General features: G+C 67.9%; 54 protein-coding genes (1 of these 54 running past the window's edge). 17 read left to right on the forward strand and 37 right to left on the reverse strand.

Translation table 11 applies throughout. From position 1 onward, the window contains the following. Positions 1-127: 127 nt before the first annotated feature. Both N416_RS0116200 and N416_RS0116205 read left to right on the forward strand, forming a co-directional pair. Positions 128-712: a DUF3558 family protein gene (locus N416_RS0116200; RefSeq protein WP_024443151.1), complete on the forward strand. Its 585-nt coding sequence runs from the start codon at positions 128-130 to the stop codon at positions 710-712. A gap of 4 nt (positions 713-716) precedes the next feature. Then, on the forward strand, positions 717-2,342 hold the full coding sequence (locus N416_RS0116205; protein WP_024443152.1) for a CocE/NonD family hydrolase: 1,626 nt from the start codon (positions 717-719) through the stop codon (positions 2,340-2,342). On the opposite strand, the gene N416_RS0116210 is transcribed toward N416_RS0116205, so the two are convergent. Both N416_RS0116210 and N416_RS0116215 read right to left on the reverse strand, forming a co-directional pair. Then, the gene (locus N416_RS0116210) at positions 2,313-3,122 is read right to left on the reverse strand and encodes a DUF5642 family protein (protein ID WP_231384331.1); all 810 of its coding nucleotides are present in this window, start codon (positions 3,120-3,122) and stop codon (positions 2,313-2,315) included. The genes N416_RS0116205 and N416_RS0116210 overlap by 30 nt on opposite strands. Beyond that, positions 3,074-3,406, reverse strand: a complete 333-nt coding sequence (locus tag N416_RS0116215) for a hypothetical protein (RefSeq protein WP_152664892.1) — start codon at positions 3,404-3,406, stop codon at positions 3,074-3,076. Before N416_RS0116215 ends, N416_RS0116210 begins: the two co-directional genes overlap by 49 nt. 559 nt (positions 3,407-3,965) lie before the next feature. Here N416_RS0116215 and N416_RS0116220 point away from each other — a divergent pair. Continuing rightward, positions 3,966-4,274, forward strand: coding sequence for a hypothetical protein (locus tag N416_RS0116220; protein ID WP_024443155.1), 309 nt, complete (start codon positions 3,966-3,968; stop codon positions 4,272-4,274). Between the two features lie 38 nt (positions 4,275-4,312). On the opposite strand, the gene N416_RS0116225 is transcribed toward N416_RS0116220, so the two are convergent. After that, positions 4,313-5,584, reverse strand: coding sequence for a lipase family protein (locus N416_RS0116225; RefSeq protein ID WP_036458301.1), 1,272 nt, complete (start codon positions 5,582-5,584; stop codon positions 4,313-4,315). A 623-nt stretch (positions 5,585-6,207) separates the two neighbouring features. Between N416_RS0116225 and N416_RS0116230 the strand changes: the two genes are divergently transcribed. The 4 genes from N416_RS0116230 to N416_RS0116245 are packed head-to-tail and all read left to right on the forward strand — an operon-like array spanning position 6,208 to position 10,913. Then, the gene (locus N416_RS0116230; protein ID WP_024443157.1) at positions 6,208-7,422 is read left to right on the forward strand and encodes an acyl-CoA dehydrogenase family protein; all 1,215 of its coding nucleotides are present in this window, start codon (positions 6,208-6,210) and stop codon (positions 7,420-7,422) included. Further along, positions 7,422-8,567, forward strand: a complete 1,146-nt coding sequence (locus N416_RS0116235) for an LLM class flavin-dependent oxidoreductase (RefSeq protein WP_024443158.1) — start codon at positions 7,422-7,424, stop codon at positions 8,565-8,567. Before N416_RS0116230 ends, N416_RS0116235 begins: the two co-directional genes overlap by 1 nt. A 13-nt stretch (positions 8,568-8,580) precedes the next feature. Then, entirely contained in the window at positions 8,581-9,711 is a 1,131-nt protein-coding gene (sfnG, locus tag N416_RS0116240; protein WP_024443159.1) for a dimethylsulfone monooxygenase SfnG, read from the forward strand. Then, positions 9,708-10,913 carry an acyl-CoA dehydrogenase family protein gene (locus tag N416_RS0116245; RefSeq protein WP_024443160.1) on the forward strand — a complete coding sequence of 402 codons (1,206 nt, stop codon included), beginning with the start codon at positions 9,708-9,710 and terminating at the stop codon, positions 10,911-10,913. Before sfnG ends, N416_RS0116245 begins: the two co-directional genes overlap by 4 nt. A 13-nt stretch (positions 10,914-10,926) precedes the next feature. On the opposite strand, the gene N416_RS0116250 is transcribed toward N416_RS0116245, so the two are convergent. Then, positions 10,927-11,478, reverse strand: coding sequence for a DUF1802 family protein (locus N416_RS0116250; RefSeq protein WP_024443161.1), 552 nt, complete (start codon positions 11,476-11,478; stop codon positions 10,927-10,929). A 33-nt stretch (positions 11,479-11,511) separates the two neighbouring features. On the opposite strand from N416_RS0116250, the gene N416_RS0116255 reads away from it, so the two are divergent. Next, complete coding sequence (locus tag N416_RS0116255) at positions 11,512-12,267, forward strand: enoyl-CoA hydratase (protein WP_024443162.1); 756 nt, start codon at positions 11,512-11,514, stop codon at positions 12,265-12,267. 59 nt (positions 12,268-12,326) lie between these two features. Here the strand turns inward: N416_RS0116255 and N416_RS0116260 are convergent, their stop codons facing one another. From N416_RS0116260 to rimP, 9 genes are all read right to left on the reverse strand, one after another. Then, entirely contained in the window at positions 12,327-14,042 is a 1,716-nt protein-coding gene (locus tag N416_RS0116260; protein ID WP_024443163.1) for a hypothetical protein, read from the reverse strand. Between the two features lie 229 nt (positions 14,043-14,271). Next, positions 14,272-14,832, reverse strand: coding sequence for a sugar O-acetyltransferase (locus N416_RS0116265; RefSeq protein ID WP_024443164.1), 561 nt, complete (start codon positions 14,830-14,832; stop codon positions 14,272-14,274). 10 nt (positions 14,833-14,842) lie between these two features. After that, a complete protein-coding gene (locus tag N416_RS0116270) occupies positions 14,843-16,159 on the reverse strand; it encodes an MATE family efflux transporter (protein ID WP_024443165.1) in 1,317 nt (438 codons plus the stop codon). Then, the gene (locus N416_RS0116275; protein ID WP_051190292.1) at positions 16,152-17,159 is read right to left on the reverse strand and encodes a bifunctional oligoribonuclease/PAP phosphatase NrnA; all 1,008 of its coding nucleotides are present in this window, start codon (positions 17,157-17,159) and stop codon (positions 16,152-16,154) included. Before N416_RS0116275 ends, N416_RS0116270 begins: the two co-directional genes overlap by 8 nt. Then, the gene (rbfA, locus tag N416_RS0116280; RefSeq protein WP_024443167.1) at positions 17,125-17,604 is read right to left on the reverse strand and encodes a 30S ribosome-binding factor RbfA; all 480 of its coding nucleotides are present in this window, start codon (positions 17,602-17,604) and stop codon (positions 17,125-17,127) included. Before rbfA ends, N416_RS0116275 begins: the two co-directional genes overlap by 35 nt. Beyond that, positions 17,604-20,375, reverse strand: coding sequence for a translation initiation factor IF-2 (infB, locus tag N416_RS0116285; RefSeq protein ID WP_024443168.1), 2,772 nt, complete (start codon positions 20,373-20,375; stop codon positions 17,604-17,606). Before infB ends, rbfA begins: the two co-directional genes overlap by 1 nt. A gap of 66 nt (positions 20,376-20,441) precedes the next feature. Beyond that, entirely contained in the window at positions 20,442-20,732 is a 291-nt protein-coding gene (locus N416_RS0116290) for a YlxR family protein (protein ID WP_369797607.1), read from the reverse strand. A gap of 164 nt (positions 20,733-20,896) precedes the next feature. Then, entirely contained in the window at positions 20,897-21,940 is a 1,044-nt protein-coding gene (gene nusA, locus N416_RS0116295) for a transcription termination factor NusA (protein WP_024443170.1), read from the reverse strand. 82 nt (positions 21,941-22,022) lie between these two features. Further along, positions 22,023-22,556, reverse strand: a complete 534-nt coding sequence (gene rimP / locus N416_RS0116300; RefSeq protein WP_024443171.1) for a ribosome maturation factor RimP — start codon at positions 22,554-22,556, stop codon at positions 22,023-22,025. Positions 22,557-22,802: 246 nt separating this feature from the next. Between rimP and N416_RS0116305 the strand changes: the two genes are divergently transcribed. Both N416_RS0116305 and N416_RS0116310 read left to right on the forward strand, forming a co-directional pair. Continuing rightward, complete coding sequence (locus N416_RS0116305; RefSeq protein ID WP_369797609.1) at positions 22,803-23,258, forward strand: hypothetical protein; 456 nt, start codon at positions 22,803-22,805, stop codon at positions 23,256-23,258. After that, entirely contained in the window at positions 23,255-23,713 is a 459-nt protein-coding gene (locus tag N416_RS0116310) for a ferritin-like domain-containing protein (RefSeq protein ID WP_024443173.1), read from the forward strand. The genes N416_RS0116305 and N416_RS0116310 overlap by 4 nt, the downstream gene beginning before the upstream one ends. 56 nt (positions 23,714-23,769) lie before the next feature. Here the strand turns inward: N416_RS0116310 and N416_RS0116315 are convergent, their stop codons facing one another. The 5 genes from N416_RS0116315 to mqo all read right to left on the reverse strand — a co-directional run bounded on the left by N416_RS0116315 (position 23,770) and on the right by mqo (position 31,634). Next, positions 23,770-25,524 (reverse strand): proline--tRNA ligase, encoded by a 1,755-nt coding sequence (locus N416_RS0116315; RefSeq protein ID WP_024443174.1) that lies wholly within the window; start codon positions 25,522-25,524, stop codon positions 23,770-23,772. Positions 25,525-25,576: 52 nt separating this feature from the next. Continuing rightward, positions 25,577-27,070 (reverse strand): MFS transporter, encoded by a 1,494-nt coding sequence (locus tag N416_RS0116320; RefSeq protein ID WP_024443175.1) that lies wholly within the window; start codon positions 27,068-27,070, stop codon positions 25,577-25,579. 52 nt (positions 27,071-27,122) lie between these two features. Next, positions 27,123-28,526 carry an MFS transporter gene (locus N416_RS0116325; RefSeq protein ID WP_369797610.1) on the reverse strand — a complete coding sequence of 468 codons (1,404 nt, stop codon included), beginning with the start codon at positions 28,524-28,526 and terminating at the stop codon, positions 27,123-27,125. A 204-nt stretch (positions 28,527-28,730) separates the two neighbouring features. Continuing rightward, entirely contained in the window at positions 28,731-29,948 is a 1,218-nt protein-coding gene (gene cobA, locus N416_RS0116330; RefSeq protein ID WP_024443177.1) for a uroporphyrinogen-III C-methyltransferase, read from the reverse strand. Positions 29,949-30,188: 240 nt separating this feature from the next. Continuing rightward, positions 30,189-31,634: a malate dehydrogenase (quinone) gene (mqo, locus tag N416_RS0116335; RefSeq protein ID WP_036458306.1), complete on the reverse strand. Its 1,446-nt coding sequence runs from the start codon at positions 31,632-31,634 to the stop codon at positions 30,189-30,191. 130 nt (positions 31,635-31,764) lie between these two features. On the opposite strand from mqo, the gene mtr reads away from it, so the two are divergent. From mtr to N416_RS0116350, 3 genes are all read left to right on the forward strand, one after another. Continuing rightward, entirely contained in the window at positions 31,765-33,144 is a 1,380-nt protein-coding gene (gene mtr / locus N416_RS0116340) for a mycothione reductase (RefSeq protein ID WP_024443179.1), read from the forward strand. A gap of 12 nt (positions 33,145-33,156) precedes the next feature. Then, positions 33,157-34,953 (forward strand): acyl-CoA dehydrogenase, encoded by a 1,797-nt coding sequence (locus N416_RS0116345; RefSeq protein ID WP_024443180.1) that lies wholly within the window; start codon positions 33,157-33,159, stop codon positions 34,951-34,953. 138 nt (positions 34,954-35,091) lie between these two features. Next, positions 35,092-36,357, forward strand: a complete 1,266-nt coding sequence (locus tag N416_RS0116350) for a cytochrome P450 (protein WP_024443181.1) — start codon at positions 35,092-35,094, stop codon at positions 36,355-36,357. An 18-nt stretch (positions 36,358-36,375) separates the two neighbouring features. Here the strand turns inward: N416_RS0116350 and N416_RS0116355 are convergent, their stop codons facing one another. From N416_RS0116355 to N416_RS0116425, 15 genes are all read right to left on the reverse strand, one after another. Next, entirely contained in the window at positions 36,376-37,152 is a 777-nt protein-coding gene (locus N416_RS0116355) for a 3-oxoacyl-ACP reductase (protein WP_024443182.1), read from the reverse strand. Beyond that, entirely contained in the window at positions 37,149-38,513 is a 1,365-nt protein-coding gene (locus N416_RS0116360) for an aldehyde dehydrogenase (RefSeq protein ID WP_024443183.1), read from the reverse strand. The genes N416_RS0116355 and N416_RS0116360 overlap by 4 nt, the downstream gene beginning before the upstream one ends. A gap of 49 nt (positions 38,514-38,562) precedes the next feature. Next, positions 38,563-39,309 (reverse strand): gamma-glutamyl-gamma-aminobutyrate hydrolase family protein, encoded by a 747-nt coding sequence (locus N416_RS0116365; RefSeq protein WP_231384332.1) that lies wholly within the window; start codon positions 39,307-39,309, stop codon positions 38,563-38,565. Next, the gene (locus tag N416_RS0116370) at positions 39,296-40,660 is read right to left on the reverse strand and encodes a glutamine synthetase family protein (protein ID WP_024443185.1); all 1,365 of its coding nucleotides are present in this window, start codon (positions 40,658-40,660) and stop codon (positions 39,296-39,298) included. Before N416_RS0116370 ends, N416_RS0116365 begins: the two co-directional genes overlap by 14 nt. A gap of 64 nt (positions 40,661-40,724) precedes the next feature. Continuing rightward, entirely contained in the window at positions 40,725-42,467 is a 1,743-nt protein-coding gene (locus N416_RS0116375) for an AMP-binding protein (RefSeq protein ID WP_024443186.1), read from the reverse strand. Positions 42,468-42,558: 91 nt separating this feature from the next. Further along, the gene (locus N416_RS0116380; RefSeq protein ID WP_024443187.1) at positions 42,559-43,122 is read right to left on the reverse strand and encodes an alpha/beta fold hydrolase; all 564 of its coding nucleotides are present in this window, start codon (positions 43,120-43,122) and stop codon (positions 42,559-42,561) included. Between the two features lie 81 nt (positions 43,123-43,203). Beyond that, positions 43,204-44,061 carry a type I methionyl aminopeptidase gene (gene map / locus N416_RS0116385; RefSeq protein ID WP_024443188.1) on the reverse strand — a complete coding sequence of 286 codons (858 nt, stop codon included), beginning with the start codon at positions 44,059-44,061 and terminating at the stop codon, positions 43,204-43,206. Between the two features lie 77 nt (positions 44,062-44,138). Continuing rightward, positions 44,139-44,723 (reverse strand): DUF1707 domain-containing protein, encoded by a 585-nt coding sequence (locus tag N416_RS0116390; protein ID WP_024443189.1) that lies wholly within the window; start codon positions 44,721-44,723, stop codon positions 44,139-44,141. 19 nt (positions 44,724-44,742) lie between these two features. After that, on the reverse strand, positions 44,743-46,494 hold the full coding sequence (locus tag N416_RS0116395) for a penicillin-binding transpeptidase domain-containing protein (protein ID WP_369797611.1): 1,752 nt from the start codon (positions 46,492-46,494) through the stop codon (positions 44,743-44,745). A gap of 199 nt (positions 46,495-46,693) precedes the next feature. After that, positions 46,694-47,545, reverse strand: a complete 852-nt coding sequence (locus N416_RS0116400) for a GNAT family N-acetyltransferase (protein ID WP_024443191.1) — start codon at positions 47,543-47,545, stop codon at positions 46,694-46,696. A 55-nt stretch (positions 47,546-47,600) separates the two neighbouring features. Next, positions 47,601-48,752: a flavodoxin-dependent (E)-4-hydroxy-3-methylbut-2-enyl-diphosphate synthase gene (gene ispG, locus N416_RS0116405; protein ID WP_024443192.1), complete on the reverse strand. Its 1,152-nt coding sequence runs from the start codon at positions 48,750-48,752 to the stop codon at positions 47,601-47,603. A 13-nt stretch (positions 48,753-48,765) separates the two neighbouring features. Beyond that, positions 48,766-49,983: an RIP metalloprotease gene (locus tag N416_RS0116410; RefSeq protein ID WP_024443193.1), complete on the reverse strand. Its 1,218-nt coding sequence runs from the start codon at positions 49,981-49,983 to the stop codon at positions 48,766-48,768. Continuing rightward, complete coding sequence (dxr, locus tag N416_RS0116415; protein ID WP_024443194.1) at positions 49,980-51,155, reverse strand: 1-deoxy-D-xylulose-5-phosphate reductoisomerase; 1,176 nt, start codon at positions 51,153-51,155, stop codon at positions 49,980-49,982. The genes N416_RS0116410 and dxr overlap by 4 nt, the downstream gene beginning before the upstream one ends. 4 nt (positions 51,156-51,159) lie before the next feature. Next, positions 51,160-51,555: a VOC family protein gene (locus N416_RS0116420; RefSeq protein ID WP_036458275.1), complete on the reverse strand. Its 396-nt coding sequence runs from the start codon at positions 51,553-51,555 to the stop codon at positions 51,160-51,162. Further along, positions 51,509-52,348: a helix-turn-helix transcriptional regulator gene (locus tag N416_RS0116425; protein WP_024443196.1), complete on the reverse strand. Its 840-nt coding sequence runs from the start codon at positions 52,346-52,348 to the stop codon at positions 51,509-51,511. Before N416_RS0116425 ends, N416_RS0116420 begins: the two co-directional genes overlap by 47 nt. 163 nt (positions 52,349-52,511) lie before the next feature. Here N416_RS0116425 and N416_RS0116430 point away from each other — a divergent pair, with 163 nt between their 5' ends. Further along, positions 52,512-52,766 (forward strand): DUF2631 domain-containing protein, encoded by a 255-nt coding sequence (locus tag N416_RS0116430; RefSeq protein WP_024443197.1) that lies wholly within the window; start codon positions 52,512-52,514, stop codon positions 52,764-52,766. Positions 52,767-52,850: 84 nt separating this feature from the next. Here the strand turns inward: N416_RS0116430 and rlmN are convergent, their stop codons facing one another. From rlmN to pyrH, 4 genes are all read right to left on the reverse strand, one after another. Beyond that, positions 52,851-53,945 (reverse strand): 23S rRNA (adenine(2503)-C(2))-methyltransferase RlmN, encoded by a 1,095-nt coding sequence (rlmN, locus tag N416_RS0116435; RefSeq protein WP_024443198.1) that lies wholly within the window; start codon positions 53,943-53,945, stop codon positions 52,851-52,853. A 24-nt stretch (positions 53,946-53,969) separates the two neighbouring features. Further along, a complete protein-coding gene (locus N416_RS0116440) occupies positions 53,970-54,836 on the reverse strand; it encodes a phosphatidate cytidylyltransferase (RefSeq protein ID WP_024443199.1) in 867 nt (288 codons plus the stop codon). A gap of 22 nt (positions 54,837-54,858) precedes the next feature. Then, positions 54,859-55,416 (reverse strand): ribosome recycling factor, encoded by a 558-nt coding sequence (gene frr / locus N416_RS0116445; protein WP_024443200.1) that lies wholly within the window; start codon positions 55,414-55,416, stop codon positions 54,859-54,861. A 68-nt stretch (positions 55,417-55,484) separates the two neighbouring features. Further along, positions 55,485-56,234: a UMP kinase gene (gene pyrH / locus N416_RS0116450; protein ID WP_024443201.1), complete on the reverse strand. Its 750-nt coding sequence runs from the start codon at positions 56,232-56,234 to the stop codon at positions 55,485-55,487. Between the two features lie 165 nt (positions 56,235-56,399). Here pyrH and N416_RS0116455 point away from each other — a divergent pair, with 165 nt between their 5' ends. The 3 genes in view from N416_RS0116455 to N416_RS0116465 are tightly spaced (at most 5 nt apart) and all read left to right on the forward strand, a layout consistent with a single transcriptional unit that may run on beyond the window. Then, positions 56,400-56,741 carry a metalloregulator ArsR/SmtB family transcription factor gene (locus N416_RS0116455; protein WP_036458283.1) on the forward strand — a complete coding sequence of 114 codons (342 nt, stop codon included), beginning with the start codon at positions 56,400-56,402 and terminating at the stop codon, positions 56,739-56,741. Further along, complete coding sequence (locus tag N416_RS0116460; protein WP_024443203.1) at positions 56,738-57,217, forward strand: NADH-quinone oxidoreductase subunit B family protein; 480 nt, start codon at positions 56,738-56,740, stop codon at positions 57,215-57,217. Before N416_RS0116455 ends, N416_RS0116460 begins: the two co-directional genes overlap by 4 nt. A gap of 5 nt (positions 57,218-57,222) precedes the next feature. Beyond that, positions 57,223-57,671, forward strand: the beginning of a protein-coding gene (locus tag N416_RS0116465) for a proton-conducting transporter membrane subunit (RefSeq protein WP_155943394.1). Its footprint extends 1,498 nt past the window's final position; only the first 449 of its 1,947 coding nucleotides appear in the window; it begins with the start codon at positions 57,223-57,225; its stop codon lies beyond the right edge, outside the window.

Below are 57,671 nucleotides of genomic sequence, written 5' to 3' on the forward strand. Positions count from 1 at the left end.
GCCGCGGGTCGTCGCCATCAGGCACCGTAGGTCCGCGGAATTAGAACGTGTTCTCGCCTTCGGGGCGGTGACCGGTGCCACAACTTGTACACTCCCGGCAGAACACCGGGCGGAAGCGAGGAGTGTCATGCTCACCAAACTGCGTCTTATCACCGCCTTGGGGGCGCTGGTGATGGCCGTCGTGATGGTCTGGCAACAGACACCCCCCAGCAATGACGTCGCCGGCAAGTCCGGGGTTCAGTTGCGGTCCACCGCGATGCCGCTGGCACCCCCAACCACCTCGAGCAAAGCGGTCAACCTCACCAACCCGCGCCCGTTCGACGCCTGCGAGGACATCCCCTACGACGTCATCGCACAGTTGGGCCTGGCGTTCACGCCGCCCAAGCCGGTCGAGGGCGTGCGCTGTGAATTCGACGCCGGCAACTACCAGATGGCGGTCGAGACGTTCGTGTGGCGCAGCTACGACGAGTCCATCCCGGCCGATGCGATCGAGATGGACATCAACGGCCACCGGGCGGCGCAGTACTGGGTGATGAAGCCCACCGAGTGGAACAACCGGTGGTGGTTCTCCTGCATGGTGGCGTTCAAGACCAGCTACGGGGTGATCCAGCAGTCGCTGTACTACTCGCCGGTGTACTCCAACCCGGACATGGACTGCCCCACCGAGAACCTGATGCGTGCCCACCAGCTGGCTCCGCACTACAAGTACTGATCGCATGGCCACCAACTCGCCGCGTCTGGCCGATGTCGTGGTGAACCGGGCGCTGCGGCGACTGCCGCCGCCTACCACCGGTTACACCGTGCACCGGGAACAGATCCCGATGCGCGACGGCGTCCAGCTGCGCGCCGACCACTATCAGCCGACCGGCGCCGTGGCCGGCACCCTGCTGGTGCGCTGCCCCTACGGCCGCAAATTCCCGTTCTCGCTGGTGTTCGCCCGGATGTACGCCGCCCGCGGCTACCGGGTGATTCTGCAGAGTGTGCGCGGCACCTTCGGCTCCACCGGTGTGTTCGAGCCGATGGTCAACGAGGCCGCCGACGGCGCCGACACCGTGGCCTGGATGCGCGACCAACCCTGGTTCACCGGGTCGTTCGGCACCATCGGGTTGTCCTATCTGGGCTTCACTCAGTGGGCGTTGCTGGCCGACCCGCCGCCCGAGCTGACCGCGGCGGTCATCACCGTCGGACCGCACGATCTGTACGAGTCGACCTGGGGCAGGGGGGCATTCGCGCTCAACGACTTTCTGGGCTGGAGCCACATGATGGCCCACCAGGAGGTCCGCCCACGGATCAGGGCCGGGGTGGCGCAGCTGACCGCACAGCGCAGGGTCCGACGTGCCGCCGCCGGGTTGCCGCTGGGCGCGGCCGGCCGGACCCTGCTGGGCGGCGGCTCACCGTGGTACGAGTCGTGGGTCGAGCACCCTGATCACGACGACCCGTTCTGGGACACACTGCGTCACCCGGTGGCACTGGAGCAGACCCGGGTTCCGGTACTGCTGCTCAGCGGCTGGCAAGACCTGTTTCTGGACCAGACGCTGACTCAGTATCAGACCCTGCGCGACCGCGGAGCCGAGGTGGCGCTGACCGTCGGCCCGTGGACCCACACCGAGATGCTGACCAAAGGACTGCGTGCGGTCACTACGGAATCCCTGGCCTGGCTCGACACTCACCTGGGCGGCGCCGACCGGGCACCGCGCACCAGCCCGGTGCGCGTCTACGTCACCGGCGGCGGAGGCTGGCGTGACCTTCCGGACTGGGCGCCGGAGTCCACCGGTCACAGCTGGTGGCTGCAGCCCGGCGGGCGACTGGCCGACTCCCCGGTGCCCGACGGTGCGGCAGACTCGGCGAGCTTTCACTTCGACCCCGCGGACCCCACACCGACGGTGGGTGGGCGGCTGCTCGCCCCCGGCGGTGGTTATCAGCGCGACGACGTGCTGGCTCGCCGTGCCGACGTGCTGACCTTCACCGGGGAGCCCCTGACCCAGGATGCCGACGTCTTCGGCAGCCCCGTGGTGGAGCTAGCGCATTCCAGCGACAACCCGCACGTCGACGTGTTCGTCCGGGTCAGCGAGGTCGATGCCCGCGGACGCTCGCGCAACGTCAGCGACGGCTACCTTCGGCTGAACCAGGACGCCGGGATGGTCCGTATCGAGCTGGACCAGATCGCGCACCGCTTCGCGGCCGGATCCCGCATCCGGCTGCTGATCGCCGGCGGCAGCCACCCTCGATACGCCCGCAACTTGGGCACCGGCGAACCGGCGATCAGCGGCGCCGCTCAGCGGCCGGCGAAGCACACGATCGACCTGGCCGGCTCACGGCTGCTGCTGCCCCTGAATCGCTGAGACAGACTTCACCAGCAGGTCTGACATCAGCCGCTGCGGATCCAACTCCTCAGCCGCGCTGCCCATGACGACCACCGACGTTCGGTCGTCGAGCGCCGCCGTGTACAGATAATCGGGATCGGCCTCCGGGTCCGCGACACTCAGCTTCACCCCGGTCGTGGTGACGCCGGCGATGGCGGGCGCCGCCACGCGCTCCACCGATCCGCTGGCCTCCGGCGAACCGGACAGCGAGACCCGGTCGCAGCCGGCCGGATCGGGTGCCGGGGCGATGGGCTCCGGTGATCGCAGCGCGACGACATACATGTTGCCCTGATCGCCCTGCCCGATCACTCCGGCAGCTTCGGTGCCGACCTTCGGGTCGACATAGGGCGGAATGACCACCGACCGGCACTGTGGCGGGTCGACCACGGCGTTGGTGAACGCGGCTACCGCAGACCCGTCGATATCGGACTGCTCCAAGGTCTTTGCCGGGTGCGCCTGCGCGGTGAAGTCCTGCGGAAAGTCGTCGGCCACCGCGCCGACCCGAGAGATGTCGTAGGCGGGGCTTGACTGCGCGACCGGCGCCTGGGTCTGCTCGGCGACGGGCGAGGAGGACGCCGCCGATCCTGCCGGAGCCACTTCGGCACTCGGACCGCACCCGGCGAGGGTTGCCCCCACGCCGAGTGCGGCCAGCAGTACCAGCCCGTTGCCAGCTCTACCACGGTCCAGCCGTGGCTTGGCCGACATCTCGATCACCACCACCACCACCAGCGGTGCCAGAAGTGGTGATGGTGACGCCACCAGTGGTGATGCCGAGCCCACGTCTGCGGCGCGGGCGCCGTATGCCACGTCGCGGCGAACACGGTGTCAGCCGGGGCGCGATCGATCGCGACACGGTTCCCGAACGCGGCGGGGAGGTCGGCCCGCGGGCCGGCCATCTGGACCGCGGCGGGCAGTTGTGCAGCTGCCTCCCCCGGGGCCGCCTGAGCAGGTCCAGCGGCGCCGACCAGCAGTGCCCCGGCGACGGTGCCGGCACTGATCGCTCCGGCGGCCATACGGCGGCACGAATTCCGCGAAATCAACATGATTTCCTCCCTTGTCAAGATTCCCGAAATTATCTTGATATTCGGAGAGTAGCACCGGCGGGGTCGCTCAACAACCGTCGGATTAACAATTTTTTGAGGCTCATGGAATTTCACTGCTGGCGTCAGTGTATTGCGACTTGGCGCATCCTTCGCCCAGGTGAGATGGCCTCTACTGATCTACTGATCCACTGATTCACGGACCTCCGTATTTAATGGGATCATGACAGATCAACCCTGTCTAACATTTCTTTAATGCTACATAAACAATGGCTCGGGAAATTCCCATTCCTTGGTTCTGCGTGCATGCGATCGGGTGGCCGTTCCACGCAGCGCCGGGGCATGCGGCACCGGCGACCCGGATCGTGAGCACCGGACCCTGGCGCTGCTGGCCGCGCTACCTGGTGATCGCCGTGACCGGCGAGAAGCGGGGAAGGCACGTGGGCTCGACGCGACTTGAGACGATCAGTTTCAGGCCACGACGATGCCTGTCACGACGGTTGACGGTCTAGGCTGGCGTGAGTACCAGGGTGAGGTTCCACCGCAACCGAAGGTCCACACAATGAGCACTGCCAGCGATTCCCTCAATAACCGCAGTATCGGCGCCCCGGCCACCGGCTGGGCACCGACCCGCGAGACGGGGATGAAGCCGACTGAGCCAATCCCACTGCGTCAGACCCGAACCCGCCGCACGGTCGATCTGTCGCCGGCCCAACATCGCGGGCTCGACCTGTGGCAGCGCGACGCCGCCGACCGGGTGGGATGCGCTCGCATCACCGGGCAGGAAGTGATGACCGCGCTGATCGACCAACTGCTGGCCGACCCGGAACTCTCGGCACAGATCATTCGGACCCTGAGGTCACGGCGCTAGCATCCACCGGGACCTCAGGGTCCGACTGCGCAGGAGCGTCACTGCGCCAGGATGGCAGAGCAGTTCGAGTGGGTCGGCACACCGTTGAAGCGATCGCTGACCCAGGCCATACTCCGCTCACCGTCGACGAACTGCGGCAGCAGGATATTGATATCCATCTTGTTGAACAGCGGCGGCTGCTCATTGGTCCACAGTTCGACGTCGGCACCCAGCGTGCACCAGTCGCGGGCCGTGTCATGGGCTGCGGTGTAGGGCGCCAACGGGTCCCAGCGGTTGTGCGAGATGTACACCGGCCCCTTGGGCTTGATGTTGCCGACCCGCTGCGAGGCGAAGATCGTCTTCAGGGGCTCAGAGGAGGCGATGGCATTCAGGTCGTCCTTGAACCAGAACTCCAGGTGGCGGAACGCGTAGTCGACGCCGCCCTGCACCAGGCAGGTGTGCCCGCTCCAGTCCAGCATCTGGACACCGCGCGGGGTCAGCGCATCCCAAATGGCTTGTTCGGTTTCGGGATAGGACGCCTGAATGCCGCGCAACAGGTAGCCGGCGAGCACGGCCAAGAAGTTGCCGTCGACGGACGGAATCGCCTCGACCACGTTGGTCATCGGCGCGTTGGCGTACGTGCCCACGACATTGAGTTCAGGCGCGTAGCTCGGTGCGAGCTCGGCGGCCGACAACGACGCCTGCCCGCCGGATGCCCAGCCCCAGAACGCGACCGGGCCGTGCGGGTCCAGCGATGTTCCGGGCAGCTGCTGTGCTGCGCGGGCCGCGTCGATCAGTGCCGTTCCCGCCGCAACCCGATTCAGGAACTGGGGCGACTGCGGGCCGTGGGTGCCCAGCCCGACCCCGTCGGTCACCACGATGGCGAAGCCGCGCGCCAGCAGCGTCGCGATGAAGCCCTCTTCGTAGTTGAAGGTCAGGTCGAACCCCTGTGAGAAGTGGATACCCTGGTCGAGCAGCCGCGACGGGGCGCACTGCTCGCCGACCCCGTACGGGCCGGTCGCGTAGGCGATCAGGGGACGCGGGCCGGTACCCGGCCAGGGCACGTCGGGTTCGATGTAGGCCCCGGTCACCGCGACCGGCTGCGCTTGAGCATCCGTACTGCGGTACATGATTCGCGTTCCGGTCCCGACAAAGGCACCCAGCTGACCAGACGGCTCCAGGACCAGTCGCAGCGGTTCAGTGCGAATCAGGGCGCCCGGCTTCCCGGCCGGAAGCGGTGCCGGCGGCGTGTAGAACGCTTCGTATTTGATGTCGTCGGCCATCGCCACCGGGCCGACCACCGTGGTGAGCGAACCGGCAGCCAGCGCCATCGCCGCCACGGCCGCTACTGTCCGGCGGCTGGATCGCCGACCGGCGGCCGGCGTGCTTGCCGAGGCGGCGGTGCTGCAGTCGGTGCGCGTCCGCCACCGATGGACCACCCTGGACAAGCCATCACGACTAATCGAAATCCTCATTGACTCTTCCTCTTTGGGACGCCGGGGACAGGCCGCACATCAGGACGCGCAAGATCACCGTGCGTCGGACGGTGATTCAGGAGGGAATGAAATGCCAGTCCCGGCCGGCAAGCAACAGGCTGCGCGTTAGCGATCACCGGTCACAAAGCTGTGAACAGCGGCATAGCGTTTGATAACAATTACCGCCACGACGAGTTGAAATTGATGCGGCCGTTAGTTTCCGGCCCGGGCTCGCGCTGCCCCGCCGGCCGGCCCGCTAAGGAGCGCGCCCCCGCCGGGCAGCAGCGGACGCCGGGTCGGGAGTGTGTTTCCGATCACCATGTTTTTTTGACGCGACTGACGCCATCGGCACTGCTCAGCGCCCCGTTCAGCGGGGCGACCTGATTCCGGCCCTGTTGTCCGGCAACAAGTCCGCCGCGTTGTATCCGTGACAGCGCCAGACATCCGGTGTGCCACATAGTTTCTCCAAGGAGTCCCCCATGACCGTCGTCACCGAGCGGCCGGCCACCAGCGGCCAGACCATCGCGCACGTGCTCGCCACCGCTGACCGGGTTGCCGAGGAGCTGCGCGCGACCGCGGCCGAGCGTGACAAGGCGAACGCGACACCGCGCGCCGAGATCGAGCTGCTGCGCACCAACGACCTGCTTCAGATCCAGGAGCCGGTCGAATACGGCGGATCCGGACTGAACTTTGCCCAGTCCGCTCTTGTCACCAGGCGGATCGCCCGAGGCGACACCTCGATCGCCCACCTGCTCGGCTATCACTACGCCCAGACCCGAGTCGCCCAGCTGTTCGGCACGCCCGCGCAGGCCGACGCCCAGTCACGTCGAAACGCCGCCGAGAAGTTGTTCTGGGGCGGCATCCAAAACCCGCGCGGCAGTACAGGACTGGTCTTGACCCGCGACGGTGACGGCTTCCGGCTCAACGGCAGCCGGACCTTCGCCAGCGGCGCCAGCACGGGCGACCAACTCTCGGTCACCGCACTGCTGGACGGGTCACAGGTCTTCCTGTCCCTCGATGCCCGCGGGGGACGACAGGGTTTCACCTTCCTCGATGACTGGGACAACATCGGTCAACGCCTGACGGACTCCGGCGGGGTCCGGGTCGTCGATGCCCGCATCGAACATCACGAGGTGCTCGGTGAGGCACCGTTCATCGGGGGCACCCTCACTCCGTACCAGACGCTGATCACCCCGCACTGGCAGTTGGCCTTCGTCAACTTCTATGTCGGCACCGCCGAGGGCGCGCTCACCGAGGCGTTGGCGTGGACCAGGGCGAACGCCACCCCCTGGGAGTCCTCGGGCGTCGAGAGCGCCACCGACGACCCGTACATCCTGCAGACCGTCGGCGAGCTGGTCAGTCAGGTACGCGCCGCGGCACTGTTGGCCGACCGCGCCGGCGAGGCACTGCAGGCGGCCGTCAACATCGGTCCCGCACTGACCGAGGACCAGCGCGCCGAAGCCGCGATCGCCGTGTACGAGGCGAAGTATCTGTCCACCGAAGTCGGCTTGCAGGCCGCCAGCCGACTGTTCGAGATCCAGGGCGCCCGCGCCACCACCAGCGCCTACGGCTTCGATCGGCATTGGCGCAATCTGCGCACGCACACCTTGCATGACCCGGTCGCGTACAAGGCGCGTGAGGTCGGAGACTGGGTGCTCAACCACCGGCACCCCGAGTTCTCGCTCTACCGCTGATGGCGATCACACTGCACTGGTTCCTGCCCACCAACGGTGATTCCCGCAGCGATCTGAGTCTGGGAAACGCCGTCGGTGCCGCAGGCAGCCGCGTGAACCCTTACGGCGCCGACCGCGCCCCGGACCTGGACTACCTGCGTCTGGTCGCCGGAGCCGCGGAGCAGTTGGGGTTCACCGGGGCGCTGACCCCGACCAGCAGCTGGTGCGAGGACGCCTGGGTGTTCACCGCCGCGCTCAGCCAACTCACCAAGCGGTTCAAGTTCCTGGTGGCCTTCCGTCCGGGGCTGCAGGCGCCGACGCTGGCAGCCCAGGCGGCGGCGACCTTCCAGCGGGTTTCAGGGGGCCGGCTGCTACTCAACGTCGTCACCGGCGGTGACGATGCTGAGCAGCGGCGGTTCGGCGACGACTTGGACAAGACCGCCCGCTATGCCCGTGCCGCCGAGTTTCTCACCGTCTTCCGGCAGCTGTGGACGGGAGATCCGGTCACGTTTCACGGCGATCACCTCTTCGTGGAAGATGCGACCATCGTGCCCGCGGCGACCTGGCCGGAGATCTATCTCGGCGGGTCCTCGGCCGCGGCGATCGACGTCGCCGCCGAGCACGCCGATGTCTACCTGACCTGGGGCGAACCACCAGACCAGGTCGCCGACAAGCTCGACGCGGTTCGCCGGCGGGTCAAGGACGTGGGTTCAGCCCGGGCGGCCGCCGGCGAGCTGCGGTTCGGAATCCGGCTGCATGTCATCAGCCGGCCCACCGCAGCCGAGGCGTGGGCCCAAGCCGACCGATTGCTGGCCGGACTCAGCCCAGAGCAGATCCAACGTGCCCAGCAGATCCAACAGAAGTCCGGGTCGGAGGGCCAGCGACGGATGACCGCGCTGCACGGTGGGCGGACCGACCAACTCGAAGTGTCGCCCAACCTATGGGCCGGTGTGGGCCTGGTCCGCGGCGGCGCCGGAACCGCACTGGTGGGTAGCCACGAGGAGGTCGCCGACCGCATCGAGGAGTACTACCACCTGGGGCTGGACGAGTTCGTCCTGTCCGGCTATCCGCACCTGGAGGAGTCCTTCTCGTTCGGGGAGGGCGTGGTGCCGATTCTGGCCGAACGGGGCCTGCTCGCGAACCCCGTCACCGCACTGACAACGTAAGGAAGACAAGGCAATGCCGACCCACGCCCCCACGCCGCTGAGCTTCGCCTATTGGGTTCCCAACGTCAGCGGTGGGCTGGTGACCTCGACGATTGAGCAACGCACCGACTGGAGCTACGACTACAACGTCGCCCTGGCCCGGATCGCCGAAGAAGCCGGCTTTGAGTACGCATTGACACAGGTCCGCTACACGGCGAGCTACAGCGCCGAATATCAGCACGAGTCCACCAGTTTCAGCCTGGCCCTGCTGCTGGCCACCGAGCGGCTCAAGGTGATCGCCGCGGTGCACCCGGGGATGTGGCAGCCGGGAGTGCTGGCGAAGTGGCTGGCGACCGCCGACCATCTGTCCAACGGGCGGGTGGCGGTCAACGTCGTCAGCGGCTGGCTCAAGGACGAGTTCACCAAGCTTGGCGAACCGTGGCTCGAGCACGACGAACGCTACCGGCGCAGTGCTGAATTCATCCAGGCGCTGCGGGAGATCTGGACCAAGGACCGGGCCAATCTGGCCGGCGACTTCTACCGGATCCGCGACTTCAAACTGCAGCCCAAGCCGCTTTCCTGGGAGGGCCGACCCCACCCGGAGATCTTCCAGGGCGGCAACTCCACCGCAGCCCGCAACAACGGCGGTCGCTATTCGGACTGGTACTTCTCCAACGGCAACGACTTCGACGGAGTCACCGCGCAGTTGGCCGACCTTCGTCGGGTCGCGGCCGATTCCGGTCGCGCCGAGCCGCCCCGCTTCGGTCTCAACGGCTTCGTCATTGTGCGCGACACCGAATCGGAGGCCAAAGAGGTGCTGCGAGAGATCATCGCCAAAGCCGACGTTCGCGCGGTCGAGGGTTTCGGTGCGGCGGTGCGCCAAGCCGGCGCGTCGACCGCAGACCAGCGGGGCATGTGGGCGAACTCCACCTTCGAAGACTTGGTGCAGTACAACGACGGCTTCCGCACCCAGTTGATCGGCACCGCCGAACAGGTTGCCGAGCGCATCGTCGCCTACCGGAAGCTGGGCGTGAATCTGATCTTGGCCGGGTTCCTGCACTTCCAGGAGGAAGTCGAGGCGTTCGGCCGGAACGTGCTGCCGCTGGTGCGCGAACTGGAAGCACATGCCGGGTTGGCGCCGGTACCTGAGCCGGCACTGCCGTGACGGCTGGCACCACGGTGCGACTCGGCAGCCACACCGAAGCCGTCGCGGCCGCAAAAGCCTTCGCCGACGCGATACGCCCCGGCGGGGCCGACCGCGATCGGGCTGGGGGCGTTCCGCACACCGAACTCGCCGCGTTCGACCGCTCCGGCCTGCCGGCGATCACAGTTCCCGTCGCCGACGGCGGATCCGGCCTGGGACCGGTGACTCTGGCCGAGGTGATCAGCACGATCGCCGCCGCCGATCCGGCGCTGGCGCAGATTCCGCAGGGCCACTTCCTGGCGGTCGACATCTTGCGTCTGCTGGGTACTGCCGACCAGCGCCGGACACTGCTGGGCGCGGTGACCGAGGGTGGCCGCATCGCGCCGGTGCTGGCCGAACGCGGCGGCACCCACGCGCTCGACCTGAAGACCCGTCTGGTCGCCGATGGACCAAGCTGGCGCCTGGAGGGCGTCAAGTACTACAGCACCGGCGCCATCACCGCCCGCTGGTTGGCCGCCAGCGCACTGGACCCCGACGGCCGGTTGGTGCTGGCACTGGTCGAGCGCGACCGGGCAGGGGTCAGCATCGGCGAGGACTGGTCCGCGATGGGACAGCGCTCCACCGTCAGCGGCACAACAACTTTCGACGGGGTACGCGTCGATGCGGGTTTCGTCGTGCCGTACGGAACGGCGTTCAGCGAGCCGCAACTGCTCGGGGCGCGAGCGCAGCTGGTGCACGCGGCCATCGAAGCCGGGATCGCGCAGGGGGCGCTGGCCGATGCCGCAGAGTTCGTCCGGACTCGCAGCCGGCCGTTCTTCGAGGCGTACCGCGCCGACCATGCGCCGACCGCCGCCGAGGATCCCAACATCCGGTTGCGGTTCGGCCGGTTGGCCACCCGCAGCCGTGCCGCCGTGCAACTGCTGCGCTGGGCAGCTGACGTCCTCGAGGAGTTGGGCCTGGTCCCGGCCGGTCCCGACACCGCCGCACACGGGTCGATCGCGGTTGCCCAGGCCAAGGCGTTCGCCAGCGACGTGGCCGTCGACGTGGCCAACGAGCTGTTCGCGTTGACCGGGGCCAGCGGAACCGACCTCAAGCACGGATTGGATCGGCATTGGCGCAACGCTCGCACACACAGCGTGCACGATCCGGTCGACTGGAAGTACCACCACATCGGGGCATGGGAACTCGCCGCTGTTCGGCCGCCCAACCACGCCCAGATCTGACCCGCCGGGCAGCTCAGCCGAGAGTGTCACGGACCCGGGCGGTCACCGCCTCGAGCTGTTCGTCGGCGAATACCGGGGCACCCAGCTCAGGGTCGTCGATGGCTAGCCGTACCCAGCTGGCGCAGCCGGCATACTCGGGTCGGCGCGGCAGCCACACCGGTGCCGACAGCGGGAACACCTGGATCACCAGCGCCGTCAGCCGATGTTTGGGCCGGAAATCCAACCGATCCGCGCGCACCGATTCAGCGGTCCAGATGTGCAGGTCCGCAATGTCCTCGAGCGCCTCGGGCCGCTCTACGGGCAGCGCTGCAACGACTTTGGCCGCGGCCCGAACCAGCACCTGCTCCGCGGTGGAATCGGCGGCCGCCGGTGCGAGCAGATCGCGATGTTCGGGACGGACCCGTTCGGCGTGGCTGTGTACCGAGGTGGGAAACAGCAAGAACTCGTCGGCGCTGACGTCGAAACGCTTCTCGTGAATACCGCCTTTACGCAGCAGGATTCGTTGCCGGCCGGCCCGCAGCGCGGCAATGACAGCGCTCCACTCCTTCAATGCCATACCGTGCATTCCGCTCAGCGTAGCTGGGGCTACGGTGAACCGGTGAGTGACGACATTCTGCTGGTCAAGACACAGGACCGCATCCGCACCCTTACCCTCAACCGCCCGCAGGCCCGCAACGCGCTGTCCGGTGCGCTGCGTGCGGCCATCTTCAGCGCGCTGGCCGACGCCGACGCCGATGACGACGTCGACGTGCTGATCCTGACCGGCGCGGATCCGGTGTTCTGCGCCGGGTTGGACCTCAAGGAGTTCGGCGGATCCACTGCAGTGCCGGACATTTCCCCGCAGTGGCCCCCGATGACCAAACCGGTGATCGGTGCCATCAACGGTGCGGCAGTCACCGGCGGGCTCGAGTTGGCGCTGTACTGCGACGTCCTGATCGCCTCCGAGCAGGCCCGATTCGCCGACACCCACGCCCGGGTGGGCTTGCTGCCGTCCTGGGGCCTCAGTGTCCGACTCCCCCAGAAGGTAGGCGTGGGCTTGGCCCGCCGGATGAGCCTGACCGGCGATTACCTGTCGGCCGCCGACGCGCTGCGGGCCGGGTTGGTCACCGAAGTGGTGCCGCATGACGAGTTGCTGCCCGCTGCGAGTCGGGTGGCGGCCGCGATCGTCGGCAACAACCAAGCCGCGGTACGGGCGCTGCTGGCTTCCTATCACCGCATCGACGAGTCGCAGACCGCCACCGGACTCTGGATCGAGGCGATGGCGGCCAAGCAGTGGCTGAAAACCGTGACCGGCGCGGACGTCGCCGCCAACCGGGCGGCCGTACTGGAACGTGGGCGCGCCCAGGTGCAGTGACAAACACGTCCCGGACGGAGCTTGGGCACCGTCCGGGACGCGTTTGGTGAGGCGCACTGCTAGAAGTCGAGACCCAGGAACGCAGCGCCCGGGTCCAACAACGCCGAGGCGTCGAAGCCACCGAACAACCCGCTCAGGTCGACGTCGCCGAACGGGGTGACGAATGTGTCGGTGACGGTGCTGTCGGCGCCGTCCAGACCGGGGATGGCCGAGTAGACGTTGGCGAAACCGCCACCGAGGTTCAGCACGCTGTACACCGAACCCAGCACCGGCAGGTCCGCTGCGTCGCCATCACCGGGCGTCACACCATCGATGACGAACTCGGTGGTGGTCAGGCCCAACAACTGGGTGACGGTCTCCTGCGCGTGCGCGGTGCCGAGCAGGTCCGTGCCGTCAAAGATGTTGAAGTCCTGCGAGGTGATCGGGAGCGGGAAGAAGGTGCCCCCGAGGTCGAGGCCGGGCGTGCCACCGCCGATGTTGAGGAACGGCAGCGCTCCGACCGTCTGGAAGACCGGCGCGAATCCCGGGGTGACGTCGGCCCCGGACCCGGTGAACGGGTCGAAGGTGGTGCCATCGATGGTGAAGGCGTCCTGGCCCACGGCGCTGTCACTCAGGGCGCCGAACGCCGCTCCCGGATCCAGGCTGATCCCGCTGGCCATGCCGCTGAAGATCGAGCTCAGATCCATGCTGCCGAACGGCGTCACCAACGTGTCGGTGACGGTGCCGTTCTCACCCGGGGTGGCGACGTAGACGTTCGCGAAACCGCCACCGAAGTTGAACGCGTCGTAGATCGTTCCCGCCGACGGCAGGCCGTCGCCGGTCTCCGATCCGTCGGTGACGACCAGCTGGGTGTTGGTCATGCCGAACAGGTCGGTCACGTCCACCGCGGTGTTGATAGTGCCGATCTGAGTGGCGTCGTCGCCGGTGCCGCTGAACACGGTGAAGTCCTGCGAGGCGAGCCCGTTTCCATGGGTGCTCGGGTCTCCCAGCGATGCGCCGCCGATACTCAGGAACGGCCCCGCACCACCGAGTGCGGCGATCGGGTTGAAGCCCTCCTGCGCGGATCCACCGGTTCCGGTGAACGGATCCAGCGTGAGACCGCCGATGGCGAACGCATCCTCGCCGCCGCCCGACGCTCCGGCCTGCAGCGCAGCGAAGGCGTCGCCCGGCTGCAGCGGGTCCGCCGCGTTGATGCCGGCGAACATCGAGCTCAGATCCATGTCTCCGAAAGGCGTCACGAATGTGTCGGTGACGGTGCCGTCCGCACCCGGGGTGGCGACGTAGACATTCGCGAACCCGCCACCGAAGTTGAACACGTCATAGACCGCGCCTGACGTGGGCAGATCCGCTGCCGTCTCGCCGGATGCCGCGTCGACGTCCGTGACGGTGAACTCGGTGTTGGTGAAGCCCGCAAGGTTTGTCACGACCACGCTGGAAGTGACGCTACCCAGGTTGGTCCCGTCGGCCCCGAACACCGCGAAGTCTTGCGGCGCGGTGGGCACCAGGCCTCCTGGGCTACCGCCGCCCAAGGTCAGCAGTGGCGCAGAGCCGGTCAGCGGATGCACCAGGGAGAATCCCTCCTGCGCCGAGGATCCGGTTCCTGTGAACGGGTCGAACGTGAAGCCGCCGATCGTGAAGGCGTCGGCACCGGTGGCGCTCGGCGCGACAGCGTTGTCGCCGGGGCCTGCCACGGCGACCGCCGCCTGTAGGAACGCCGCAGTAAGCAGTCCGCCACCAGTGGCCAGACCTGCGACGATCAGTCGGTAGTGCATCATTCTGAGCTTCCCCATCTCTGTCGTTTTCCCAAGCCAGTGGGTTACACCGCCAGTGTCAGGCGTGTGCAACTGGTAACAACGCGCAGAACGCTACCCGCGAGTAACCTAGATGTATAGATCGTCTGTCTATGCTTTTTCTGCCAATCGGCTGGACAAATAGAACGCCCCGGCGGCAGTGGACCTTCGTCGCCGGCGGTCTCCTGCTCAGCGCAGGCGTGGGCGGTCTGGGCTAGCCGATCCGCCGAAGCACCCGGCACGGATTTCCGGCCGCGAGCACGCCGCCAGGCAAATCCCGGGTCACCACGCTGCCGGCCCCCACGACCGTGTCGGATCCGATCGACACACCGGGGCACACGATCACCCCCGCTGCCAGCCACACGTTGTCGCCCAGTGTGATCGGAGCGGCCGATTCCCAGCCCGACCGTCGCGCACCGATGTCATCCACCGGGTGCAATGCCGTCACCAGCTGGACGCGGGGGCCGACCGATACATGGTCCCCCAGGGTGATGGGCGCGCAGTCCAGAAAGACCGCGTCGTAGTTGATGAAACAGTTGGCGCCGATGCTGATGTATATCCCGTAGTCGCAACAGAATCGGGGCAAAATCTCCGAGTTCGCCCCGAACGATCCGAGCAGTTCGCCCAGCAGCTCACGGCGGGCGTCTTCGTCGTCTGCCCCGGTGGCGTTGAACGCCGCCACCACGCGCTGACATGCCCGCCGACCGGCGACGAGGTCCGGGTCGTCGGGCCGATACGGCGCCCCGCGCAGCATCCGTTCCCGCTGACCGCTCACGCAACCGATCCTACGGCCGTCCGGCCCGCACCCAGCGCCCGGAAAGCGCTCGCCACCCGACGAACAGCAACCGCAGCACCAGAGAAGCCGTCAGCCCCGACCAGATTCCGGCAAGCCCCCAGCCGAAGGCCAACGACAGCCACACCAGCGGCAGGAAACCGACCAGCGCGCTGATCACCGTGGCGGTGCGCATGAATGCCGTGTCGCCCGCCCCCAACAACACGCCATCGAGGGCGAAAACAATTCCTGCAATGGGCAATTGGGCCACCAGAAACCACCACGGCACCCCGACCGCGGCCAGCACCGCATCATCGTTGGTGAACAATCCGGGCAGGACGCGCGCCCCGAGGGCCAGTAACCCTGCCAGCACGGAGGCAGCGGCCACGGAGAACAGCGTGACGCGGACGGCCACCGTCTTGGCGTGTCGGGCATCGGATGCACCCAGCGCCGCGCCCACCAAGGCCTGCGCGGCGATCGCCAGCGAATCAAGGGCCAACGCCAGGAAGTTGAACAGCTGCAACACGATCTGATGGGCAGCCAACGCTGCGGCCCCGAATCGCGCCGCGACCGCGGCGGCCGACAGAAAGCTGGCCTGGAATGCCAGCGATCGTGCGATGAGATCGCGTCCCATGACCAGTTGCGCCCGTAGCACGCCGCCATCAAGCTTGCATGGCACCGGTTCGCGGTGCAGGGCCCGCAGGAACAACAGCGCAGCAATCCACTGGCCCGCACAGTTGGCCACCGCTGAGCCGGCCAGACCCCAGCACGGCATGCCCAGCCAGCCGAAGACCAGCAGCGGGCACAGCAGCGCCGAAACCGCAAAGCCCGCAATCACATAGCGCGGGGGTCTCGCCATGTCCTGCACACCACGCAGCCATCCGTTTCCGGCCAGCGACACCAGAATCGCCGGTGCGCCAAGGATCGCAATTCGCAGCCACGGCAAGGCGGCCTGGGCGATCGCGTCACGCCCGGCGACAGCCGAGACCAGCGGCACCGCCGCGACCTGGATCACTACGATGATCAGCGCCCCCAGGCCAAGGGCCAGCCAGGTGGCCTGTACCCCCTCGGCGACCGCGGCGGGACGATCGCCGGCACCGAAGTGCCGCGACGATCGCGCCGTCGTTCCGTAGGACAGGAAGGTGGCCTGCGAGGCGACCAGACTCAGGATCATCCCGCCTATCGCCAGACCAGCCAGGCCCAGGGCACCGAGGCGGCCGACGACAGCGGTGTCGAACAACAGGTACAGCGGTTCGGCGGCCAACACCACCAGCGCGGGCAGGGCCAGTGCCGCGATCCGTTTGGTTCCGGCGCCGGATTCGTCAGCCAAGGCCGGCAACCAGGGCGGCAACCACGTCTGCCGCCGTGCCGCTGACCGTGTATCCGGCGGCCAGCCGGTGCCCGCCGCCGCCGAATGCCACAGCCACGGCACTCAGGTCCACCGCGGACTTGGCGCGCATCGACACCGCCCAGCATCCCGGCGCGGTCTCCTTGAGCACGGCCGCCACCTCGGCTTGCGCGGCGGTGCGCACGATGTCGACGATGCTCTCCACCTCCTCGGGCCGCGCCGCAGTCCACTCGGCATGGTCGACCACCGCATAGACCAGCCCGCGCCCGCCCGCCGCGCCCGGCAGCAGTCGCGCACCGGACAGCACCCGCGACAGCATCGTCAGCCAGCTGAACGGGTGGGTGTCCATCACGGTCCGGGCGACCGCCGCATTGTCGACTCCGGCCTCCACCAGCCGCGCCGCCAGCCGATGCGCGCGGGGACTGGCCCACCGGAACGACCCGGTGTCGGTGATCAGCCCCGCATACAGGCAGTGCGCCACGTCCGCATCGATCGGCTCGCCCCAGGCATCGATCAGGTCAGCCACCATCATGGTGGTCGAATCCGCTGATGCGTCAACGAAATTGGCGGTGCCGAACAACTTATTGGACGCGTGATGGTCGATGACCAGCAGCTCCCGTCCCACGGCCAGCTGCCCCAACTCCCCGAGCCGATCCGCGCTCGAGACATCGACGGTCACCACCAGATCGACGTCGCGGCACATCACGTCGGCACCGACCAGCAACTCGCCACACGGCAACGACTGCAGCGACTGCGGCAACGCCGCGGGCCGGGCGAAACCGACCTCGACCGCCTTGCCGCGCCGTCGCAGGACCGAGGCCAGCGCCAGCCCCGCACCGATGGTGTCGGCGTCGGGATGCACATGACAGATCACCGCCAGCGTGCTCGCACCCGCCAGCAGTTCCACGGCCCCGGCGGCGTCGACCCGCCGGCCCGTGGGCAGCGGGTCAGTCGCCCGACTGCTCACCGTCACCGCTGTCATCGGCACCTGCTTGTCCAGGTGCCTCGCGATACGGGTTGGGGTCTCCGACCGGCTGCTTGCCCTCCCGTATCCGGGCCAGGTCGGCGTCGGCGGCCTGCGCTGCGGCCAGCAATTCCGACATCCGATGGGCGGCATCGGGCACGGTGTCCCGCACGAACGTCAGGGTCGGGGTGAACCGAACCCCGGTGCCTGCGCCCACCTTGGAACGCAGCACCCCCTTGGCGCCCTCCAACGCGGCAGCGGCACCGCCGTAGTCGGGATCCTCGTCCAGGGACCGACCCAGCACCGTGTAGTACAGGGTCGCGTCATGTAAGTCAGCGGTCACCTTCGCGTCGGTGATCGTCACGCCGGCCAGCCGCGGATCCTTGATCTCATACTCGATCGCCGAGGCGACGATCGTGGAGATCCGCTTGGCCAGCCGGCGTGCCCGTGCCGGGTCAGCCACTACGTCCGCGCCTTCTCGACGAGCTCGTAGGCCTGGATGACATCGCCTTCCTTGATGTCGTTGTAGGTCAGCGTCAGACCACACTCGTAGCCGTCGCGGACCTCGGTGACATCGTCCTTCTCCCGCCGCAGCGAGGAGATAGTGACGGTCTCGGCGATCACCACGTTGTCACGCAGCAGCCGCGCCTTGGCGTTGCGACGCATAAGACCGGAGGTGACCAGACAGCCCGCGATGTTGCCCACCTTGGAGGAGCGGAACATGGCGCGAATCTCGGCCCGCCCCAGCTCCTTCTCCTCGTAGATCGGCTTGAGCATGCCCTTGAGCGCGCTTTCGATCTCTTCGATGGCCTGGTAGATGACCGAGTAGTACCGGATCTCCACACCTTCGCGGTTGGCCAGCTCGGTAGCCTTGCCCTCCGCCCGCACGTTGAACCCGATGATGATCGCGTCCGACGCCGATGCCAGGTTGACGTTGGTCTCGGTGATGCCACCGACACCGCGGTCGATGACCCGCAGCTGCACCTCGTCGTCGATCTGGATTCCCATCAAGGCCTCTTCCAGGGCCTCGACGGTACCGGCGTTGTCGCCCTTGAGGATCAGGTTCAGCTGGCTGGTTTCCTTCAGCGCCGAGTCCAGGTCCTCCAGCGAGATCCGCTTGCGCGAGCGCGCCGCCAGCGCATTGCGCTTACGCGCGCTGCGCTTGTCGGCGATCTGGCGAGCGATGCGGTCCTCGTCGACCACCAGCAGGTTGTCGCCGGCGCCCGGCACCGAGGTGAACCCGATGACCTGGACGGGCCGCGACGGCAACGCCTCGTCGACGTCGTCGCCGTGCTCGTCGACCATGCGCCGCACCCGGCCGTAGGCGTCGCCGGCGACGATCGAGTCGCCGACCCGCAGCGTTCCGCGCTGGATCAGCACGGTGGCCACCGGGCCGCGGCCGCGGTCGAGGTGAGCCTCGATCGCGACACCCTGAGCCTCCATGTCGGGGTTGGCCCGCAGGTCCAGGGCGGCGTCAGCGGTCAACAGCACCGCCTCCTCCAGGGCCGCGATGTTGGTGCCCTGCTTGGCGGAGATGTCGACGAACATGGTGTCGCCGCCGAAGTCCTCGGCAACCAGCCCATACTCGGTGAGCTGCCCCCGGATCTTGGCCGGGTCGGCACCTTCTTTGTCGATCTTGTTGACCGCCACCACGATCGGTACGTCAGCGGCCTGGGCGTGGTTGATGGCCTCCACCGTCTGGGGCATCACACCGTCGTCGGCGGCCACCACCAGGATCGCGATGTCGGTGGCCTTGGCGCCACGGGCACGCATGGCGGTGAACGCCTCGTGACCGGGGGTGTCGATGAACGTGATCAGACGCTCGGAGCCGTCGAAGTCGACCGAGACCTGGTAGGCACCGATGTGCTGGGTGATGCCGCCGGCCTCGCCCTCGCGGACGTTGGCCTTGCGGATGGTGTCCAGCAGTCGGGTCTTGCCGTGGTCGACGTGACCCATGACGGTCACCACCGGCGGCCTGCTCTGTAGGTCGTCTTCGCCGCCCTCGTCCTCGCCGTAGGTCAGATCGAACGACTCCAGCAGCTCGCGGTCCTCGTCTTCGGGCGAGACCACCTGGACCACGAAGTTCATCTCGCTGCCCAGCAGCTCGAGCGTCTCGTCACCGACCGACTGGGTGGCGGTGACCATCTCACCGAGGTTGAACAGCGCCTGCACCAGGGCAGCCGGATTGGCGTCGATCTTCTCGGCGAAATCGCTCAGCGATGCGCCGCGGGCCAGCCGGATGGTCTCACCGTTGCCGTGCGGCAACCGCACACCACCGACGACCGGGGCCTGCATGTTCTCGTACTCGGCGCGTTTCGCCCGCTTCGACTTGCGGCCTCGCTTGGGTGCACCGCCGGGGCGGCCGAAGGCACCGGCCGCGCCACCGCGCTGGCCGGGACGACCGCCGCCGCCACCACCGCCGGGACGACCCCGAAAACCGCCGGCGCCGGCGCCTGCGGGGCCACCTCCGCCACCGGGACCGCCGGCCCCGCCGCCGCGGTAGTTACCACCGGGACCGCCACCGGGACCGCCCGGACGACCGCCGGGGGCACCGGGCCGGCCACCGCCGCCGGGACGCGGCGGACCGCCGGGACGCGCCGGACGACCCTGTGCGCCGAAGTTGCTGGAGCGTCCGGGCATGTTGCCCGGTGTCGCGCCGCCGCCGGGCCGCGGCATGCCGGGCCTGGGCGCTCCACCCGGGCGGGGCGCCTGCGGGTGCGGACGCGGGATGGCGCGCTCGACGGGCTGCGCCGAGGAGAACGGGTTGTTTCCGACGCGCGGGGTGCGGGCGCCGGGCTTGGGGCCCGGTGCTGCCGGCCGGGGGCCGGGCGCGGGCGGAGCCGCCGGGGAGGGTGCTGCAGCTGCCGGCGGCGGGGTCTCTGCCGCGGGCGCGGGCGGAGCCGCTGGAGCTGCCGGGGCTGCCGGCTTGGCGGCCGCGGGCGCGGCGGGCTTGGCGGCCTCACCGTCAGCCGCCGGGGCCGGTGCCGGCTTGGCCGGTCCCGGAGTCGCCGCCGGGGCCGGAGCGGTCTTGGCGGGCGCTGGGGCTGCGGCCGCTTCGGCCTTGGGCGCGGGCTTGCCGCCGCCGAAGGACTCGCGCAGGCGCCGCGCGACGGGGGCTTCCACGGTTGAGGATGCCGATTTTACGAATTCGCCCTGCTCGCTCAGGCGGGCGAGAACTTCCTTGCTGGTGACACCGAGTTCCTTGGCCAACTCGTGTACGCGGGCCTTTGCCACTACATCTCCTGTCTATGAGGCGACAGCGGTGGTGGGCCGCGCCTCGGGTTTAGCTATGACGCATGGTCATCGGGACTTCACGGTGTGCTCATGTTCTTCGCTACCTGTTCTGTTGCCCGGGGCGGTGAGCGGACCTTCGAATCCTTCGAAGCACTCCTCCACCCCGGATACATCCGGAGAACCGCTGATCCGCAGCGCGCGCACGAATGCCCGTCTTCGAATCGCCGCGTGCAGGCACTCCGATGCGGGATGCAACCACGCACCCCGCCCCGGCTGGTTGCCCGCGCGGTCAATAATCACGGCGCCGTTGCCGTTCTCCGTTGACACCGCGACCACCCGAAGCAATTCGACGGTCAACGCACGTTTCCGGCATCCGACACACGTGCGCACCGGTCCATCTGGGGAACGGTGCGTCCGCGAGGCGGTTGTCGAAGTCTCGCGCTGGATCACGGCTCAGTCTACCCATACAACGGCGATGACCCGAACCACCTGAATCCGGCGGCGCGCTGGTCGCGTTCCGCTCAGGCTTCGTGCGGCACGCCCTGGCCGGCCTCACGCTCAGCGCCATTGGCGCCGGGCTCCGGGACGTCGCTGCGGATATCGATGCGCCAGCCGGTGAGCCGGGCCGCCAACCGGGCGTTCTGGCCTTCCTTGCCGATGGCCAATGACAGCTGGAAGTCCGGCACCACCACGCGCGCGGCCCGGGCGGCCTGGTCGATCACGGTCACCGACACCACCTTGGCCGGTGACAACGCGTTGCCCACGAAGCGCGCCGGGTCCTCGTCGTAGTCGATGATGTCGATCTTCTCGCCGGCCAGTTCGCTCATCACGTTGCGCACCCGCTGGCCCATCGGGCCGATGCAGGCGCCCTTGGCGTTGAGTCCGGGAATCTGCGAGGCCACCGCGATCTTGGATCGGTGGCCTGCCTCGCGGGCGACCGCGACGATCTCCACCGATCCGTCGGCGATCTCGGGGACCTCCAAGGCGAACAGCTTGCGCACCAGGTTTGGGTGGGTCCGCGACAGCTCGATCCGCGGTTCGCGCAGGCCCCGAGTCACACCGATCACGTAGCAGCGCAGCCGGTCGCCGTGCTCATAGGCCTCACCGGGTGCCTGTTCTGCAGGGCGGATGACACCGTCGAAGCCCTTGGCCTCGGTACCGAGTCGCACCACGATGACACCGCGCGCGTTCTCCCGGGCGTCGCGCTGGACGACTCCGGCGACGATGTCGCCCTCCCGCGCCGAGAATTCGCCGTAGGCCTTCTCGTTTTCGGCGTCCCGCAGCCGCTGCAGGATCACCTGACGGGCCGTGGTCGCCGCGATACGCCCGAAACCCTCGGGAGTGTCGTCGTATTCGCTGATCACGTTGCCGTCGTCATCGGTCTCGCGTGCCATCACCCGCACCACGCCGGTCTTCCGGTCGACATCGATCACCGCGTCAGCCTGATGACCTTCGGTGTGGCGGTACGCGGTGAGCAACGCCGATTTGATCGTGTCCACGACCACGTCAACCGAAATGCCCTTGTCTGCCTCGATAGCGTGCAGCGCGGCCATATCGATGTTCATTGGCGCCACTCCTCTCCGTAGCTACGACCTCCTAGCCGCTGACCGGCTTGGGGTGTCCCCACCGCATCGTCGCCGGCGCAGTTCATGCTCCGGCCTCCGTTTCCCCCGCAGGGGCCTTGATGCCCGCCAGCTCCAACTCACGTTCGCCCGGCGGCGAGAATTCGACTTGCACCACGGCTCGGCTGATCTCGCTCAGCGGCAGCCGGCGACGATTCCAGTCCCGCCCGGCACGCACCACCAGCGTCACGACGTCGTCGTCGACGACGCCCACTCGACCGGTCAGCCCCGACCCGTCGGACAGCGTCAACTCAACTTTGCGACCGTGCGCACGCCGAAAATGTTTCGCGGAGGTCAGCGGCCGGCCCACGCCGGGCGAGCTGACCTCCAGCACGTATTGACTGTCGAATTCCAGGGTGTCGAGCAACTCCGACGCCGAGCGGGCCAACGCCGCGGCGGTGTCCAGATCCAGTGGGGTGTCGCCGTCGGCTACCACGGTGATTCGCGGCAGTGCGTCCTGATCGTCGACCACGACGTCCTCGATCTCGAATCCGGCGCGGGTGAACTCAGCATCGAGCAGCTCGATCACCTGAGTCTGGGAAGGTAGCCCGGTGGCCACGGCGAGCTCCTCATCTTGAGTTGTTCAGTCGGCGCGTTCCCACGCGCCAGGCGCGGCCGGGAACCAGTTATCAACGATACGCCGTGGGAAACACAGCCACAGCAAACCGGCAAAAGCGCCCGTCAGCGTACCTTGGCACGCTCGCGGCCACGTCGCGTCCCTACCGCGCAGCCGCAATGGCAGGATGTCAGGGTGCCCGGCCCCCTGTCCGCCATCGACCGACGGCGCGTGCTCACCGGCGCCGGGATGCTCGCCCTGCTGGCCCTTGCCGCGCCGGCCTGCAGCTCGGCTCCAACCACCCCCGCCGTCGACGACCTGGAAGCGCAACGCCAACTGGCAATGCGCGACAGTGAGCTGGCCGCCGCAGCCGCCGCGGCACTGGTCGACCCGGAGTCCAAGGCGGTGGCCGCAGCACTGGATCAGGTGGCGCGGGAGCGAACCGAGCACGCCCGGGCACTGGCAGCCGAGATCGCCCGCGCCGCCGGGAAGACACCGGCGGACGAGGCCGAAACCACCACCCCCGGTGCCGCGCCGGACGGGCCCGCTCCACCGGTCTCGCAGGTGGTCAACGCGTTGCGGGCCGCCGCCGACAGCGCCGGGAAGCTGGCGGTCGCCTCGTCGGGTTACCGGGCCGGACTGCTGGCCTCCATCGCCGCAGCGTGCACGGCTTCCTACGCAGTAGCCCTGGTGCCGCAGGCATGACATCTCCGCAACCCCGCCCGGCGTCGGGCCCCGACGCGGCCCTCATTGATGCCCTGGCCACCGAATACGGCGTCGTCTACGGCTACGGACTGGTGTCGGCGTACTCGCTGCCGGAATTCAACGCCCTGGTGGTCACCACCATCCGTCAGCACCGTGAACGCCGGGACCGCACCATCGCGATCCTGACCAGCCGCTCGGTCGCCGTCCCGCCCGCCGCGGCCGGGTATCAGTTGCCCCTGCCGGTGACCACGTCCAACGAGGCCCTGCGGTTGGCGGTCCGGATGGAATACGACACGGCGGCGGCCTGGCGCGCGGTCGTCGAGCAGGCCAGCGAGGCCACCGACCGGGAGTTCGCGGCGACCGCGCTCGGCCAAAGCGCCGTGCTGGCCGCGCACTGGAACCGCGCGGCGGGCAACTGGCCGATCACCCAGGCCTTCCCGGGCGGCCAGGACTGAGCGAGACTGACCTCGACCCGCGTTGCGCGCGGCACCATGCGCAGCCAGCCGTCGGGTTAACCGTCTTCGGCGCGGACCGCGGCCACGATCTGCCCGGCCAACTCCGCCCCGACGGCCAGCTCGCGGGTCTGCCCGGAGAAGCGGTCGCGCAGTTCGACAACGCCGTCAGCCCAGCCGCGGCCCAGCACGACGATCCATGGCATCCCGATCAGCTCGGAATCCTTGAACTTCACCCCCGGCGAGGCTTTCCGGTCGTCGAAGAGCACCTCCAGACCAAGCCGGTCCAGTTCGGCGGCCAGCTCGGTCGCGCCGGCGCGCGCGGCCTCGTCCTTGTTGGCAACAACCACGTGTACGTCGAAGGGAGCGACCTGCGACGGCCACCGCAAGCCCAGCTCGTCGTGCTGCTGTTCGGCGATGACAGCTACCAGCCGGGAGACGCCGACGCCGTAGGAGCCCATGGTGAGCCGCACCGGACGGCCATCCTCGCCGAGGACGTCGACGGCAAACGCGTCGGTGTACTTGCGGCCGAGCTGGAAGATGTGGGCGATCTCGATGCCCCGGGCGCTGACCAGCGGGCCGGCCCCATCCGGTGACGGGTCCCCGTCGCGGACCTCGGCCGCCTCAATGGTGCCGTCGGCATGGAAATCGCGCCCGGCGACCAGCCCCACGACGTGTTTGCCGGGTGCGTCGGCTCCGGTGATCCAGCTGGTGCCATCCACCACACGGGGGTCCACTAGGTAGCGGACGCCATTGTCCTGCAGTGCCTTCGGGCCGATGTAGCCCTTCACCAGGAACGGGTGCTTGACGAAATCACCGTCTCCGAGCAGGGCGTATTCGGCCGGTTCGAGCGCCGCGCCGAGACGCTTCTCGTCGATCTCGCGGTCGCCCGGCACCCCGATGCCCAGCAGCTCCCACTCGCCGTCGGGCTGGCGGACCTTGAGCAGGACGTTCTTGAGGGTGTCGGCGGCGGTGACAGTACGGTCCAGTGCGCCGTTGGCCCAGTCCACCAGGGTGGCGATCGTCGGGGTGTCACCGGTGTCGTGAATCTGCGGTTCCGCCAAGCCGTCCACCGGTTGCGGCTCGGGGCGGGCGGTGGTCACGGCTTCGACGTTGGCGGCGTAGCCGGACTCGAGGCAGCGCACGAAGGTGTCTTCACCGACTGCGCTCTCGGCGAGGAACTCCTCGGAGGCCGACCCACCCATGGCGCCCGAGACCGCGGAGACGATCACATACCGCACGCCGAGCCGATCGAAGATCTTCTGATAAGCCACCCGGTGCGCGTCATAGGCGGTGGCCAGACCGGCGTCGTCGACATCGAAGGAGTACGAGTCCTTCATGACGAATTCGCGGCCGCGCAGGATGCCGGCCCGGGGCCGCGCCTCATCGCGGTACTTGGTCTGGATCTGATACAGCACCACCGGGAAGTCCTTGTAGGAGCTGTACTCCCCCTTGACAGTCAGGGTGAACAGTTCCTCGTGGGTGGGGCCCAGCAGGTAGTCGTTGTCGCGGCGGTCCTTGAGCCGGAACAGTCCGTCGCCGTACTCGGTCCAGCGGTTGGTGGTCTCGTACGGTGCGCGCGGCAGCAGCGCCGGGAACAGGATCTCCTGGCCGCCGATGGCGTTCATCTCTTCGCGGACCACCCGCTCGATGTTGCGCAGCACCCGCAGACCGAGCGGCAGCCAGCTGTACAGACCGGGCGCGATCGGCCGGATGTAACCGGCCCGGATCAGCAGCTTGTGGCTGGGGACTTCGGCATCGGCGGGGTCGTCGCGCAGGGTGCGCAGGAACAGTTCGGACATCCGGGTGATCACAGGCCGAGAGCCTATCTTCAGCCGCGAGGAGGCGCGGACCTGCCCGGCGCCCCTACAGCTGCCCAGCCTCCATCGCCTCCAGGGTGTGCTGGGCGCGGGCGATCTGGTCGGCCGAGAACCCGATGAACAGTGCCGCCGCACCCACCAGCACGGCAAGCGCGGCAACCCACAGCAGTGAATAGGTGTAGCCGTGGCCGAGCGCATCCAGTTGGCTGTCGGTCATGTTCTTCACCGGGCCGGTGGTGCCGCCCAGGTACAGCGTTCGCGAGGTCTGCACGGCCTGGATGATCACCAGGACCACCGGGCCGCCCAGGTTGTAGACCATCAACGTGACCGCCGAGACCGGGCCGATCTCGCGTGGGCCGACGTCGGCCACCGCACACAGCGGCAGCACCACCGAGATCACGCCGATGCCGAAGCCACCCACCACGAACAGTATCACCAGGTCGGGGACGTACGGCACGCCACGGTCCAGCGTCGACCCGAACAGCATGGCGGCCCAGACCAGGCTGCCGGCGCCGATGATGAGCCAGCGCGGCGCGATCAGCGCGGCCGCCCAACTGGTCAACAAGTTGCCGACACCCATTGCCACCGCAAACGGGATAAAGCAGATACCGGCGCGCAGGGCCGAGTAGCCCAGCACGTCTTGAACCAGTAGTCCGATCATCACGCTCACCGTGAGCATCACGCCGCCTGCGATGAAGTACGCCGTGAAGGTGGCGACCCGGCTGGGGTTGTCGAACACCGCTGCCGGTACCAGTGGGTTGGCGGCGTTGCGTTCGACGAGCAGAAAGGCCAGTAGGAACAGCGCCGCGGCGGCGCCAGCGCCGATCACCCACGGGCTCACCCAGCCCTGGGGCGGGCCCTGGGTGAAGACCAGCACCGCCGCGGTGCACGCGCCGGTGGCCAGCAGTGCCCCGGTGAGGTCCAGCCGGAGCCGTTCGGCGTTGGTTTCGGTCAACCGCGACACCGCTATCGTCACGATGACGATCCCGATCGGGATGTTGATCAAAAACGCCAGCCGCCACGAGATGACCGTGAGGGCACCACCGAGCACCAGGCCCATGACCGAGCCGATGCCCTGCATGGCGGCCGACACCGCCATCGCCCGGTTCCGGGCCTGACCGGGCGCGTAGGTCGTCGCGATGAGCGCCAGGCCGGTCGGTGCGGCTATGGCGGCCCCAATGCCCTGGACCGCCCGGGCGGCGATCAAGGTGGCAGAGTCGGTAGCCACCCCGCAGACCAGCGAGGCGATAGTGAACACCCCGACCCCGGAGACGAACGCCCGCTTCCGTCCGATGGCGTCGCCCACTCGGCCGCCGAGTAGCAACAAGCCGCCGAAGGTCAACACGTAGGCGGTGATGACCCAGCTCTTGGCAGCGTCGGACAGATCAAGGTCGGCCTGCATCCGCGGCAGCGCCACCACGACGATGGTGCCGTCCAGCGTCGACATCAGTTGCATACCGGTGATCGCCACGATGGCGATACCGAGCACGCTCGACGACAACGACCGGCCGGCCGACTGGGATTCCCCCGGCGCGGCCATAGCAGGTCAGCTTAGCCACCGACGGCCCCGCCGACGTGACCTCCGGGCGAAGTTACAGGGCGCCGAACGCGTCCTGCACGTCCTGGGCATGCGCGACCTGCTTGGCGGTGTAACCGATCAGCAAGGAGATCCCACCGACCAGGACCGCCACCGCGGCAATCCACAGCAGCCCATAGGTGTAGGCGGAATCCAACGCGGCGATCTGCGCGGGATTCATGGTCTTGACCGGCATGTTGGTGCCGCCGAGGTACAGGGTGCGCGACGTGATGACGGCCTGGATGACCGCCAGAACCATCGGCCCGCCCAGGTTCTGCAGCATCAGTGCGATCGCCGAAGTCGGGCCGATCTGGTCGAAGCCCACGCCGGCGATCGCCGACAGGGTCAGCGGCACCACGATCACGCCGATACCGAGCCCACCGAGCACGATCAACGTGACGAAGTTCGGGAAGTACGGGAGGTTGCGGTTGATCGTCGAGCCGTAGATCATCGCGCCCAGCAATACGACGCCGCCGGAGATCACCAGCACCCGGGGCGGGAACCGGCGCACCAGCTGGGACGACAGGCCCAGGCCGACACCCAGCCCGATGACGAACGGGATAAATCCCACGCCGGCACGCAAGGCCGAATAACCCATCAGATCCTGCACGTACAGACCGATGGTCACGGTCAAGGTGAACAGCACGCCGCCGGCGAGGAAGATCGCCGCGAAGGTCAGCAGCCGGTTGCGGTCCTTGAACAGGCTGAACGGCACGACCGGATTCTCGGCGGTGCGCTCCACCACAGCGAACGCCAGCAGCGCCAAGACCGCGACCACACCCGAGCCGATGGTGATGACCGAGATCCAGCCCTTCTCCGGGCCAATCGTGAAGGCAAACACCGCGGCCGTGCAGCCCAGCGTCGCCAGCAGCGCGCCGGCGGCATCCAGCTTCATGCGCTCCCGGTGGGTCTCGGTCAGCGCGGTGCGGGCCAGGTAGACCATCAGCAGGCCGATGGGCACGTTGATCCCGAACGCCAGCCGCCATGACACCTCGGTCAGCGCGCCGCCGACCACCAGGCCCATCACCGAGCCGACGGCGGTCATGGCTCCGAATATCGCGGTGGCGGCATTGCGGGCCGGCCCCTTGGGGAACGTGGTGGCAATGAGCGCCAACGCCGTCGGTGAGGCGATGGCTGAGCCGACACCCTGCAGGAGTCGCGCGATCACCAAGGTAGGCGCATCCCAGGCCACGGCACAGAGCACCGACGCGATGGTGAACAGCGCGACCCCGCTGATGAAGGTGCGCTTGCGGCCGATGGTGTCGCCGAGTCGCCCGCCCAGCAGCATCAGGCCGCCGAAGGTCAGGACGTAGGCACTGATCACCCAGCCGCGACCCGCGTCGGACAAGCCCAGGTCGTCCTGGATCTTGGGAAGCGCAACGATTGCGACAGTGCTGTCCATGGTGGCCAGCAGCTGCATGCCACCGATGGCGATCACGGCGTAGATAAAGCGACGAGACGGCAGCCAGGACGACACATATTTGCTGGTCCAGCTCACGAGATCGGAGCCGCTACGTCCAGGGGGAACCGCCCCGGTCGCACCTTCGGACCACTGCGCGCTCGCCCGCCCTGCATCATCGAGTGCAGTCATAACCGGCTACCCTACAGTAATATTAAGAGCTGTTTAAACCCCGAGACCTGCGACGTCGCCGATAATCACGATCGCGGGAGGTCGGATGCCCTCCGCGCGGATTTTCTCGGGCGCGTCGGCCAGGGTCGCTCGCAGCGTGTGCTGGGCCGGCGTGGTGCCGTGTTGCACTACCAGAACCGGCGTATTCGCAGGTCGACCGCCTTTTTGCAGCACGGCGCTGAATTGCTCGATGCGTTCGACAGCCATCAGCAACACGATCGTTCCGCGCATTGCGGCCAGGGCGTCCCAATTCACTAACGATTCAGGATCGTCGGGTGCGACGTGCCCGCTGACCACCACAAATTCGTGGTTCACGGCCCGATGGGTGACCGGTACCCCGGCCAGGGCCGGGACCGCTATGGCACTGGTCACACCCGGCACAACCGTCACCGGAATCCCGGCGTCGGCACAGGCCAGCACCTCTTCATAGCCGCGGGCGAACACGAACGGGTCGCCGCCCTTGAGGCGCACCACGAACTTGCCGGCCTTGGCACGTTCGATCATCAGGGCGTTGATGGCGTCCTGGGCCATGGCCCGCCCATAGGGGATCTTGGCGGCGTCGACGACTTCGACGGTCGGGGGCAGTTCGGCGAGCAGCTCCGGCGGCGCGAGCCGGTCGGCCACCACGACATCGGCGTGCGCAAGCATGCGACGGCCACGCACCGTGATCAGTTCTGGGTCGCCCGGCCCGCCACCCACCAGCGCCACACCGCCACGCACCACATCGGGGGTCGCCTCTGCGTCCACGGTGATGGTGCCGTTCTGCAGGGCCTCCCGGATCGCCGAGCGGATCGCCGCCGACCGGTTGTGCTCGCCGCCGGCCAGCACGCCCACCGACAGCCCGGAGTAAGCGAAGGTGGCCGGGGTGACCGCGGATCCCTCGACGGCCAGATCGGCACGCACACAGAAGATCTGGCGACGGTCCGCCTCAGCCACGATGGCGGCGTTGACCTCCGGGTCGTCGGTGGCCGCGATCGCGTACCAGGCATCGGCCAGATCCCCGTCGCGATAGGTGCGCGAGACCAATGTGATGCCCGGCTTACGCTCGCCCAGCGCTTCGACCGCCGGGGTGGCGCTGGGTGCGATCACCAGCACCTGCGCGCCACTGTCCACCAACAGCGGAAGACGCCGCTGCGCGACGCTTCCCGCGCCCACGACAACAACCTTGCGGCCGGCCAGCCGTAAACCGGCTAGGTAGGGATTCTCGGTCACCCGATAACTCTAGTGGCGACCGTCAGCGCGGCGAAGCCGGGCGCAACGGGTCGCCACCATCAGCCCCGTGCGGCCGTCAGCGCGGCGAAGCCGGGCGCAACGGGTCGCCACCATCAGCCCCGGCGCGACCGTCAGCGCGGCGAAGCCGGGCGCAACGGGTCGCCACCATCAGCCCCGTGCGACCGTCAGCGCGGCGAAGCCGGGCGCAACGGGTCGCCACCATCAGCCCCGGCGCGACCGTCAGCTGAGTTGCAGCTTTTGGCTGCCCCACTCCCACACCTGCTCGAACAACACCGGCTCGTCAGACAGTCGCGCACCCAGCGAGGGCACCATCTCTTTGAGCGCCGGCAGCCAGTCGGCGAACCTCCCGGCGAAGCAGCGCGCCAGCACCTCCAGCATGGCCGGCACCGCGGTCGATGCCCCGGGCGAGGCACCGAGCAGTCCCGCGATGCTGCCGTCGCCGGCGCTGACGATCGTGGTGTCGAAATCGAGCTGTCCGCCGCGGATGACCTGCACCCGCTGGCCGGCCCGGATCTCGTGCCAGTCCGCGTCATCCGCGGCCGGAAGGAACTCCCGTAGTCCCTCGATGCGGGAGCCGTGGGTTCGCCGCAGTTGGCCGAGCAGGTAGCCGACCAATTCGCGCTCCCGGATCCCGGCGCCCAGCAGTGACCGCACGTTGTCGAAGCGGACCGATCGCGGCAGGTCGGTGGCGCGGCCGTGCTTGAGGAACTTCGGCGACCATCCGGCAAACGGTCCGAACAGTAGCCACGACGCACCGTTGACCAGTCGGGCGTCCAGGTGCGGGGCGGTCGTCGACGGCGCGCCCGGCACCGGAGCCCCGTACACCTTGGCGCGGTGCGCGGCGGTGAGCTCGGTGGCCCCGCAGCGCAGGAACACTCCGCCGATCGGGAAGCCGCCGAAGCCCCGCGCTTCGGGGATTCCCGCGCGCTGCAGCAGGCCCAGGGTCGCTCCCCCGGCTCCGATGAACACGAATTTGGCATTGAGTCTTCGGGTTTCGCCGATTCTGCGGTTGACCAGAGTCAACGTCCAGCTGCCATCGGGCTCCCGGCGTAGCGAGCGCACCTCGTGGCCGAAGAGCACCGCGGTGCCGTGCCGCACACCGTAGCCGATCAGCTGACCGGTCAGCGCGCCGAAGTCGACGTCGGTGCCGTGCCGCGCCCAGTCCAGGGCCACCGGAACGTTGGGGTCTCTTCCGGCGGCCATCGCGGGTAGCCGCGCGGCGAACTCGCCGAAGTCGGTGATGAAGTCGGTTCCGGCGAACAACGGGTTGTCGGCCAGCGCACGATGACGCCGACGCAGGTAGTCCACCCCGTCGGCCCCGTGGACGAAGCTGACGTGCGGGACCGGGTGCACGAAGTCGCGCGGATCCTCCAGCAGTCCGTTCTCCACGGCGTAGGCCCAGAACTGCCGGGTCACCTGGAACTGCTCGTTGACCCGCACGGCTTTGGCGGTGTCGATCGAGCCGTCGGGCCGCTGCGGTGTGTAAAACAGCTCGCACAGCCCGGCGTGGCCGGTGCCGGCGTTGTTCCACGGATCGCTGCTCTCGCCGGCCGCGGAATCCAACCGTTCGACGACGGTGATCGCGGCACCCGGTTCCAGCCGGCGCAGTATCGCCCCCAAGGTGGCGCTCATGATGCCCGCGCCGATCAGCGCTACGTCGGTCATCTCGGTCTGAACCGATGGGGCCACGACATCAGCCTATCCAGGACGGCGGCGCCCGGCTCCGCCGCGCTTGCGATCCCCTCGGCCAGGATGGCGGTGACCTTCGGCCCCGCCCACCGTTTAGGCTGACGCAATGGAGAGCTACGACCTGGCGATCATCGGAACCGGTTCGGGCAACAGCATTCTCGACGAGCGCTACGCGGACAAGCGGGTGGCGATCTGCGAACAGGGCACTTTCGGCGGCACCTGCCTCAATGTGGGCTGCATCCCCACCAAGATGTTCGTCTACGCCGCCGAGGTAGCCAAGACGGTGGCCGAAGCGTCCCGCTACGGGATCGATGCTCACATCGACGGTGTGCGCTGGGACGATATCGTCTCGCGGGTGTTCGGGCGGATCGACCCGATCGCCGCCGGCGGCGAGCAGTATCGCCGCAGCCTGCCCAACGTCGACGTCTACGGCGACCACACCCGGTTCGGGCCGGTCGGCTCCGACGGCCGATACCTCTTAGTCACCGCGGGCGGTGAACAGGTCAGCGCCGAGCAGGTGGTGATCGCGGCAGGGTCGCGCTCGGCTATCCCGCCCGCCATCGCCGACAGCGGGGCGCACTACTACACCAGCGACGACATCATGCGGATCGCCGAGCTGCCCGAGCATTTGGTGATCGTCGGCGGTGGCTTCATCGCCGCCGAGTTCGCCCACGTGTTCTCCGCCTTGGGCGTCCGGGTCACGGTGGTGATTCGTGGCTCGACCTTGCTGCGGCACTGCGACGAGACGGTGGCAGAACGGTTCACCCGGATCGCCGCGGCCAAGTGGGATCTGCGCACGCACTGCAACGTGGTCGCCGCCCGCAACGATGGGACCGGTGTCGTCGTGGAGCTTGACGACGGCTCGGTGCTGCAGGCCGGCGCGATGCTGGTGGCTACCGGACGAGTGCCCAACGGCGACCTGTTGGACGCCGAGCAGGCCGGTGTCCTCGTCGCCGGCGGGCGGGTAAGCGTGGACAAGTACCAACGAACCTCGGCGCGCGGGGTTTTCGCGCTCGGTGACGTGTCCTCGCCCTATGAGCTCAAGCATGTCGCCAACCACGAAGCCAGGGTGGTGCAACACAACCTGCTGTGCGACTGGGACGACGTGGACTCGATGCGGGTCACCGACCACCGTTATGTGCCCGCCGCGGTTTTCACCGATCCACAGATCGCCTCCGTGGGGCTGACCGAAACCCAAGCGCTGGCAAAGGGTCTCGATATCTCGGTGAAGATCCAGGACTACGGTGACGTCGCCTACGGCTGGGCCATGGAAGACAGCACCGGACTTGCCAAGCTCATCGCCGAACGCGGCACCGGACGACTGTTGGGCGCGCACATCATGGGCTACCAGGCGTCATCAATCATCCAACCGCTGATTCAGGCGATGAGTTTCGGTCTCACCGCGCCGGAGATGGCCCGCGGTCAATACTGGATCCACCCGGCACTGCCCGAGGTCGTCGAGAACGCGCTGCTCGGGCTCCAGTGAAAGGTTCGCCAGATGAAGTCCACCCTGCTGTCCCGGCAAGACCTCGACTTCCTGCTGTTCGACTGGCTGCGCGTCGAGGAACTGACCGGACGGGACCGGTTTTCCGAGCACTCCCGGGAGACCTTCTCCGACACCCTGGATCTGTGCGAACAGCTGGCAACCCGCTATTTCGCCCCGCACAACAAAAAGAGCGACGCGAACGAGCCCACCTTCGACGGGACGAAAGTCACCATCATCGGTGAGGTCAAGGAGGCACTGGCAGCCTGCGCCGACGCCGAGCTGATGGGCATGGCCATGGACTACAGCCTCGGCGGCGCGCAGCTTCCGGCGACCGTGGCCCAGGCCGGCTTCGTGTGGCTGATGGCTGCCAACGTCAGCACCGCGGGCTACCCGATGTTGACCATGGCGAACCTGAACCTGCTCGCCAAATTCGGTACCGAAGAGCAGATCGCCGCCTTCGTCAAACCCATGCTCGCCGGCCGTTTCACCGGGACGATGTGCCTGTCGGAGACTCAGGCCGGATCGTCGCTGGCCGACATCACCACCCGAGCGGAGCGGCGCGCCGACGGCACCTTCCGACTGTTCGGATCCAAAATGTGGATCTCCGGCGGCGAGCACGAACTGACCGACAACATCGTCCATCTGGTGCTGGCCAAGATCCCCGGCGGTCCGGCCGGCACCAAGGGGATCTCACTGTTCATCGTGCCGAAGTATCTGGTGAATCCCGATGGCACGCTCAGTGAGCGCAACGACGTCGTCCTGGCCGGGCTCAACCATAAGATGGGCTATCGCGGCATCACCAACACCGTGCTCAACTTCGGTGAGGGCGTCCACCAGCCCGGCGGCGAACCGGGTGCCGTCGGTTATCTCGTGGGCGACGAGCACCGCGGGTTGAACTACATGTTCCACATGATGAACGAAGCGCGCTTGGGTGTGGGCATGGGTGCGATCGCGCTCGGTTACACCGGCTACCTGAAGTCGCTGGAGTACGCGCGCACCCGGCCACAAGGCCGACCGGCGACGACGAAAGACCCTGCGGCGCCGCAGGTTGCGATCATCGAGCACGCGGACGTCAAGCGGATGCTGCTGGCGCAGAAGTCGTATGTCGAGGGGGCGCTGGCGTTGGCGCTGTATTGCGCGCGGCTCGTCGACATTCAGCACACGGCCCAATCCGACGAGGAACGCGAGCACGCCACCGCCCTGCTGGACATCCTCACCCCGATTGCCAAGAGCTGGCCTTCGCAGTGGTGTTTGGCCGCCAATGATCTGGCCATCCAGGTACACGGCGGCTACGGCTACACCCGCGAGTACGACGTGGAACAGCACTACCGGGACAACCGGCTCAACCCGATCCACGAGGGCACCCACGGCATCCAGAGTCTGGACTTGTTGGGCCGCAAGGTGGTGCAGCGCAATGGGGCCAGTCTGGCCGCACTACAGCGGACGATGAGCGAGAGCATCGCGGCCGCGCATCGGGCCGGCGGCGAACTGGCCGAATTGGCAGCACGACTCGACGCCGTGGTCCAGCGCCTGGTGGCCGTCACTGCGGGGATGTTCGCCGCCGGTGACATCGACGCCGCACTGGCCAACAGCGCGATCTACCTGGAGGCCTTCGGCCATGTGGTGATCGCCTGGATCTGGCTGGAGCAGTTGATTGCCGCAGACGGACGCACCGGAGACTTCTTCGACGGCAAACGCCAGGCTGCGCGCTACTTCTTCCGATACGAGTTGCCCAAGACCGGACCGCAGCTGGACCTGCTGGAGAGCCTGGACCGTACGACCCTGGATATGCGTCCGGAGTGGTTCTGAGCGCCGTCTGACGGGAGAGGCGGCCAACCACCCTGGGTACCAAAGTCCCCGGATGCCCCGATGTTCACCCATGCCACAGTCTGGTCCATACTGCGACTTGACACCCGTCAAGTTTTCGACGACCGCGAGGAGTCCCCAGTGAGCGCGCTGACCACCCACCGCAACACCAGCGAGCACGGCCGAGTACTCGCCGACCCTCAGGCCTACACCGATAACGAGCGCCTGCACAGCTCACTGGCCTGGCTGCGCGCCAACCAGCCGGTGTCGTGGGTGGACGCCCCGCCGTACCGGCCGTTCTGGGCAGTCACCAAGCACGCCGACATCATGGACATCGAGCGCGACAACGAACTCTGGGTCAGTGAACCGCGTCCCATGCTGCTACAGGCCAAGGTCGAGGACCGGGTCAAGGCCGACCAGGAGGCCGGCATCGGACTGCGCACGCTGATCCACATGGACGACCCGCACCACCGGGACATCCGCAAGATCGGCGCGGACTGGTTCCGCCCCAAGGCCATGCGCGACCTCAAGGTCCGCGTCGACGAACTGGCCAAACGCTACGTCGACCGGATGGCCGAGATCGGCCCGGAGTGCGACTTCGTCACCGAGATCGCCATCAACTTTCCGCTGTACGTGATCCTGTCACTGCTGGGCCTGCCCGAGGAGGACTTCCCGCGCATGCTCAAGCTGACACAGGAGATGTTCGGTGGCGAGGACGCCGAGCACCAGCGCGGCCAGGGCGGCGCAGACGAGATCATGGCCGTGCTGCTGGATTTCTTCAATTACTTCTCCGCCCTTACGGCCTCGCGGCGGGCCAACCCCACCGGGGACTTGGCCTCGGCCATCGCCAACGGCCGTATCAACGGCGAACTCATGTCCGACATGGACACGCTGTCCTACTACGTCATCGTCGCCAGCGCCGGCCACGACACCACCAAGGACGCCATCTCGGGCGGCCTGTGCGCGCTGGTCGAGCACCAGGATCAGCTCGAGCGTCTCCAGAACGACATGAGCCTGATACCGCTGGCTGTCGAGGAGATGATCCGCTGGTCCACGCCGGTCAAGCAGTTCATGCGCACCGCCACCCGCGACACCGAGGTGCGCGGCGTGCCGATTCCCGGGGGCGAGTCGGTCCTGCTGTCCTACGTCTCGGCCAACCGCGACGAGGACATCTTCGACAACCCCTTCACGTTCGACATCGGCCGCGACCCCAACAAGCACCTGTCGTTCGGCTACGGCGTTCACTTCTGCCTGGGCGCGGCTCTGGCCCGTCTGGAGCTCAACAGCCTGTTCACCGAACTGGTGCCGCGCCTGGAGTCCATCGAGTTCGCCGGCACGCCCGAACTGTCGGCGACCACGTTTGTCGGCGGCCTCAAGCGCCTTCCGGTTCGGTACTCGATGCGCTAGCCGGACCGGGCCAGGCGGCTACAGCGGCGTGACGTACGCCGAGCTGATCCCGCCGTCCACCAGGAACGTCGAGCCAGTGATGAACGAGGCGTCATCGCTGGCCAGAAAGGCGACCGCGGCCGCGATTTCCTCCGGCTCGGCGAACCGGCCCACTGGCACGTGCACCAGCCGTCGCGCGGCGCGCTCCGGGTCGGCGGCGAACAACTCCTGCAACAGCGGGGTGTTCACCGGCCCCGGGCACAGCGCGTTGACCCGGATGCCCTGCCGGGCGTACTGCACACCGAGCTCACGGGACATGGCCAGCACGCCGCCCTTGGAGGCGGTGTAGGAGATCTGGGAGGTGGCCGAACCCATCACCGCCACAAACGATGCGGTGTTGATGATCGATCCCCGCCCGGCGGGCGTCATGTGCCGCAGCGCCGCCCGGCAGCACAGGTACACCGACTTGAGGTTGACGTCCTGAACCCGTTGCCAAGCAGGCAGTTCGGTGGTTTCGATCAGGTCATCGTCGGGCGGCGAGATGCCGGCATTGTTGAAGGCGATGTCCACCGACCCGAATGTCTGGGCCGCGGTGTCGAACAGCGCGTCGACCTGGTCCTGATCGGAGACGTCGACCTGGACGAACAGACCGTCGAGCTCGTCGGCGACCGCGGTGCCCGCCGCCTGGTCGAGGTCACCGACCACGATCTGGGCGCCTTCGGCGCGCATCCGCCGCGCGGATGCCAAGCCGATTCCGCCACCGGCACCGGTCACCACGGCCACCCGTCCGGCCAGGCGTTGGGTCAGGTCGGTCACTGCGTCTCCTTCACTGCGATGAATACGTTTTTGGTCTCGGTGAACGCCAGTGGGGCGTCCGCGCCCAATTCCCGGCCCAGCCCCGACTGTTTGAAACCCCCGAACGGAGTGGTGAAACGCACCGAGGAGTGCGAATTCACCGACAGGTTGCCCGCTTCCACCGCCCGCGAGACGCGCAGCGCCCGGGACAGGTCGTTGGTCCAGATCGAGCCGGACAACCCGTAGACGGTGTTGTTGGCCATGGTGATGGCGTCGGCCTCGTCGTCGAACGGCAGCACCGTCACCACCGGGCCGAAGATCTCCTCGGTGACGGATCGGTCGGTGGCCGCGGGAGTCAGAACCGTGGGCGGGAACCAGAATCCGGGTCCGGTGGGCGCGTGACCGCGGAAGGCGACCGGGGCGTCGTCGGGCACATAGGAGGCCACCTTCTCCCAGTGCGGGCGGGACACCAGCGGGCCCATCTCGGTGTCACGGGAGGTCGGATCGCCGACCACGACCCCCGTCACCGCGGGCTCCAGCAACTCCATGAAGCGGTCATAGACGCTGCGCTGCACCAGGATCCGGCTTCGTGCGCAGCAGTCCTGTCCGGCGTTGTCGAACACGCCGTAGGGCGCCGTCGCCGCCGCCTGCTCCAGGTCACAATCGGCGAAGACGATGTTGGCGCTCTTGCCACCGAGTTCCAGCGTGACCCGCTTGACCCCGGCCGCCCCCGCCTGCAGCACCCGGGTGCCGGTGGTGGTGGAACCGGTGAACACGATCTTGGCCACGCCCGGGTGGGTGACCAGACGCTCCCCCACTTCCGCCCCGCGGCCCGGCAGCACCTGCAGCAGGTCGGGGTCCAACCCCGACTCAGCGGCCAGTTCCGCCAAGCGCAGCGTGGTCAGCGGCGTCCATTCGGCGGGCTTGATCAACACCGCGTTACCGGCGGCCAGCGCCGGGGCAAAACCCCATGCGGCAATCGGCATCGGGAAATTCCACGGGGTGATGATCCCGACGACGCCGAGCGGCTCGTGGAAGGTGACGTCGAGACCGCCGGCGACCGGTATCTGCTTGCCGGACAGCCGCTCCGGGCTGGCGGCATAGAACTGCAGCACGTCGCGGACATGGCCGGCTTCCCATTCCGCGGCCGACACCGGATGGCCGGAGTTGGTGACTTCCAGCGCAGCCAGCTCGTCGATGTGGGCGCCGACAATCGCGGCGAAGTCCCGCAGCGCGGCGGCTCGCTCGGCCGGGGCAAGCTTGGCCCACCGCTTCTGGGCGGCCTGCGCCCGGCGCACCGCGTCGTCGACGGCGGCGGCTTCGACATGGTCGACGGTGGCGAAGACCGCGCCGGTGGCCGGGTTGATCAGGTCGGTACTGATGTCTCGGCTCCTTGCTCGTTCGTTCCTCGCTCGCCGCCGCCTTCGCGGATCATTCGCTCACCCGTGTTGCCGCGTACTTGCCCGCTTCGGCCACGATCGCGGCGAACAGCCGCAGATCGTCCGGGGATTCCTCGGGATGCCACTGAACCGCGAGCACGAAGTCCTCCCCGGGAAGCTCGATCGCTTCGATGACCCCGTCGTCATCGCGCGCACTGACGACAAGTTTCGCACCCACCTCGGCGATCGCCTGATGGTGGTAGCACTGCACCTGGCAGGTCTCGCCGAGAAGCGCGGCCGCCCGGGTGCCGGCCACGGTGCGCACCGGCACCGGGGTGAAGACGCCGTTGCCCGCCCGGTGCCCGGAGTTGCCGATGACGTCGGGCAGGTGCTGGTGCAGTGTCCCACCGAGGGCCACGTTGAGCACTTGGGCGCCACGACAGATCCCCAGCACCGGCATTCCGCGCCGCATCGCCTCGGCCAGCAGGGCGAATTCCCATGCGTCCCGGGTGGTGTCGGGCCGATCGGTCTCGTCGTGCGGCGTCTGGCCGTACCCGAGTGGGTCGAGGTCGCGCCCGCCGGTGATCACCAGGGCACTCACCCCGGCGAGCACGCCGGCGGCGATCTCGGGCGTCACCGGCTGCGGCGGCAGCAGCACTGCGATACCGCCGGCGGCGGTGATGCCCTGGATGTACTGGGCGGGCAGTAGGCCGGCGCGCGCATCCCAGACCCCGAACTTCGCTCTGTCCAGGTAGGTCGTCAGACCCACCACCGGGCGAGGGGGTTCAGAAGCGTTCAAAACCCCGGACCCTCTCCCAGTCGGTCACCGCGGTGTTGAATGCGTCCAATTCGACACGGGCGCTGTGCAGATAATGCTCGACCACCTCGTCGCCGAACGCCTTGCGCGCGACTGCCGATTCGGCGAACAACTCCATAGCCGCGCCCAGCGTGGTAGGCAGGTGCGGCAACCCGCCCCGGTAGGCGTCACCGTCGACCGGTTCGGGCAGCGCAAGGTCATTGTCGATGCCGTGCAACCCCGCCGCGATCAGGGCGGCCACCGCCAGATAGGGATTCACGTCGCCGCCCGGCACCCGGCACTCGACTCGCATCGAGTCGCCGCGGCCGAGAACCCGCAGCGCACAGGTGCGATTGTCCAGGCCCCACGCAATCGCCGTCGGAGCGAAGCTGCCCCCGACGAATCGCTTGTAGGAGTTGATGTTCGGTGCGTAGCACAAAGTCAGCTCGGGCAGCGTGGCCAGCACGCCCGCCAAAAAGGCGCGGAACAACGCCGACATACCGTGCGGGGCGGCCGGATCGGCGAACACCGGAGCACCCTCGGTGCTGCGCAATGACAGATGCACATGGCAGCTGTTGCCTTCGCGTTGGTCGAACTTCGCCATGAACGTCAGGCTCTTGCCGTGTTGGTCGGCGATCTCCTTGGCACCGCTCTTGTAGACGCTGTGGTTGTCGCAGGTGGTCAGCGCCTCCTCATAGCGGAAGGTGATCTCCTGCTGGCCGGTGTTGCACTCCCCCTTGACGCCCTCGCAGCGCAGTCCCGCGCCGGTCATCCCCAGCCGAATGTCACGCAGCAGCGGCTCCAGCCGAGTGCCGGCGACCAGACCGTAATCGGCGTTGTAGTCCGTTCCCGGAGTCAGCCCGCGATAGCCGCCGGCCCACGCCTGCCGGTAGCTGTCTTCGAAGACCAGAAACTCCAGTTCCGTTGCGGCGTAGGCAACCAGCCCGCGCTCGGTCAGTCGGGCGACTTGGGCGGCCAGGATCTGGCGCGGGGCCACCGCGACCGGGGTGCCATCCGGCCACAGTGCGTCGGCCAGCACGTGGGCGGTGCCAGGCAGCCACGGAATGCGTCGCAGCGTTGTGAAGTCCGGTTTGAGCACCAGATCGCCGTAGCCGGTTCCCCAGTCGGCGATGGAGTAACCGGAGACGGTGTTCATCTCCACATCAACGGCCAGCAGGTAGCTGCAGGCCTCCACGCCGTGTCCGGCGACCTCAGCAAGAAAGTGCTCCGCGGCGACCCTCTTACCGACCAACCGGCCCTGCATGTCGGCGAATGCCACCACAACGGTGTCGATCTCGCCGGAGGCGACCAGTTGTTGCAGCTCGGTCTGGGAGAGCATCGCGGCCCGGGTCATTGTGCTCCTTCGCCGACGACGGTCTTCCCTGACATTTGAGTGCTGTCAGGCTACCCGCCCGCGCTCAGTCGACGGGCTCCAGCCGTCGAAATTGAGCGGTGCGATAACAGTCAGCGCATGTGGAGCGACGGATCTTGCCGCTGGTGGTAATCGGCAGCGAGCCGGGAGCAACCAGCACCAGGTCGGCAACCCGGACCCCGTGAGATCGGGAAACCGATGCCGCGACATCTTTTTTCAAGGCCGCTATGGTCGCCAATTGCTCTTCCACGGTGTTGCCCCGGTTCTTGACCTCGGCGATGACCACCAGTTGCTCGCCGCCCTCACCGCTGACCGGCACCGCGGCAACGCGTCCGCCGGTGAGCTCCTGCACGGTCGCCTCGATGTCGTCGGGGTAGTGATTTCGGCCGTCGACGATCAATAAGTCTTTGATGCGACCGACCACCAACATCTCGCCCGCGTAGATGACGCCGAGATCTCCGGTGCGCAGCCACGGCCCCACCGGTGTGCCGGCGGACGGCGACTCCAGGTGCCCGCCGAAGGTGCGCTCGGTGGCCTCCGGGTTGTGCCAGTAGCCGCTGGCGACGTTGGGCCCGTGCACCCAGATCTCACCGACATGCCCATCGGGGCTCTCGGTGCGGGTCTCGGGGTCGACGATCCGCACCGTGCACGCCCGCGGGGCGCCGACGCTGACCAGCTCCGCCCCGCCCGGGCCAGCCTGCGCGGTGCCGCCGACCAGGTTCTCGTAATCGAGCCGAACGGTCACCGGACGGTTCGCGCGCGGTGCCGAGGCGACGTAGACCATTGCCTCGGCCAGCCCGTACGACGGTGCCAGCGCGTTGGCAGGCAGGCCGAACCGGGAGAAGCGGTCAGTGAAGCGGCGGATCGTCGCCGCGTGGATGCGCTCGCTACCGCTCAAGATGGTGTGAACCCTGCTCAAGTCGAGGCCGGCCATGTCCTCATCGGTGGTCCGGCGCGCGGCCAGTTCGAACGCGAAGTTGGGCCCGGCGGTGAACGCACAGGGGTTGATGGCCAGCTGCTGGATCCATCGAGACGGCTTCTGCAGGAACGCGATCGGGCTCATCACGACCGAGTGGCGGCCCAGCAAGACGGCTCCCATCACCCCCAACAGCAGACCCATGTCGTGGTAGAAGGGCAGCCAGGACACCAGCGTGGTGTCGGGCGGCGGCGCTCCGCCGTCCTGCCCGAAGTAGTCCGCCATCACCTGTTCGATGTTGGCGAAGATGTTGCGGTGCGAGACCACGACGCCTCTCGGCGAGCCGGTCGAACCGGATGTGTATTGCAGCAGCGCGGTCTTGGTCGGCAGCGCGCCGGTTCCCTCCCAGGGCACGGGGGCATCGAGATCGATCAGGTCCACCTCAACGATCGCGGGCGAACCGCCGCCGACAGCGCCGACACACCCGTGGATATCGGCGGCGACGGCCGATGTGGTGAGCACCGCGGCCGGTGCGCAGTCCTTGAGCGCCGCGGTGACTCGTTCGTCGTGGCTGCCGAACGCCGGTACCGGTAGCGGCACCACGATGCAGCCGGCTTCCATCGCGCCGAAGAACCCGGCGATGTATTCCAGGCCTTGCGGTGCGAGCAACGCAACCCGGTCGCCCGGGGAGGCGATTGCGGCGACCTCCGCTGCCACGGCCTCGGTGCGGCGCAGAACCTGCCACCAGGTCAGGGTGTCGGCGTACCCGGCCGGATCGACCTCGTAGTCGATGTAGGTGAACGCCGGCCGATCGGGCCACTGCTGAGCACGTTCACGCAGCAACGCCGGTATTGATTCCCCCCAAGACAGCATTCTGTATCCCCCCAGATACGTATTTCATTATTTTTAGCCGGCGCTCCCTCGTTCGCCGGCTACGCCGGAACCTACTCTTCCCCGCTGCGTATTACCAGGTGCTGGCGCGCAACACGATCTCCATGGCGAACTGTGCGGTGAACTCACCGGCACTGCGTCGCCCGGGCAGCATCACCAACCGGTGCTCGCCGTAGACGAACCGCTGGCTGGCGTTGGCCACTGACGCGGTGGCCCGGGAACTGACCAGCACGGTGGTGTTGATCTCCACCGGCGGGCAGCGCTCGTCCCGGATCGCACCGCTCAGATCAGGCGCACGGGGGTGACCCCGGTCGAGCGCCACCAGGCCGGTGAAGCGGTCTGGTCGGGTGGCCGCGAGTTCCCAGGCATTGTCGGCACCGGTCCGATCGCCCACCAGCACGCCGCACTGCACTCCCAGCGAGTCGAGGATGCCGATCACCGATTTGGGCGTCAGACGCGGGTCCGCGCCGATCACGATGGTGCGCAACGAGGCGGTGTGCAATCGCTGACAAACCGCGTCGTAGGCGGTGACCGGGTGCTGCGCCGCGGCGAGCACAACGACGACGGGCCCGTTTTGGGGGCCTGCCACATCGACCGGAATCGGGAACCCGTCGATGGTCATCATCGTGCCCGGCATCTGCGCCACGCTACAGCCCCTCGGGCGGCAGGGGGCGGTTTTGGCGGGCCCCTTAACGGCTCTACAGACAACAGCCGTAAGTCACGGCAGGGTCAGAATCTCGGCGCCGTCGTCCGTTACCACCAGGGTGTGTTCAAACTGAGCACTCCACTGTCCGTCGCTGGTGACCACCGTCCAGTCGTCGTCCCAGATGTCGTAGTCCAGGCCGCCGAGATTGATCATCGGCTCGATGGTGAAGGTCATCCCCGGCTCGATGACGGTGTCGACTTCGGGCTGGTCGTAGTGCAGGATCACCAGACCGTTGTGGAAGGTCGGACCGATCCCGTGACCGGTGAAGTCACGGACCACGCTGTAACCGAACCGGTTCGCATAAGACTCGATGACCCGGCCTATCACCGACAGTGCGCGGCCGGGTTTAACCGCCTTGATGGCGCGCATGGTGGCCTCGTGGGTGCGCTCGACCAGCAGTCGGTGTTCCTGCGAGACGTCCCCGGCCAGGAAGGTGGCGTTGGTGTCGCCGTGCACGCCGTCGATGTAGGCGGTGACGTCGATGTTGACGATGTCGCCGTCGGCGATCACCGTCGAGTCGGGGATGCCGTGACAGATGACCTCATTGAGCGACGTGCAGCACGACTTGGGAAAGCCCTTGTAGCCCAGCGTCGAGGGATAGGCGCCGTGGTCGACCATGAACTCGTGGGCGATGCGGTCCAGCTCATCGGTGGTCACGCCGGGCGCGACGGCCTTGCCCGCCTCGGCAAGCGCACCCGCCGCAATCCGGCTCGCCACCCGCATCTTCTCGATCACCTCGGGAGTCTGCACCCACGGCTCGGACCCCTCGGCAGCCGTAGCGCGGCCGACGTATTCCGGGCGCGGGATCAGGCGGGGCACCGGCAGCGTCGGAGACAGCACGCCGGGAGAAAGCGGAGCACGAACGGGCATTACGCCAGCCTAACGGTGATCGCCAGGCCGGCGGAGCCGGGCGAAGCGGATCACCGCCATCGACACCGCGGCGCTGGTCAGCGCCGCCAGCGGAGCTTGCGCCGCGGACCCCTGATGTCCACCGAGCCGCACACCACGCGGCCGGTCAGCACCAGGTGCGGAGCCCCTTCGGCGGGCGGGTCGGTGCGGCGATCGCGGGCGCTGCCGCCGTAGACCTCGACATCGTCGATCGAGGCGCTGGCACCTTCGGGCAGTCGGATGTCGACCGATCCGAATCGCATGTCGAGTTCGATCACCACGACCGGACCGGCGAACCGGGCCTTAGTGAGGTCAAGGTCTACCGAGCCCAGGCGGCGCACCAATGCCAGCCGGGTCGGCACGATCCATTCTCCGTGGCGTTTGAGCGACCCGGCCCAGCCGCGCAGCTCGACCCGGTCGGCCGCCGAGGTAACGATGGCGCGGGGACCCGGCAGGTCACCGATCAGGGTGTCGAGCTCCGAGCGCATCCGTGCCTGCGACACCTGCGCCGCGCGCTCCTCGAACTCCCCGATGTCGATCAGTCCGAGGGAGACGGCGTTGTGCAGGCGGCGCAACGTGCCGTTGCGGTCCGCATCCGAGATCCGCAAGGCCACGTCGGCTATATCGTCGCTGAGACCCGTCATGGGTTCTCAATTTACGCCGCTACAGCAGGAAGTTGTCCGGCAGCGAGTCGAACATCACCTTGGTCATCCGGACCGCGTACTGCGAGCTGCCACCGCCGACGATCAGCGACGCAAAGGCCATGTCACCGCGGTATCCGGCGAACCAGGAATGCGAGCCACCGGCGAACTCGGCCTCCCCGGTCTTGCCGTAGACCGGGCCGCAGCCGGCGATGTCGCGTGCGGTGCCGTCGGTCACCACCAACCGCATCATCTCGCGCAGCCCGTCGAGCATCTCCGCGCTCACCGGGGCCGCCACCGGGCCGTTGACCGCCGTCGGACGGCCTTCGATCAAGCGGGGTACCGGTGTGTGTCCGGCGGCCACCGTCGCCGCAGCCAGGGCGACGCCGAAGGGGCTGGCCAAGACCTTGCCCTGACCGAAGCCGTCCTCAGTACGTTCGGCCAGGTCGACGGTCGGCGGAACCGAGCCGGTGACGGTGGTGATCCCGTCAACCAGGTAGTCCACCCCGATCCCGTAGCGGCTGGCCGCCTGCGACAGCGCCCGCGGCGGCATCCGGCTGGCCAGCTCGGCGAAAGTGGTGTTGCACGAATTGGCGAAGGCCCGCGACATCGGCACCAGGCCCAGGTCGAATCCGCCGTAGTTGGGGATGGTGCGCTGGCCGATGTCGAGTTCACCGGGGCAACCCACCATGGAGTTCGGCGTGGCCATGTCCCGTTCGATCGCCGCGCCGGCGGTGACCATCTTGAACGTTGATCCGGGGGGATACAGGCCACTGGTCGCGACCAGGCCGTCGGCATCGGCAGCCGCGTTCTGCGCAACGGCGAGCAGTTCACCGGTCGACGGCTTGATCACCACCATCATCGCCTTGTCGCCGCGGGTGTTGACCGCGTTCTGGGCGGCGCGCTGCACCGCCCGGTCCAGGCTGATGGTCAGCGAGGGTGCGGGCGCCGGATCGACCTCGTGCAGAACCGCGACGTCGACGCCGTTCTGGTTCTCGCTGACGACACGCCAGCCCGCGGCACCTTCGAGTTGGTTCGCGACGGCCTTCTTGACCTCGCTGATGAGCATCGGCGCGAAGTGGTCATCGGTGGGCAACAGATCCGGGTGCGGGGTGACCACGACGCCCGGGAGGGAGCCGATGACGGGCTCGACACGGTCGTGATCCGCCTTGCGCAGCGTGATCAGGTCGAGCGGAGACCTTGAGGAACTGGCCCGTTCGGCCAGCCACTGCGGCTCACCCAATGCGTCGTCGAAGGGGCGCAAGGTGTCGACTACCGCCCGCGCGGTGCGCATCAGGTTTCGGCCGGCCCGGGTGGCGTCCAGCATGTAGTGGTAGACGTAGCCCGGCACCAGCACGTCGGTCCCGCCGGCCTCGTTGACGGCGGCGCGACGCGGCGGGTCGGCCCGCAGCGCGAAAGTCTGGTGCTCGCCCAGTTTGGGATGCAGGCCGGTGGCCGTCCAGCGGACCGCCCAGTGTCCTTCGTTTCGGACCATCTTGAGCTGGCCGTCGTAGGCCCAGGTCCGGTTCTTCGGCAGCGTCCAGGTGTAGCGATATGCCACGCTGCCGGTGTCGTCGTTGTAGCGCGCGCTGAGCAGTTGGGCATCCAGGTGTTCGGCCTGCAGGCCGGCCCAGGCGGCGTTGAGTGCGCTGCGTGCCGCAGACGGGTCGTCGCTGAGTTCTGCGGCCGTCGCGGTGTCTCCGGTGGCCAGCGCGGCGAAGAACCGCTCGGCGACGGGTCCTGGGCCGTCGGGGCGGGGTGTGCAGGCCGCCATGCCGGCCGCGGTCAGCACCACGGCCACCAGACCCGTGACGCGTGTGACGAATGAGCTTGCAGTTGTCATTGGGGCTGATGTTACGAAACAGAAACGGTTGCCCCGCGGAGGCGCACCGAGACTGTCGTTGGCGTGTCCGCTACTCGAACTTCTCCGCGCCAGCCGCAGTTTCGGCGAAGAACACGAAGAGATCCCGAGATCAGTCGAGCAACACGGTCGCGAAGGTGCCGACCTGAGTGAAACCCACCCGCTCATAGGTGGACCGGGCCACCGCGTTGAAGTCGTTGACGTAGAGGCTGGCGATGCGCCCGGTGCCGACGATGACCGCGGACAGCATCGCGGTGCCGCCGGCGCCCAGCCCGCGGCCGCGCCGGTCCGGATGCACCCAGACGCCCTGGATCTGCGCCACCGCCGGTGACTGGGAGCCCACCTCGGCCTTGAACACCACCTCGCCCCGCTCGAAGCGCGCCCAGGCCCGGCCCGACGCGATGAGGTTCGCCACGCGCCGGCGGTAGGCGCGGCCGCCGTCGCCGGCCCGCGGATCCACACCGACCTCGCCGATGAACATGTCGACGGCGGCCACCAGATAGGCATCGAGCTCGCCGGGACGCACTTGGCGCACTTCGGCATCCATCGGGCACGCGGGCATGGTGTGCAGTGCCATCAGCGGTTGGCTCTCACGCACGTCACGCGCCGGGCCCCAGGAATCGGCGAGGCGCTGCCACATCGGCAACACCAACTCAGCCCGGCCCACTAGCGACGAGCAGCGGCGGATCGCACCCACCGCCTTGTCAGCGAACGCGGTGAGGTCGGCCGGGGCGCCGCGCAGCGGGATCAGGTTCGCGCCCGCGTAACACAAGGATTCGTCCACGCCGCCGCGTGTCCACAGTTCCCCGCCGATCGACCGGGGATCGATACCGTGATCGGCAACCCGGGCGGCGACCATGCAGGAACCGATCGGATCCTCTTCGAGCACCCGCCAGACCGCAGCGGCGTCACGGGCGACGGACACCCGTCGCTGGTCGAGACGGAACTCGGGCGGAGCCGACATAGTGACTCTTTCTGGCGATCTCAACTGCCGCGCGCCTACGGCGACCCGGCTGCGATCAGCTTACGGCGACGGTGGGCGAACCACCGGGAGATCCATCCTGCATCTCGGCCGCCAGACGCATGGCCTCCTCGATCAGGGTCTCCACGATCTGCGCCTCGGGAACGGTCTTGATCACCTCGCCCTTGACGAAGATCTGGCCCTTGCCGTTGCCGGATGCCACACCCAGATCCGCCTCGCGCGCTTCGCCGGGGCCGTTGACCACACAACCCATCACCGCGACCCGCAACGGGACGTCGATCCCCTCCAGCCCGGCGGTGACCTCGTTGGCCAACCGGTAGACATCCACCTGAGCCCGCCCGCACGAGGGGCACGACACGATCTCCAGACCGCGCGGCCGCAGGTTGAGCGACTCCAGAATCTGGTTGCCGACCTTGACTTCTTCCACCGGCGGCGCCGAGAGCGACACCCGGATGGTGTCGCCGATGCCGCGCGACAGCAGCGCGCCGAACGCCACGGCGGATTTGATGGTGCCCTGGAAAGCCGGGCCGGCTTCGGTGACGCCCAGGTGCAGCGGGTAATCACAGCGCTCGGCCAGCAGTTCGTAGGCGGCCACCATCACGACCGGATCGTTGTGCTTGACGCTGATCTTGATGTCGCCGAAGCCGTGCTCCTCGAACAGCGACGCTTCCCACAGCGCGGACTCCACCAATGCTTCGGGGGTGGCTTTGCCGTATTTGGCCAAGAACCGCTGGTCCAAAGAACCGGCATTGACGCCGATTCGGATCGGGATGCCGGCGGCGCCGGCCGCCTTGGCCACTTCGCCGACCCGCCCGTCGAACTCCTTGATATTGCCCGGGTTCACCCGGACCGCGGCACAACCGGCGTCGATCGCGGCGAAGATGTACTTGGGCTGGAAATGGATGTCGGCGATCACCGGGATCTGGCTGTGCCGGGCGATCTCGGCCAACGCGTCGGCGTCCTCCTGGCGGGGGCAGGCCACCCGCACGATGTCGCAACCCGAAGCGGTCAGCTCCGCGATCTGCTGCAGGGTCGTGTTGATGTCGTGGGTCTTGGTGGTGCACATCGACTGCACCGCGATCGGATGGTCGCTACCCACCCCGACTCCGCCGACCTTCAATTGGCGGGTCTTACGACGTGGCGCCAGGGTGGGCGGAGGTGCAGCCGGCATGCCTAGGCCGACGCTCATGAGGGGGCTCCTATCAAAACAGCCTGATCGGATTGACCAAGTCCGCGGTCACGGTGAGCAGCATGTAGCCCATCACCACCACCAAGACTACGTAAGTGGCCGGCATCAGCTTCAGATAGTTCACCGGGGCTGCCGCGACCTTCCCGCGGGCCGACCGGACCATGTTGCGAAGCTTTTCAAACAGCGCGATCGCGATGTGCCCGCCGTCGAAGGGCAGCAGCGGCACCAAGTTCAGCACACCCAGGATGAAGTTCAGCTGCGCCAAGAAGAACCAGAACGCCACCCACAGTCCGTGGTCGACGGTGTCGCCGCCGATGATCGACGCGCCCACCACACTGATCGGGGTCTCGGGGTCACGCTGCCCGTGCGGGTTGCCGATCGCATGCACCAGCGCGCCGACCTTGGAGGGGATGTTGGCCAGCGACTTGCCCAGCAGCACCGACAGGTCGCCGCTGAAGCCGAAGGTGGCCGGCACCGCGGTGACCGGGTTGTACTTGGTCGGCCCGAATTGGGCGGCGCCCACCCCGATCGCGCCGACCGTGCTGGGGACGGCCTCGCGGTCCGCGCCGTCGGAGATCCAGCGCTGGGTGGGGGTCACGTCGACGTACTTGGTGAGAGTGCGGCCGTCGCGCTCGACCACGATCGGCGTGGTGCCGCGCTGTTTGCGCACCGCGGTGGCCATCTCCTCGAAGGTCGACACCGGCGTGTCACCGACCTTGACCACCACATCGCCGGACTCGATGCCGGCCAGCGCAGCGGGGCCGGGGCCAGAGCAGTCGGCCAGCTCCCCCTTGACGACTTCGGTTGCCACACAAGCCGTTTCGCCGATGACGGCGGTGGTGGGAGCGTGCAGGTTGGGTAGACCCCAGATCACTGCGATGCTGTAGACCAGCACCAGGCCGATGATGAAGTTCATGGCGGGGCCGGCGGCCAGCACAGCCACCCGCTTCCACGTCTTCTGCTTGTACATGGCGCGGTCGACCTCGTCGGGCGCCAGTTCCTCCACCGCGGTCATGCCCGCGATGTCGCAGAAGCCGCCGGCCGGGATCGCCTTGAGGCCGTATTCGGTCCCACCGCGGCGAGTCGACCACAACGTGGTTCCGAAGCCGACGAAGTAACGGCGCACCTTCATGCCGGTGGCGCGCGCCACCCACATGTGGCCGCATTCATGCAGCGCCACCGAGACCAGGATGGCCAGCGCGAACAGCGCGATGCCGACCGCGAACATCATCGGGTGATTCCGACCTTTCTCGTAGCTATCGCCTCGACGGCGCGAGCCGCGCGTTCCGTGGCCCAGCGCTGCGCATCGAGTACCTCATCCACGGTAGCGGGTTGCGCGGCCCACTGGTCGGCGACGCCCAGCACCTCGGCGATGGTGGCCACGATCGCCGGGAAACCGATCCGGCCGCCGAGGAAGGCTTCGGCGGCTTCTTCGTTCGCGGCGTTGTAGACCGCGGTCATGCAGCCCCCGGTCTGACCGGCCTGCCGGGCCAGCTGCACCGCCGGGAACACGGCATCGTCGAGTGGTTCGAACTCCCAGGTGGAAGCCGTGGAGAAGTCGCAGGCCGCGGCCGCGCCGGGAACCCGCGCCGGCCAGCCCAGCGCCAGTGCGATCGGTAGACGCATGTCCGGCGGGCTGGCCTGCGCGATCGTCGATCCGTCGGTGAAGGTGACCATGGAATGCACGATCGACTGCGGGTGTACGACGACGTCGATGCGATCGTAGGGCACGCCGAACAGCAGGTGGGTTTCGATGAGTTCGAGTCCCTTGTTGACCAGCGAGGCCGAGTTCAGGGTGTTCATCGGACCCATCGACCAGGTCGGATGCGCCCCGGCCTGCTCGGGTGTGACGTGCTGAAGATCCGCTGCGCTCCAGCCGCGGAACGGCCCGCCCGAGGCGGTGAGCACCAACCTGGCCACCTCGTCGGGGGTCCCGCCGCGAAGGCATTGCGCCAGCGCGGAGTGCTCGGAGTCCACCGGCACGATCTGCCCCGGGTCGGCGGCCGCCAGGACCAGCGGGCCGCCGGCGATCAGGGACTCCTTGTTGGCCAGGGCCAGCCGGGCACCGGTCTCCAGCGCGGCCAGCGTGGGCCGCAGTCCGAGCGCGCCGACCAGGGCATTGAGCACCACGTCCGCCTCGGTGTCGTACACCAAGCGGGTGACCGCATCGGGCCCGCAGTAGGGAGCCTCGAGTGCTTCGCCGACCCGGGCGTCGGCCACGGCGATGTTGGCCACCCCGGTCTCGGCGCGCTGGTCGGCCAGCAGCGCCGCGTTACCGCCTCCGGCGGCCAGCCCGACGATCTCGAAGCGGTCCGGGTTCGCCGCGACGACCTGCAGGGCCTGGGTGCCGATCGAGCCGGTCGAGCCCAACAGCAGAACTTTGATCCGACGGCCCGTGCTCACCCACCTATTGTGCTCCCGCGTAGTTGCCGAAGCTCCACAGGTTGCCTTCCGGGTCGCGGACAGCGAACTCGCGGGCGCCGTAGTCGGTGTCGGTCAGCGGCCGGATCACGTCGGCCTGCCGGTCCAGGACCCGCCGGTAGAGGCCGTCAGGATCGTCGGTGACCACGAAACCACCCGCGGTGCCGGGTTCGCGGCACCAGTCATTGCCGGGTTTGTAGCTGCCGAGCATGATGCCGCCGACGCCCTGTGGCCAGCGCAGTTCGGCATGAGCGACGGTCTCGCCGTCATCGCCGTGACGGGCCGCGACGACGAAGCCGAAGGTGTCGACGTAGTAGTCGATGAGTTTGCGCGCGTCATGCGCTTGCAGGGTCAACCAGACGGTCGGATTCTGATGCGTCATGACCCCACCCTGCCCGCGGGGCGTGACCGCCGTCTTGAATGTTTTGGAACTCCTCGGCCAGCCAAGCCGCGGGCGAAACCCCGGCGTAGCGCACGAATTCGCGAGTCAGATGGGCCTGATCGGCGTAGCCGGCAGCGACCGCGATGCCCGCCAAGTCGACCCGCCCGTGCCGGCGAGCGTCGTCCGCCATCCGGGCGGTCGCGTATTCGAAGCGCATCAGCATCGCCACGGCTTTCGGAGTGTGGCCGACCTCGCGACGAAACAGCGTGCTCAGATGCCGCTGGCTCAGCCCGACCTGTTCGGCAATGCCCGTGATCGACGCCCTCCCCCGGCTGCGCTGCAACAGCTGCCAGGCGTAGGTGACCTCGGGGCGCACGGTGGCGGCGTGGCGGCGCTGCTGGGCCACCAGGTACGTCGACACCAATCCGAACGCGTCCGGCCAGGACCGTGCGATGGCGAGCTGCTCCTGCAGATCCACCGCGCCGCGGCCCAACACCGGTACCGCGTCGAACTCGGTCACGCTCAACTCGACGCTGGGCATCCCGAACAACGCTCGCGAGGCCAGCGGGTGCACCGCGACCTGCACGCCGGCCTGGCCGCGGCGCTGTCGCACGTGGCTGGCCCGCACGTGCAACCCGCCGAGAATGATCGGATTCGGCCGGGCTGCCCGCAGCGCCTCAGCCGTGTCGGCGGCTTCCACTCCCTCGTCGAGGCTGACGATGAACGTCAACGTCGACGACGGCATCCCCCGGTGCACGGCATCGGGTACGTCCAGTGCGCGGTAGCCCACCATCGACGTGACACCCGGCGCGATGCGGGGCGATGCCATCGTGAATTCCCAGATCGGCGAGACTTCTGCGACGTCCCCGGCCATGGCGTCCACGGTAGGTGGCTCGGTCGCGATATGTCAGAATGTCGCGCAGTAGTAGTTGCAGGGGCGAACTTAAGGAGTCGAAGTGGCCGGTACCGAGGTGGAGCGCCACACCGGGGTTGACCCTGTCGAGGTGCCGTCTGCGGCGTGGGGTTGGAGTGCCATCAACTACCGCACCTGGCACATCGTCGGCTTCGGTATCGTCGGCTTCTTGCTGCTCATGCTGCGCGGCAACCACATCGGTCACGTCGAGGACTACTTCCTGCTGGGCTTCGCCGCGCTGACGCTGTTCGTCGTGGTGCGCGACATCGTCCTGCGTAACCGCGGCCGGCTGCGCTAACGCGTCCGGCTGAGCGCCGAAACCGACGTTTCGCAGCAGAACTGCGAGACGACGCCTGTAAACGTCGGTTTCGATGAAGTAGGGCTAGTCGCTTTCCGCCGCCAACTGCCCACACGCCGCTGCGATTTCGCGGCCGCGGGTATCTCGGACCGTGCATTCCACGCCTTGGGCCCGAACTCGCCGGACGAACTCCCGCTCCACCGGCTTAGGACTGGCGTCCCATTCGCTGCCGGGTGTGGGGTTGAGCGGGATCAGGTTGACGTGCACCAGCGGTCCCAGCGCCTTATGCAGCTTCTTGCCCAACAGATCGGCGCGCCACGGCTGGTCGTTGACGTCGCGAATCAACGCGTATTCCACTGACACCCGCCGGCCGGTGACGTCGGCGTAGTAGCGGGCGGCGTCGAGGGCTTCGGAGACCTTCCACCGGTTGTTGACCGGCACCAGGGTGTCGCGCAGCTCGTCATCGGGCGTGTGCAACGAGAGTGCGAGCGTCACCCCGAGCCGCTCGTCGGCAAGCTTGCGGATGGCCGGGGCCAGACCCACCGTGGACACCGTCACCGACCGCGCCGAGATGCCGAAACCGTTGGGCGCCGGCTCGGTGATGCGCCGCACCGCGGCCACCACCCGGGCGTAGTTGGCCAGCGGCTCCCCCATCCCCATGAACACGATGTTGGAGAGCCGGCCGTGGTCTCTGTCGCGAAGTTCGACCGAGGCCGCCCGTACCTGCTCGAGAATCTCTGCGGTGGACAGGTTTCGGGTGAGTCCGGCCTGACCGGTCGCACAGAACGGGCACGCCATGCCGCAGCCGGCCTGTGAGGAGATGCACACGGTGTTGCGGCGCGGATAGCGCATCAGCACCGATTCGAACTTGGTGTTGTCGTGGGCGCGCCACAGCGTCTTGCGGGTCTCACCGGCGTCGCATTCGATCTCGCTGGACGCGGTCAGCAGGGTGGGGAACAGCGCGTCGGCCACCGAGGAACGCACCGCAGCGGGCAGGTCGGTCATCTGCTGCGGATCGGCGATCAGCCGGCCGTAGTACTGGTTCGCCAGCTGCTTGGCACGAAATGCCGGCAACCCCAGCTCGGCGACCGCGGCCACCACACCTTCGGCGTCGAGGTCTGCCAGATGTCGCGGCGGAAGAGCCCGCCGCGGTGCGGTGAACACCAGCTGTTGCGTCATGATCGGTTCCAGTATGCCGGTGACTCAGGGCAGAACGGTCAGCACGATCCAGGTCACCACGGCCGACGGCAGCAATGCGTCGAGCCGATCCATGATCCCGCCGTGGCCCGGCAGCAGCCGTCCCATGTCCTTGATGCCCAGGTCGCGCTTGACCTGCGATTCGATGAGGTCGCCGAAAACCCCGGTGAGCACGAGCAGCAGCCCCAGCGGCAGCCCGACCCACCACGGCCTGTCGAGGAACACCGTCACCGCGAACACCGCCGCGGTAACGCCGAGCACCAGCGACCCCGCGAGGCCCTCCCAGGACTTCTTCGGGCTGATCGCCGGCGCCATCGGGTGCTTGCCGAACAGCACACCGACGGCGTAGCCGCCGATGTCGGAGAAGACCACCGGGAACAGCAGGCACAGCACCCGACCGGGGCCGTCATCCCGGAAGACCAGCAGGGCCGCGAAGCTCATGCACAGCGGCACCCAGACCGCGATCAGGATCATCGCCGACATGTCGCGCAGGTAGTTGACCGGGGTCTGGTCCAGCCCCTGACCGACCAGCCGCCAGATCATGCAGATCACCACCGTGGCACCGAAGGCACCCAGCACTCCCCGGGCCCCGAACGGCAACGACAGCCACAGCATCGCCTGGCCGCCCAGGGCCAGCGGGATGAACGGCACGTCGTAGCCGACCTCACGCAGCCGCCGAACGATCTCATGGGTGGCCACCGGGGCGGCCACGGCCAGAATCAGCACCCAGAAACGCGGGGCGAACAGCAGGGTGTAGACCAGCGTTCCGCTCAGCACGGCGCCCACGGCGATAGCCGCGGGAAGGTTGCGTCCGGCTCGCGACTGTTTCGGCTGCGAATCCGCGGCGTCTACGCCGGTGTCTTGGTCTGCCACGGTTGTGCCTGCTGAACGGCCGCTAGACCTCCAGCAACTCGCCTTCTTTGTGCTTGACCAGCTCGTCGATCTGGGTCACGTATTGCTGGGTGGAGCGGTCCAGGTCCTTCTCCGCCCGGCCGACCTCGTCTTCGCCGGCGTCGCCGTCTTTGCGGATGCGGTGCAACTCTTCCATCGCCTTGCGGCGGATGTTGCGCACCGAGACCTTGGCGTCCTCCCCCTTCGCCTTGGCCTGCTTGACCAGCTCTTTGCGTCGCTCCTCGGTGAGCTGCGGAACCGACACCCGAATCAGCGAACCATCGTTGCTGGGGTTCAGGCCGAGGTCGGAGTTGCGGATCGCGGTCTCGATGGCCCCCAACTGCGATGCCTCGTAGGGCTTGATCACCACCAGTCGTGCCTCGGGCACGTTGATGCTGCACAGCTGAGTGATCGGGGTGGTCGACCCGTAGTAGTCGATGACGATCCGCGAGAACATCCCCGGGTTGGCCCGGCCGGTGCGGATGGTCGAGAGGTCGTCGCGGGCCACCGACACGGCCTTTTCCATTTTCTCTTCGGCATCGAAGAGAGCGTCGTCGATCATGTGCCCCGCTCCTTGTTATCGCTTCGCTGTAGCGCCGTCGCCGCCGGCGGTCATATGCCCTGCGCCCTTCAGCTGGTGACCAGTGTTCCGATCTTCTCACCCGCGACCGCCCGGGCGATATTTCCATCGGTCAACAGGTTGAACACCAGGATCGGCATGCCATTGTCCATGCACAGACTGAACGCGGTGGCATCGGCCACCTTCAGCCCCCGGTCGATGACCTCGCGATGGGTGACCGAAGTCAGCAGATGGGCGTCGGGATCGGTTCGGGGGTCGGCGGTGAAAATGCCGTCGACCGCCTTGGCCATCAGCACCACCTGGGCGCCGATCTCCAGCGCGCGCTGCGCTGCGGTGGTGTCGGTGGAGAAGTACGGCAGGCCCATACCAGCGCCGAAGATCACCACTCGGCCCTTCTCCAGGTGTCGTTGTGCCCGCAGCGGGATGTAGGGCTCGGCGACCTGGCCCATGGTGATCGCGGTCTGGACGCGGGTGTCGATGCCTTCCTTGACCAGAAAATCTTGCAGCGCAAGGCTGTTCATCACGGTGCCGAGCATGCCCATGTAGTCCGAGCGCATCCGCTCCATACCGCGCTCCTGCAACTGGGCGCCGCGGAAGAAGTTGCCGCCGCCGATGACGACCGCGACCTGCACGCCGTCGCGGACCACTTCGGCGATCTGGCGGGCGACCTGGGCGACGACGTCGGGATCGAGCCCGACCTGCCCGCCGCCGAACATCTCCCCACCGAGTTTGAGCAGCACCCGGGAGTAATGGGGGCGGCCGGCCGGCCGGCTTCCGTCGGTACTCGTCGGCTCCGTCATCAGGCTCCTCCGGGCTGCACGCATATGACAGCGCCATCGCGGGAATCGTCCGCGACGGCATTGTCATCCTGCCCTACCGGAACGGTCAAACAGAGCCCGGGGTGGCGACACCGGCCCCAACCGTCACAACATATGAAGAATTTTTCAATTGATGCTTTCGTTGCTATGGTCTTCGCTGTGCCGAATTCGCTCCACCAGGTGAAAGCCGAGTTCTTCAAGACTCTCGGGCACCCCGCCCGGATCCGAGTCCTGGAACTGCTCGCCGAACGCGACCACACCGTCGGTGAGCTGCTTCCCGAGATCGGGCTCGAGGCATCGAATCTGTCCCAGCAGTTGGGCGTACTGCGCCGCGCCGGCGTCGTAACAGCCGCCAAAGACGGCAACACGGTGGTCTACTCCATCGCCTCACCGGTGATCACCGAGCTACTCACCGTCGCGCGCAAGGCCCTGACCGGAATGCTGAACGACCAAGTCGCCATCCTCGATGACCTGCGGGCCGGGCAATGAGCTGGCTCACCAGAATCCGTGCCCTGGGCCGTGTCACCGAACCGGCCGGCGCCCGCCCGCCGGCCGCCACCGAACCGCCGGGAGGCGTGACGGGCTCGGTGCAGATCCGCCACGTCGACGCCGGATCGTGCAACGGCTGCGAGATCGAGATCGCCGGGGCATTCAGCCCGGTGTACGACGCCGAGCGATTCGGCGCCCGGCTCGTCGCCTCGCCACGTCACGCCGACGCCCTGCTGGTCACCGGGGTGGTCACCCGCAACATGGCCGAGCCGCTGCGAAACACCCTGGAGGCCACCCCGCAGCCCCGCAAAGTCATCGCGTGCGGGGACTGTGCCCTCAACCGCGGGGTGTTCGCGCAGTCCTACGCAACGGTGGGAGCGGTCGGCGAAGTGGTCCCGGTCGATGTCGAGATCCCCGGCTGCCCGCCGACGCCCGAGCAGATCCTCGCCGCGCTGCGGTCGGTGACCGGCCGGTGAGCACGCTGACGGTTTCGACCCCTGACACGTCACACCACCAGGGGCTCCCAGCAGTCCTCAGCGGTACTGCCACGGCCGGCATCGGTGCGGCCGGGGTCGGGATCGGCCTGGCCGGTGTGTTCGGCAGCGTGCCCCCGATCCGCATCGACTGGCTGGTGCCGCTGCTGGGTGTGCAGCTGCGCATCGATGCGCTCGGCGGGTTCTTCATGGGCCTGACCGGTGCGGTGGCTGTGGCCGCCGGCCTGTACTGGATCGGCTATGCACGCCACGAGCGCTACGGTGCGGTCCCGCTGCTGACGCTGCCGCTGTTCGTCGCCACCCTGCTGACGGTTCCGGCGGCCGGCTCGGTGACGACGTTCCTGCTTGCGTGGGAACTGATGGCGCTGGCCTCGCTGGTGTTGGTGCTCACCGATCAACGGCGCAGCGAGGTACGTTCGGCCGCGCTGATCTACGC

This window comes from Mycobacterium sp. UM_WGJ, assembly GCF_000455125.1.
Taxonomy (GTDB): Bacteria; Actinomycetota; Actinomycetes; order Mycobacteriales; family Mycobacteriaceae; genus Mycobacterium.

Coding starts and splice junctions, on each gene's coding strand:
- N416_RS0116220 (WP_024443155.1), top strand. CDS start 3,966: ATGAGCACTGCCAGCGATTCCCTCAATAACCGCAGTATCGGCGCCCCG.
- frr (WP_024443200.1), bottom strand. CDS start 55,416: ATGATCGACGACGCTCTCTTCGATGCCGAAGAGAAAATGGAAAAGGCC.
- N416_RS0116230 (WP_024443157.1), top strand. CDS start 6,208: ATGACCGTCGTCACCGAGCGGCCGGCCACCAGCGGCCAGACCATCGCG.
- sfnG (WP_024443159.1), top strand. CDS start 8,581: ATGCCGACCCACGCCCCCACGCCGCTGAGCTTCGCCTATTGGGTTCCC.
- N416_RS0116325 (WP_369797610.1), bottom strand. CDS start 28,526: ATGCAGCTGCTGGCCACCATGGACAGCACTGTCGCAATCGTTGCGCTT.
- pyrH (WP_024443201.1), bottom strand. CDS start 56,234: ATGACGGAGCCGACGAGTACCGACGGAAGCCGGCCGGCCGGCCGCCCC.
- N416_RS0116235 (WP_024443158.1), top strand. CDS start 7,422: ATGGCGATCACACTGCACTGGTTCCTGCCCACCAACGGTGATTCCCGC.
- N416_RS0116345 (WP_024443180.1), top strand. CDS start 33,157: ATGAAGTCCACCCTGCTGTCCCGGCAAGACCTCGACTTCCTGCTGTTC.
- N416_RS0116205 (WP_024443152.1), top strand. CDS start 717: ATGGCCACCAACTCGCCGCGTCTGGCCGATGTCGTGGTGAACCGGGCG.
- N416_RS0116410 (WP_024443193.1), bottom strand. CDS start 49,983: ATGATGTTCGCGGTCGGCATCGCGCTGTTCGCGCTGGCCATCCTGGTC.
- N416_RS0116455 (WP_036458283.1), top strand. CDS start 56,400: ATGGTCTTCGCTGTGCCGAATTCGCTCCACCAGGTGAAAGCCGAGTTC.
- N416_RS0116395 (WP_369797611.1), bottom strand. CDS start 46,494: ATGGCGGCCTGCACACCCCGCCCCGACGGCCCAGGACCCGTCGCCGAG.
- N416_RS0116390 (WP_024443189.1), bottom strand. CDS start 44,723: ATGACGGGTCTCAGCGACGATATAGCCGACGTGGCCTTGCGGATCTCG.
- N416_RS0116380 (WP_024443187.1), bottom strand. CDS start 43,122: ATGCCGGGCACGATGATGACCATCGACGGGTTCCCGATTCCGGTCGAT.
- N416_RS0116420 (WP_036458275.1), bottom strand. CDS start 51,555: ATGACGCATCAGAATCCGACCGTCTGGTTGACCCTGCAAGCGCATGAC.
- N416_RS0116225 (WP_036458301.1), bottom strand. CDS start 5,584: ATGGCGCTGGCTGCCGGTTCGCTCACCACGGTGGTCGGCCCGGTGGCG.
- N416_RS0116460 (WP_024443203.1), top strand. CDS start 56,738: ATGAGCTGGCTCACCAGAATCCGTGCCCTGGGCCGTGTCACCGAACCG.
- N416_RS0116250 (WP_024443161.1), bottom strand. CDS start 11,478: ATGCACGGTATGGCATTGAAGGAGTGGAGCGCTGTCATTGCCGCGCTG.
- N416_RS0116425 (WP_024443196.1), bottom strand. CDS start 52,348: ATGGTGGGCTACCGCGCACTGGACGTACCCGATGCCGTGCACCGGGGG.
- N416_RS0116305 (WP_369797609.1), top strand. CDS start 22,803: ATGCTCGCCCTGCTGGCCCTTGCCGCGCCGGCCTGCAGCTCGGCTCCA.
- N416_RS0116275 (WP_051190292.1), bottom strand. CDS start 17,159: ATGACAGCGGTGACGGTGAGCAGTCGGGCGACTGACCCGCTGCCCACG.
- rlmN (WP_024443198.1), bottom strand. CDS start 53,945: ATGACGCAACAGCTGGTGTTCACCGCACCGCGGCGGGCTCTTCCGCCG.
- map (WP_024443188.1), bottom strand. CDS start 44,061: ATGCCCGTTCGTGCTCCGCTTTCTCCCGGCGTGCTGTCTCCGACGCTG.
- N416_RS0116370 (WP_024443185.1), bottom strand. CDS start 40,660: ATGACCCGGGCCGCGATGCTCTCCCAGACCGAGCTGCAACAACTGGTC.
- mtr (WP_024443179.1), top strand. CDS start 31,765: ATGGAGAGCTACGACCTGGCGATCATCGGAACCGGTTCGGGCAACAGC.
- N416_RS0116320 (WP_024443175.1), bottom strand. CDS start 27,070: ATGGCCGCGCCGGGGGAATCCCAGTCGGCCGGCCGGTCGTTGTCGTCG.
- N416_RS0116260 (WP_024443163.1), bottom strand. CDS start 14,042: ATGATGCACTACCGACTGATCGTCGCAGGTCTGGCCACTGGTGGCGGA.
- N416_RS0116215 (WP_152664892.1), bottom strand. CDS start 3,406: ATGTTGATTTCGCGGAATTCGTGCCGCCGTATGGCCGCCGGAGCGATC.
- ispG (WP_024443192.1), bottom strand. CDS start 48,752: ATGAGCGTCGGCCTAGGCATGCCGGCTGCACCTCCGCCCACCCTGGCG.
- N416_RS0116375 (WP_024443186.1), bottom strand. CDS start 42,467: ATGCTGTCTTGGGGGGAATCAATACCGGCGTTGCTGCGTGAACGTGCT.
- nusA (WP_024443170.1), bottom strand. CDS start 21,940: ATGAACATCGATATGGCCGCGCTGCACGCTATCGAGGCAGACAAGGGC.
- mqo (WP_036458306.1), bottom strand. CDS start 31,634: ATGACCGACGTAGCGCTGATCGGCGCGGGCATCATGAGCGCCACCTTG.
- N416_RS0116310 (WP_024443173.1), top strand. CDS start 23,255: ATGACATCTCCGCAACCCCGCCCGGCGTCGGGCCCCGACGCGGCCCTC.
- N416_RS0116200 (WP_024443151.1), top strand. CDS start 128: ATGCTCACCAAACTGCGTCTTATCACCGCCTTGGGGGCGCTGGTGATG.
- N416_RS0116400 (WP_024443191.1), bottom strand. CDS start 47,545: ATGTCGGCTCCGCCCGAGTTCCGTCTCGACCAGCGACGGGTGTCCGTC.